Source organism: Streptomyces scabiei 87.22, from assembly GCF_000091305.1.
Taxonomy (GTDB): Bacteria; Actinomycetota; Actinomycetes; order Streptomycetales; family Streptomycetaceae; genus Streptomyces; species Streptomyces scabiei.
The window spans coordinates 8361057-8418189 of sequence record NC_013929.1 but is presented as its reverse complement, the minus strand read 5'-3'; the positions used below and the strand labels follow the sequence as shown (position 1 = coordinate 8418189).

At 72.9% G+C, this 57133-nt stretch carries 50 protein-coding genes and 1 pseudogene (2 of these 51 only partly in view); 22 read left to right on the top strand and 29 right to left on the bottom strand.

Annotated elements, in window-relative coordinates:
• A protein-coding gene (locus tag SCAB_RS36470; protein ID WP_013005121.1) for a glycoside hydrolase family 31 protein crosses the window boundary here: on the top strand, positions 1-89 show its final stretch. 2284 nt of this gene lie to the left of the window's left edge; the window shows 89 of its 2373 coding nt (coding positions 2285-2373); its start codon lies beyond the left edge, outside the window; its stop codon occupies positions 87-89.
• Between the two features lie 28 nt (positions 90-117).
• On the opposite strand, the gene SCAB_RS36465 is transcribed toward SCAB_RS36470, so the two are convergent.
• The gene (locus SCAB_RS36465) at positions 118-654 is read right to left on the bottom strand and encodes an NUDIX domain-containing protein (protein WP_037728305.1); all 537 of its coding nucleotides are present in this window, start codon (positions 652-654) and stop codon (positions 118-120) included.
• Positions 655-945: 291 nt separating this feature from the next.
• On the opposite strand from SCAB_RS36465, the gene SCAB_RS36460 reads away from it, so the two are divergent.
• A complete protein-coding gene (locus tag SCAB_RS36460; protein ID WP_013005119.1) occupies positions 946-1371 on the top strand; it encodes a Zn-ribbon domain-containing OB-fold protein in 426 nt (141 codons plus the stop codon).
• Positions 1368-2558, top strand: a complete 1191-nt coding sequence (locus tag SCAB_RS36455) for a lipid-transfer protein (protein WP_013005118.1) — start codon at positions 1368-1370, stop codon at positions 2556-2558. Before SCAB_RS36460 ends, SCAB_RS36455 begins: the two co-directional genes overlap by 4 nt.
• 159 nt (positions 2559-2717) lie before the next feature.
• Here the strand turns inward: SCAB_RS36455 and SCAB_RS36450 are convergent, their stop codons facing one another.
• The 4 genes from SCAB_RS36450 to SCAB_RS36435 are packed head-to-tail and all read right to left on the bottom strand — an operon-like array spanning position 2718 to position 7100.
• Entirely contained in the window at positions 2718-3323 is a 606-nt protein-coding gene (locus SCAB_RS36450; protein ID WP_037728302.1) for a GTP-binding protein, read from the bottom strand.
• A 58-nt stretch (positions 3324-3381) separates the two neighbouring features.
• On the bottom strand, positions 3382-3777 hold the full coding sequence (locus SCAB_RS36445) for a DUF742 domain-containing protein (RefSeq protein WP_013005116.1): 396 nt from the start codon (positions 3775-3777) through the stop codon (positions 3382-3384).
• Between the two features lie 9 nt (positions 3778-3786).
• Complete coding sequence (locus SCAB_RS36440; RefSeq protein WP_013005115.1) at positions 3787-4224, bottom strand: roadblock/LC7 domain-containing protein; 438 nt, start codon at positions 4222-4224, stop codon at positions 3787-3789.
• Positions 4221-7100, bottom strand: a complete 2880-nt coding sequence (locus SCAB_RS36435) for a nitrate- and nitrite sensing domain-containing protein (RefSeq protein WP_041671173.1) — start codon at positions 7098-7100, stop codon at positions 4221-4223. The genes SCAB_RS36440 and SCAB_RS36435 overlap by 4 nt, the downstream gene beginning before the upstream one ends.
• A 400-nt stretch (positions 7101-7500) precedes the next feature.
• Between SCAB_RS36435 and SCAB_RS36430 the strand changes: the two genes are divergently transcribed.
• The 4 genes from SCAB_RS36430 to SCAB_RS36415 all read left to right on the top strand — a co-directional run bounded on the left by SCAB_RS36430 (position 7501) and on the right by SCAB_RS36415 (position 13194).
• Positions 7501-8070 carry a hypothetical protein gene (locus SCAB_RS36430; RefSeq protein WP_210524341.1) on the top strand — a complete coding sequence of 190 codons (570 nt, stop codon included), beginning with the start codon at positions 7501-7503 and terminating at the stop codon, positions 8068-8070.
• 291 nt (positions 8071-8361) lie between these two features.
• Entirely contained in the window at positions 8362-9828 is a 1467-nt protein-coding gene (locus tag SCAB_RS36425) for an aldehyde dehydrogenase family protein (RefSeq protein ID WP_013005112.1), read from the top strand.
• Between the two features lie 148 nt (positions 9829-9976).
• Positions 9977-11569: an APC family permease gene (locus tag SCAB_RS36420; RefSeq protein ID WP_013005111.1), complete on the top strand. Its 1593-nt coding sequence runs from the start codon at positions 9977-9979 to the stop codon at positions 11567-11569.
• Positions 11570-11643: 74 nt separating this feature from the next.
• Complete coding sequence (locus tag SCAB_RS36415; protein ID WP_013005110.1) at positions 11644-13194, top strand: GMC family oxidoreductase; 1551 nt, start codon at positions 11644-11646, stop codon at positions 13192-13194.
• A gap of 72 nt (positions 13195-13266) precedes the next feature.
• On the opposite strand, the gene SCAB_RS36410 is transcribed toward SCAB_RS36415, so the two are convergent.
• The 4 genes from SCAB_RS36410 to SCAB_RS36395 form a co-directional block, all read right to left on the bottom strand.
• Positions 13267-17952, bottom strand: coding sequence for a hypothetical protein (locus SCAB_RS36410; protein ID WP_013005109.1), 4686 nt, complete (start codon positions 17950-17952; stop codon positions 13267-13269).
• Positions 17953-18076: 124 nt separating this feature from the next.
• Positions 18077-18955 carry a hypothetical protein gene (locus SCAB_RS36405; protein WP_013005108.1) on the bottom strand — a complete coding sequence of 293 codons (879 nt, stop codon included), beginning with the start codon at positions 18953-18955 and terminating at the stop codon, positions 18077-18079.
• 120 nt (positions 18956-19075) lie between these two features.
• Positions 19076-20599 (bottom strand): hypothetical protein, encoded by a 1524-nt coding sequence (locus tag SCAB_RS36400; protein WP_013005107.1) that lies wholly within the window; start codon positions 20597-20599, stop codon positions 19076-19078.
• 87 nt (positions 20600-20686) lie between these two features.
• Positions 20687-21382 carry a GntR family transcriptional regulator gene (locus tag SCAB_RS36395; protein ID WP_013005106.1) on the bottom strand — a complete coding sequence of 232 codons (696 nt, stop codon included), beginning with the start codon at positions 21380-21382 and terminating at the stop codon, positions 20687-20689.
• 181 nt (positions 21383-21563) lie between these two features.
• Here SCAB_RS36395 and SCAB_RS36390 point away from each other — a divergent pair, with 181 nt between their 5' ends.
• Genes SCAB_RS36390 through SCAB_RS36370 form a run of 5 tightly spaced genes read left to right on the top strand, consistent with a single transcriptional unit; the run spans position 21564 to position 26025 of the window.
• Entirely contained in the window at positions 21564-22883 is a 1320-nt protein-coding gene (locus tag SCAB_RS36390; protein WP_037725749.1) for an MFS transporter, read from the top strand.
• The gene (locus SCAB_RS36385) at positions 22880-23746 is read left to right on the top strand and encodes a putative hydro-lyase (protein ID WP_013005104.1); all 867 of its coding nucleotides are present in this window, start codon (positions 22880-22882) and stop codon (positions 23744-23746) included. The genes SCAB_RS36390 and SCAB_RS36385 overlap by 4 nt, the downstream gene beginning before the upstream one ends.
• Positions 23747-23789: 43 nt before the next feature.
• Entirely contained in the window at positions 23790-24548 is a 759-nt protein-coding gene (locus SCAB_RS36380; protein WP_037725744.1) for a LamB/YcsF family protein, read from the top strand.
• Entirely contained in the window at positions 24545-25156 is a 612-nt protein-coding gene (locus tag SCAB_RS36375) for a 5-oxoprolinase subunit B family protein (RefSeq protein WP_013005102.1), read from the top strand. The genes SCAB_RS36380 and SCAB_RS36375 overlap by 4 nt, the downstream gene beginning before the upstream one ends.
• Positions 25153-26025: a 5-oxoprolinase subunit C family protein gene (locus tag SCAB_RS36370; RefSeq protein ID WP_013005101.1), complete on the top strand. Its 873-nt coding sequence runs from the start codon at positions 25153-25155 to the stop codon at positions 26023-26025. Before SCAB_RS36375 ends, SCAB_RS36370 begins: the two co-directional genes overlap by 4 nt.
• Positions 26026-26044: 19 nt before the next feature.
• On the opposite strand, the gene SCAB_RS36365 is transcribed toward SCAB_RS36370, so the two are convergent.
• From SCAB_RS36365 to SCAB_RS36345, 5 genes are all read right to left on the bottom strand, one after another.
• On the bottom strand, positions 26045-26893 hold the full coding sequence (locus SCAB_RS36365; RefSeq protein WP_041670059.1) for an SGNH/GDSL hydrolase family protein: 849 nt from the start codon (positions 26891-26893) through the stop codon (positions 26045-26047).
• Positions 26890-28047: a glycosyltransferase gene (locus tag SCAB_RS36360; RefSeq protein WP_013005099.1), complete on the bottom strand. Its 1158-nt coding sequence runs from the start codon at positions 28045-28047 to the stop codon at positions 26890-26892. The genes SCAB_RS36365 and SCAB_RS36360 overlap by 4 nt, the downstream gene beginning before the upstream one ends.
• Positions 28044-29174 carry a glycosyltransferase family 4 protein gene (locus tag SCAB_RS36355; RefSeq protein ID WP_013005098.1) on the bottom strand — a complete coding sequence of 377 codons (1131 nt, stop codon included), beginning with the start codon at positions 29172-29174 and terminating at the stop codon, positions 28044-28046. The genes SCAB_RS36360 and SCAB_RS36355 overlap by 4 nt, the downstream gene beginning before the upstream one ends.
• A gap of 139 nt (positions 29175-29313) precedes the next feature.
• Positions 29314-30732, bottom strand: a complete 1419-nt coding sequence (locus tag SCAB_RS36350; protein WP_013005097.1) for a HEAT repeat domain-containing protein — start codon at positions 30730-30732, stop codon at positions 29314-29316.
• Between the two features lie 302 nt (positions 30733-31034).
• Positions 31035-31427, bottom strand: a complete 393-nt coding sequence (locus tag SCAB_RS36345; protein ID WP_037725740.1) for an ankyrin repeat domain-containing protein — start codon at positions 31425-31427, stop codon at positions 31035-31037.
• 272 nt (positions 31428-31699) lie between these two features.
• Here SCAB_RS36345 and SCAB_RS36340 point away from each other — a divergent pair, with 272 nt between their 5' ends.
• Complete coding sequence (locus SCAB_RS36340) at positions 31700-31894, top strand: hypothetical protein (RefSeq protein WP_005485586.1); 195 nt, start codon at positions 31700-31702, stop codon at positions 31892-31894.
• Between the two features lie 37 nt (positions 31895-31931).
• Positions 31932-33482 carry an ABC transporter ATP-binding protein gene (locus tag SCAB_RS36335; protein WP_013005095.1) on the top strand — a complete coding sequence of 517 codons (1551 nt, stop codon included), beginning with the start codon at positions 31932-31934 and terminating at the stop codon, positions 33480-33482.
• Between the two features lie 33 nt (positions 33483-33515).
• Here the strand turns inward: SCAB_RS36335 and SCAB_RS36330 are convergent, their stop codons facing one another.
• Positions 33516-35015, bottom strand: coding sequence for an SCO1417 family PLP biosynthesis transcription factor (locus SCAB_RS36330; protein WP_013005094.1), 1500 nt, complete (start codon positions 35013-35015; stop codon positions 33516-33518).
• A 98-nt stretch (positions 35016-35113) separates the two neighbouring features.
• Between SCAB_RS36330 and yczE the strand changes: the two genes are divergently transcribed.
• From yczE to SCAB_RS36310, 4 genes are all read left to right on the top strand, one after another.
• On the top strand, positions 35114-35830 hold the full coding sequence (yczE, locus tag SCAB_RS36325; protein ID WP_013005093.1) for a membrane protein YczE: 717 nt from the start codon (positions 35114-35116) through the stop codon (positions 35828-35830).
• The gene (locus SCAB_RS36320; protein ID WP_013005092.1) at positions 35827-36594 is read left to right on the top strand and encodes a glycerophosphodiester phosphodiesterase; all 768 of its coding nucleotides are present in this window, start codon (positions 35827-35829) and stop codon (positions 36592-36594) included. Before yczE ends, SCAB_RS36320 begins: the two co-directional genes overlap by 4 nt.
• A 41-nt stretch (positions 36595-36635) precedes the next feature.
• Complete coding sequence (locus tag SCAB_RS36315; RefSeq protein WP_013005091.1) at positions 36636-38000, top strand: MFS transporter; 1365 nt, start codon at positions 36636-36638, stop codon at positions 37998-38000.
• A 266-nt stretch (positions 38001-38266) separates the two neighbouring features.
• Positions 38267-38641: an RNA polymerase-binding protein RbpA gene (locus SCAB_RS36310; RefSeq protein WP_003977404.1), complete on the top strand. Its 375-nt coding sequence runs from the start codon at positions 38267-38269 to the stop codon at positions 38639-38641.
• 218 nt (positions 38642-38859) lie between these two features.
• Here SCAB_RS36310 and fxsA read toward each other — a convergent pair whose 3' ends face one another.
• The 4 genes from fxsA to SCAB_RS36290 all read right to left on the bottom strand — a co-directional run bounded on the left by fxsA (position 38860) and on the right by SCAB_RS36290 (position 43015).
• A complete protein-coding gene (gene fxsA / locus SCAB_RS36305) occupies positions 38860-39435 on the bottom strand; it encodes an FxsA family membrane protein (protein ID WP_013005090.1) in 576 nt (191 codons plus the stop codon).
• Positions 39436-39481: 46 nt separating this feature from the next.
• Positions 39482-40279, bottom strand: a complete 798-nt coding sequence (locus SCAB_RS36300) for a polyprenol monophosphomannose synthase (RefSeq protein ID WP_037725784.1) — start codon at positions 40277-40279, stop codon at positions 39482-39484.
• A gap of 615 nt (positions 40280-40894) precedes the next feature.
• A complete protein-coding gene (locus tag SCAB_RS36295; protein ID WP_013005088.1) occupies positions 40895-42499 on the bottom strand; it encodes an amidohydrolase in 1605 nt (534 codons plus the stop codon).
• Positions 42500-42574: 75 nt separating this feature from the next.
• Entirely contained in the window at positions 42575-43015 is a 441-nt protein-coding gene (locus tag SCAB_RS36290; protein WP_005485572.1) for an Lrp/AsnC family transcriptional regulator, read from the bottom strand.
• A gap of 269 nt (positions 43016-43284) precedes the next feature.
• On the opposite strand from SCAB_RS36290, the gene SCAB_RS36285 reads away from it, so the two are divergent.
• Entirely contained in the window at positions 43285-43728 is a 444-nt protein-coding gene (locus SCAB_RS36285; protein WP_013005087.1) for a hypothetical protein, read from the top strand.
• A gap of 395 nt (positions 43729-44123) precedes the next feature.
• Here the strand turns inward: SCAB_RS36285 and SCAB_RS36280 are convergent, their stop codons facing one another.
• Positions 44124-45296: an acyl-CoA dehydrogenase family protein gene (locus SCAB_RS36280; protein ID WP_041670057.1), complete on the bottom strand. Its 1173-nt coding sequence runs from the start codon at positions 45294-45296 to the stop codon at positions 44124-44126.
• Positions 45297-45654: 358 nt separating this feature from the next.
• On the opposite strand from SCAB_RS36280, the pseudogene SCAB_RS36275 reads away from it, so the two are divergent.
• A pseudogene (locus tag SCAB_RS36275) lies at positions 45655-46901 on the top strand (glycoside hydrolase family 18 protein).
• Between the two features lie 79 nt (positions 46902-46980).
• On the opposite strand, the gene SCAB_RS36270 reads toward SCAB_RS36275, so the two are convergent.
• The 3 genes from SCAB_RS36270 to SCAB_RS36265 all read right to left on the bottom strand — a co-directional run bounded on the left by SCAB_RS36270 (position 46981) and on the right by SCAB_RS36265 (position 49483).
• Positions 46981-47580: a TetR/AcrR family transcriptional regulator gene (locus tag SCAB_RS36270; protein WP_037725783.1), complete on the bottom strand. Its 600-nt coding sequence runs from the start codon at positions 47578-47580 to the stop codon at positions 46981-46983.
• Between the two features lie 163 nt (positions 47581-47743).
• On the bottom strand, positions 47744-47890 hold the full coding sequence (locus tag SCAB_RS46695) for an SCO1431 family membrane protein (protein WP_013005082.1): 147 nt from the start codon (positions 47888-47890) through the stop codon (positions 47744-47746).
• Positions 47891-48097: 207 nt separating this feature from the next.
• Positions 48098-49483, bottom strand: a complete 1386-nt coding sequence (locus tag SCAB_RS36265) for a peptidase C39 family protein (protein ID WP_013005080.1) — start codon at positions 49481-49483, stop codon at positions 48098-48100.
• A gap of 172 nt (positions 49484-49655) precedes the next feature.
• On the opposite strand from SCAB_RS36265, the gene SCAB_RS36260 reads away from it, so the two are divergent.
• Both SCAB_RS36260 and SCAB_RS36255 read left to right on the top strand, forming a co-directional pair.
• A complete protein-coding gene (locus SCAB_RS36260) occupies positions 49656-50309 on the top strand; it encodes a uridine kinase family protein (protein ID WP_013005079.1) in 654 nt (217 codons plus the stop codon).
• Between the two features lie 434 nt (positions 50310-50743).
• On the top strand, positions 50744-52618 hold the full coding sequence (locus tag SCAB_RS36255) for an AAA family ATPase (protein ID WP_037725727.1): 1875 nt from the start codon (positions 50744-50746) through the stop codon (positions 52616-52618).
• A gap of 80 nt (positions 52619-52698) precedes the next feature.
• Here SCAB_RS36255 and SCAB_RS36250 read toward each other — a convergent pair whose 3' ends face one another.
• From SCAB_RS36250 to ribH, 6 genes are all read right to left on the bottom strand, one after another.
• A complete protein-coding gene (locus SCAB_RS36250) occupies positions 52699-53787 on the bottom strand; it encodes a hemolysin family protein (protein WP_013005077.1) in 1089 nt (362 codons plus the stop codon).
• Positions 53784-55127 (bottom strand): hemolysin family protein, encoded by a 1344-nt coding sequence (locus tag SCAB_RS36245; protein WP_013005076.1) that lies wholly within the window; start codon positions 55125-55127, stop codon positions 53784-53786. The genes SCAB_RS36250 and SCAB_RS36245 overlap by 4 nt, the downstream gene beginning before the upstream one ends.
• A 271-nt stretch (positions 55128-55398) precedes the next feature.
• Positions 55399-55863 (bottom strand): PH domain-containing protein, encoded by a 465-nt coding sequence (locus tag SCAB_RS36240; protein WP_013005075.1) that lies wholly within the window; start codon positions 55861-55863, stop codon positions 55399-55401.
• A gap of 21 nt (positions 55864-55884) precedes the next feature.
• On the bottom strand, positions 55885-56757 hold the full coding sequence (hisG, locus tag SCAB_RS36235) for an ATP phosphoribosyltransferase (protein ID WP_013005074.1): 873 nt from the start codon (positions 56755-56757) through the stop codon (positions 55885-55887).
• A 46-nt stretch (positions 56758-56803) separates the two neighbouring features.
• Positions 56804-57076, bottom strand: coding sequence for a phosphoribosyl-ATP diphosphatase (locus SCAB_RS36230; protein ID WP_013005073.1), 273 nt, complete (start codon positions 57074-57076; stop codon positions 56804-56806).
• Positions 57077-57110: 34 nt separating this feature from the next.
• Positions 57111-57133, bottom strand: the 3' portion of a protein-coding gene (gene ribH / locus SCAB_RS36225) for a 6,7-dimethyl-8-ribityllumazine synthase (protein WP_013005072.1). The gene runs 463 nt beyond the window's last position; 23 of the gene's 486 nt are visible here — the last part of the coding sequence; its start codon lies off the right edge, out of view; the stop codon is at positions 57111-57113.

Genomic DNA, 57133 nt, shown 5'->3' with positions numbered 1-57133 from the left:
GGGCGCGCGTGGTGGTGGAGCGGGACGGGGACGAGGGTCCGGCCGAGCCCGCGTATCCGGTGCGGGTACGCGGGCTCGGTCAGGGGTGAGCCTGTTCGGCTCGGGTGGGAACCGGGCTCAGATGTAGCGGCCGTCGAAGAACGCCCGGACGGCCAGGGTGTGCAGGGGGAAGGCGAGTTCGGTGGGCCTGCGCAGCAGGTGCCAGCCCTCCGTCTCGTCCGTCGCGACGGGCGGCGGCAGCGTGACGGCCGGGCGCTCCGGGAGCAGCCCGAACAGCAGCAGATGGCCGTCGGGCGAGCTCATGGCGTCGGCGAGGCGTACGTCGCGGTCGGCCACGCAGATGCCCGTCTCCTCCTTCAGCTCACGGACGACGGCGTGCCGCCAGTCCTCCCGGTGGTCGATGAAGCCGCCGGGAAGGGCGGTGCCCCCGCGCGCGGGGGCGATGGTCCGTGTGATCACGACGAGGGCCGTGCCCTTGGTGTCGTACACGGGCTGGAGAGCCACCGCGACGGGAAGCGGATTGCGGTAGGCCACTGTGTGGCAGGCCGCGCAGGTGCGGGGCCAGCCGGACACGCCCTCTCCGTAGGGCGCTCCGCATCTCGAACAGTGCGAGTCGGGTGCGGAGTTGGCGGGTGGGTGTTGGTTCGGGGACACGCGGCGGACTGTATCCGATCATCCGCTCGTCGTCTTACGGGGGCGGCGCAATGCGCCATGTCGTCGTACCCCCGGGTCACCCGTCGGCACCAAGCGGTCACCCGTGGACATGAGTGAGGGCCGGCCGGAACCACCCCCGTGGACCCCGGCCGACCCTCCCGATACTGCGACGCCGGACGGGGCTCGTCGGTTCTCCCGCGACCTGCCCAATTCGAGATGACCGTGGGAGAATTCTGACGATCCATCAGATCAGCTCGCCGGGGAGGGATTTTGTCGCGAAATCGCACACCTGTGGTGGCCGGCTGGTTCGCCGGGGAGGGCGAGGGCTTCCGGCTGCTCGGTACACGCTGCTCGGCGTGCGCCTCGGTGTTCTTCCCCCGCGAGGACGTCCACTGCCGCAACCCGCACTGTTCCGGCGGCGATCTGCGCGAGGTCCCGTTGTCGCGCCGGGGCCGGGTGTGGTCGTACACCGACGGCCGGTACCGGCCGCCGTCACCCTATGTGTCCGATCCGGAACTTCCGTGGGAGCCGTACGCGTTGATCGCGGTGGAGCTGGCCGAGGAGCGCCTCGTGGTGCTGGGGCAGGCCGTTCCCGGGGTCACCGTCGCCGATCTGGCGGTGGGCATGGAGGTGGAGGTCGTCCCCGGTGTGCTGCACGAGGACGCGGAGGCGACCTGGACGACCTGGCACTGGAGGCCGACGGGGGCGGGCGCATGACGGGCGAGGTGGCGGTGCTGGGTGCGGGCATGCACCCGTGGGGCAAATGGGGGCGGAGCTTCGTCGAGTACGGGACGGTGGCCGCGCGCGCGGCACTGACCGACGCGGGGGTCGACTGGCGGGACGTCTGCTCCGTCGTCGGCGCGGACACGGTGCGTGGGGGCTATCCGGGGTATGTGGCGGGAGCGTCCTTCGCCAAGGCGCTGGGCTGGCAGGGCGCCCGGGTCACGAGCGTGTACGCGGCCTGCGCGTCGGGGGCGCAGGCCGTGGGCGCCGCACGGGCGCAGATCCTCGCGGGCCTGGCCGACGTGGTGCTCGTCGTGGGAGCGGACTCGGCTCCGAAGGGGTTCTTCCGGCCGGCCGGCGGGGATCGGGCGGACGATCCGGACTGGCTGCGGTTCCGGATCCTCGGGGCCACCAATCCGACGTACTTCGGGCTGTACGCGCGGCGGCGGATGGCGGTGCACGGGGACACGCCGGAGGACTTCGCGCGGGTCAAGGTGAAGAACTCCGCGCTCGGGGCGCTCAATCCGTACGCGCGCTACCGCAAACCGGTCACGGCCGAGGAGGTGGCGGCCTCGGCCGTCGTCGCCGATCCGCTGCGGCTGCTGGACATCTGCGCGACCTCGGACGGGGGTGCGGCGTTGGTGCTGTCCAGCATGGAGTTCGCGCGGCGGCACGGAGTGCGCGAGCCGGTGCGGATACGGGCGGTGTCCACGGTGACGCCCCGCTACCCCAACGCGGTGCTGGACCTGCCGGACATCGCCACGGACTCGGCGGTCGCGGTCGCCGCGCCGGAGGAGACGTTCCGGGCGTCGATCGCGCGGGCGGCGTACGAGGAGGCGGGGGTCGGGCCCGAGGACCTCTCGTTCGCGGAGGTCTACGACCTGTCCACGGCACTGGAGTTGCAGTGGTACGAGGATCTGGCGCTGTGCGGCGAGGGGGAGGCCGCGAAGCTGCTGCGGGACGGCGTGACGGCGCTGGGCGGGCGCACGCCCGTGAACGCCAGCGGAGGGCTGGCCTCCTTCGGGGAGGCCGTTCCGGCCCAGGCGATCGCTCAGGTGTGCGAGCTGGTGTGGCAGTTGCGGGGTGAGGCGACGGACCGGCAGGTCGAGGGCGCCCGGGTGGGTGTCAGCGCCAACCAGGGGTTGTTCGGGCACGGGTCGGCGGTGATCGCGGTTCGGTGACCCCCGGGGCCGTGGGGGGCGGCTCGCCGCGTCACGAGTGCTGGTGAGTCCGCGCGGGCACGCGGCGGCCCCGCGCGCGTGTCAGGGGGTTACGGCCGGCTCGTACCCCGGCCGGCGGGGTACGAGCCGTGTTCAGGTGACGGGGAGGTACGGGCCGTGTCAGGTGGCGGCGGGCTCGCGGTGGTCCGTGGCGAACGTCATCGCGTGCCGGACCACGGAGACCAGGACGTCCTTGACCGAGTCCCGGCGGCGTGCGTCGCAGAGCACGATCGGCACGCCCGGGTCGAGGTCGAGGGCCTGCCGGACGGTCTCGGCGGGATAACGCGCGGCGTCGTCGAAGCAGTTGACACCGATCACGAAGGGGATGGAGCGCCGCTCGAAGTAGTCGACGGCGGCGAAGCAGTCCTCCAGGCGGCGGGTGTCCACCAGGACCACCGCGCCCAGGGCGCCGGAGGCGAGTTCGTCCCAGAGGAACCAGAAGCGGTCCTGGCCGGGGGTGCCGAAGAGATAGAGGACCAGGTCCTCGCGGAGGGTGATGCGTCCGAAGTCCATGGCGACCGTGGTGGTCGTCTTGTTCTCCACACCGCTGGTGTCGTCGACCGGGCGGCCCGCCTCGGTGAGCACCTCCTCCGTGCGCAGCGGCTTGATCTCGCTGACCGCGCCGACGCAGGTGGTCTTGCCCACGCCGAAACCGCCGGCCACGAGGATCTTGAGCGTGACGGGCTCGACCGGAGGTGTGCCGCGCTCAGAGCGCCCGAGGATCATCGGTCCTTCTCCTGCTGGATGGTTGGCTGCCACATGTCCACTGCCCTCTCCGGCGTGTTCACAGCGCCCGCAGGCCGTTGATCACGTCACGCAGAATGCTCTCGTCCACCAGCTCGGCGGGCGGGACGGGACGGGTGACGTGGACGAGTTCCTCGTCCACGAGGTCTCCGACGAGGACGCGGACGACCCCGACGGGAAGATCCAGGTCGGCGGCCAGTTCGGCCACCGACTGGGGGTTGTCACGGCAGAGCTCGACGATACGGACGTGCTCAGGGGAGAGGGAGTGGTCCTCTTCCGGGTCGTCGACGTGCGGTTCCGTGACGACCACGGCGATCAGGTCGAGGCGGTGCTGGATCGCGTGATTCGTCCGGCCGCGGGTCATCGCGTACGGACGCACCACTGGCCCGGCCTCGTCGTCGAACCAGTGGCTGCTTCCCTGACCGTCTGGGCTCATGCCGTTCCACTACCCGCCGTGGGGCACATCGGCGCGCGGGGCGGAGCCCAGATGCACGCCGACCCGCTTGACCAGGAGGGTCATCTCGTAGGCGACCTGGCCGATGTCGGCGTCGGCGTCGGCGAGGACGGCGAGGCAGCTGCCGTCGCCGGCGGCCGTGACGAACAGGAACGCCTCGTCGAGCTCCACGACCGTCTGCCGGACGGTACCCGCCTCGAAGTGGCGGCCGACGCCCTTGGCGAGGCTGTGGAACCCGGAGGAGACGGCGGCCAGGTGCTCGCTGTCCTCCCTGGTGAGGTCCGCGGAGACGCCCGTGGGCAGTCCGTCGCTGGAGAGCACGAGCGCCTTGCGGATGCTGGCGACACGCTGGACCAGGTCGTCCAGGAGCCAGTTCAGCTCGCCGGACGTGCCGGTCGCGGTGTGCCCATCGGCCTGCGGTGCGGTCATCGACCGTCCCCCTTAGTCGTTCCTCGTGGTGCTGGGACGTCCTGGGCGTCGTCGCCCTCGGCGTTCTCCTCGCGGCCGCGCCGCCAACCGTGCTGCAGCGAGGCCATACGGCTGCGTACCTCGTCGGCGTCGCGTTCGACCGGCTCCGGGCGGCCGCCCGGGCGTGACCTCTCGCGTTCGGCGCGCCGCTCGGGGCCGTCCTTCAACTGCGGTGCCAGGTTGGCCTGTCGGACACGACGGGGCAGCGGGCTCGGTGCCGATTCTGCCTGGTCGGTCGTCGTGTCCGCACGCGGGGTCGGCTCGTCGGAGCCGTACCGCGAGGTCATCGGTGCCGCGCCGCCCTCGGGGGCCGTACGGCGTCGCTGGGGCAGGGCGGGACCGTCGAACCTGCCCGGGGGCAGCAGGTCGGTGCGGTCGGCGCGGTGTCCGCCGGGCAGGCCGGCGGGTCCGGGGTGGGCCGGCGGTTCGGCGCGGTCCCCGCGCAGGGCGCTGAACGGCCGGGAGTCGGTGACCGGCTCGGCGGGGCCCGCCGTACGGCCCTGCCCGGGCTCGTCCTCCGGGCGCCTCGGCTGCCGGGCCCCGGCCACCGAACGGCCGTGCGAGCTGACGAGATGCGGGGTGCGGCGCTGCGGCAGCGGTACCGGACCGAGGGTCGGGTCGGGGTCGGTGAGCGGGGCCTGCCGCGCTTCGCCGTCGCGGGCCGGCTGCTGGTGCTCGTCGGCGACGCCGGTGAGGGAGTGACGGGGCCGGAACAGTCCGCCCCGCTCGGCGTCCTCGTCGCCGAGGGCGCCCGGGAAGCCGCCGGCCAGCGGGTCCCGGTCGACCGGCGCCTCCAGCTCCACCGGGCCGTCCAGGATGGCGGCGGAGAGTCCCGGCAGCCGGACCGGCACCTGGGAGAGCGCCGCGTTGCGTTCGTCCTCCAGCTCGGCCTCCCGGGTGGGGTGGGCGCGGTCCAGGCGGAAGCCGATGCCGTTGGTGTCGGGGACGTCGTCGGTGAGCAGGGCGTCGGGGATGAACAGCACGGCCGTGGTGCCGCCGTACGGGGAGGGCTGCAGGGAGACGCGGACCTTCTGCCGCTGGGCGAGCCGGCTGACCACGAAGAGTCCGAGGCGGTCGGTGTCGGACAGCTCGAAGTCGGGGGTCTCGGCGAGCTTCAGGTTGGCGTCGAGGAGCGCCTCGGCCGACATGCCGAGACCCCGGTCGTGGATCTCCAGGGTGAAGCCGTTGGCGACGCGCTCACCGAGCACCTGCACGGCGGTGTGCGGGGGCGAGAACACCGTGGCGTTCTCCAGGAGTTCGGCCACCAGGTGGGTGAGGTCGGCGACCGCGGGGCCGGTCACGGCGACCCGGGGCAGCCGGCGTACCTCGATGCGCTCGTAGTCCTCGACCTCGGCGACGGCCGCGCGGACGACGTCCATCAGCTGGATGGGCTTGCGCCACTGCCGGGAGGGGGCCGCCCCGGAGAGGATGACCAGGCCCTCGGCGTGTCGGCGCATACGGGTCGTCAGGTGGTCCAGGCGGAACAGGTCGGCCAGTTCGTCGGTGTCCTCGGTCCGGCGTTCCATGGTGTCGAGGAGCGTGAGCTGCTTGTGCAGCAGGACCTGGCTGCGGCGGGCGAGGTTGACGAAGACCTCGGAGATGCCGCTGCGGAGTTCGGACTGCTTGACGGCGGCCTCGACGGCGGCCCGCTGCAGGGTGTTGAGGGCCTGGCTGACCTCGCCTATCTCGTTCTTGTCGTACTCCAGGTGCGGGACCTCGGTCTCCACGTCGACCTGTTCGCCCGCGGCGAGCCTGCGCATCACGCTGGGCAGCCGCACCCCGGCCGTCTCGTGGGCCTCCTGGCGGAGCCGGCGCAGGTCGCGGATGAGGACCCGGCCGATGCGCACGGACATGAAGAGCGAGACGAGCAGGGCGAAGAGGCCGAGGACGCCGGCGACGGCCGCCTTCAGGATGACGCCGGTGGCCAACGGGCTGACGCGGTCCTGGTAGCGGTCGCCCGCCTCGACGCTGAGGTCGCGGAGATCGGAGAGGACGGGCTCGACGGCGCTGTCCCAGGTCTTGGCGGTGACTCCGCTCGGCCGGCCGGGGTCGGAGGCGATGACGCCCTGTTCGACCGTGCGCAGGGGCGCGGTGTTCGCGTTCCTCCAGTAGCGGTGGAAGCGGTCGCGCTCGGCCGCGGGCAGCTGCGGCAGGCTGATCTCGTACAGCAGGGTGCGCTGGGCCACGAGGTCGGAGAAGTCGCGGATCTCGTCCTTGGTGATCCTGTTCGCCACGAGCACGGAGCTGAGCAACGCGTCCTCGCGGGAGAGGAGTTCACGGGCCCGGCCGACGTTGATCAGGGCGCGGCCCTGCTTGTCCATCTCCACGCTGTCGAGGGCGGGGAGGTTGGACAGCAGGGTGAAGCAGGGGTCGACGAGGTCGTTGTAGTGGCCGAGGGCCTTGGCGGGGCTGACGTTGCCGCTCTCGACGGTGGTCCGCAGTGACGGCAGGCCGTCGAGGGCGTCCAGGATGGCGGTGAGCCGCAGCGAGGTGGTCTCGCCCATCTCGTCCCGCAGATCCGACTTCCGGGCGTGCTCACGGAACTCGTCGACGGCCGCGTCCGTGGCGGCCCGGCTGCGGTCGAGGGCCTTGAGCGCCCCGGCGGCCCGGGGGTCGGCCAGGTAGACCAGTGTTTGACGGCGCTCCTGCTGGAGCACACGGATGGTGTCCTCGGTCGGGAAGCCGACCTCCTCCACGATGTCCGCCACCCGGAAGAGGTCGCTCGCCTCACGGCCCGTCAGCACCGTGGCGAACGTCCAGACGCCGGTCAGCGCCACCAGGGGCACGAGCAGCAGCGCCACGATCTTCCGGCGGATCGATTTCCCGCGAAAGCGCATGGCCTCCCCCAGCTCGACCCCCACCATGGTCCGGGGGTACACATGTGCGTCAACAAACGGCGTGAGCCTACTACCGACTCACACGTATCTCGAAGCGCCGGACGCGCCCGCTCCGCACCCAAGGCGAACCGGACAGGGGGAGTTGTCCGTCCTTTGGGGGGATTGCCTCCCCCCGTCAGGGAGTTGAACCCATGGCATCCCGTCGGGGAAGTTGGCCGGTTGGCCGGATTTTTGCGTTCCATGGGAATCTTCGGCGCACGTCGATCGTCTTTCTGTACGGGAATGGGGGGCGGAATGGGCCACAGGCCATGCATGCCGCTCCCAGGCGGCGTAAATCAGAGGAAGTCGGGCACCAGTGGGGGGCCGGGTCTCGCGATCCGGATCTGTTGGTCCACCGGCGGTGGGGAGTGACGACTTGATGGGCACGGCGGAGCGGCGCACGGCGCCCGGGGACGGAGCGGTGAAGCCCGGGAGGGCGGAGCGGAGCGCTCGGGAACCGGAGCACGGCCTGCTGACGGGGGAGAGAGTCGCGGTGAGGGAGCGAGGACTCTCCGCCGGTGGCGACGGAGAACGGGTGCATTACCGGCCGTTGTGGATCGAGGAACCGGCGCGCAGGCCGCGGCTTCCCGATCCGGTGCGGACGGCGGCGGTGCGTGCGGTCATCATCATCGCGGCGACACTGGTCCAGGCGATGGTGGCGGTCCTGTGCACGCTGGCGGACGCGTGGCCGGCGTTCCCCATGGTGCTGAGCACCGTGGCGAGCACGATCGCGGCGACCTGGGGCGTGCTGGACGTCTGGGTGACCCGCCAGGTGTGGAAGCAGCGCAACGGCGTGGTCTCGGAGCCCAGCAGCACGGCGCGCGCGCTGCGCCGTGAGCGGCGCCGGGCCCACCGGGAGGCGCGGGCCGCGGAGCGCGCGCAGGCCCGGATACGCCGACGGGGTGGCGCCGGGCAGCTGTCGCACCCGTAGGACGACGAAGAGGGGGCCCACGCACCGCGTGGGCCCCCTCGCCTGCGCTCCCCCACCCGGTCCGCGGGCCCCGAAACCTGTGAACATCCGCGTCCGGTCATGGCATCGCGGCGGCGCCGGATGGATGGTGTGCTGGTCCCAGCAGGCCGGTTCCTCGGATGTCAAGGTTTCTGACCGGGCGTGTCGACCGTCACATTCAGCCTGTTTTCAGGCATAGAACGCGGTCCTCCGGTTAGGCGCTCAGCCGCGAGGGCGCCGGCCTCACGGCGCTGACCAGGAGGAACGAGAGACATGCCCGAACTATTCATCGGCGGAGCGTGGCGATCCGCGCTCGACGGACGGACCCGTGAGATCCACTGTCCCGCCGACGGCAGCCTGGTCGCCGTCGTCGACGAGGCCGGCGCCAAGGACACCGCGGAGGCCATCACGGCCGCGCGCCGCGCCTTCGACGAGGGCCCCTGGCCCACCACCTCCCCCGCCGACCGCGGAGACCTGCTGCTGCGGGTGGCCGACCTCCTCGTACGCGACAAGGACGCGCTCGCCCGCGCCGAGTCCCTCGACACCGGCAAGAGGCTGGTGGAGAGCGAGTACGACATCGACGACATCGCGAACTGCTTCCGCTACTTCGGACGGGCGGCCACGGCCGAGACCGGCCGGGTCGTCGACACCGGTCAGGCCGGCGTCGACAGCCGGGTCGTGTACGAGCCGGTCGGGGTGTGCGCACTGATCACCCCCTGGAACTACCCCCTGCTCCAGACGGCCTGGAAGGTCGCCCCGGCGCTCGCGGCCGGCAACACCTTCGTGCTCAAGCCGAGCGAGCTGACCCCGCACACCGCGATCCACCTGATGCGCCTGCTGGAGGAGGCCGGGGTGCCCGCGGGTGTGGCCAACCTGGTCCTGGGCGCGGGCCCGGAGGCCGGCGCACCGCTCTCCGACCACCCGGACGTGGACCTGGTCTCCTTCACCGGCGGGCTGCAGACCGGGCGCCGGCTCATGGCCAACGCCGCCGCGAGCGTGAAGAAGGTCGCCCTGGAACTGGGCGGCAAGAACCCGAACATCGTCTTCGCCGACGCCGACTTCGACACGGCCGTCGACATGGCGCTGACCGCGGTGTTCCTGCACTCGGGACAGGTCTGCTCGGCGGGCGCCCGGCTGCTGGTGGAGGACTCGCTGCACGACCGGTTCGTCGACGAGGTCGTCCGCCGGGCGCGGGAGATCCGGCTCGGGGGCCCCTTCGACGAGCGGGCGCAGACCGGCCCGCTGATCTCGGCCGCGCATCGCGCGAAGGTCGAGGAGTACGTCGCCCGGGGCGTCGCGGAGGGCGCGGTGCTGCGCTGCGGTGGCGAGCGGCCCGGCGGCGACGCCTACGAGCAGGGGTTCTACTACCTGCCGACCGTCCTCGACGAGTGCACGAGCGCGATGTCGGTCGTCCAGGACGAGTCGTTCGGACCGGTGCTGACGGTGGAACGGTTCAGCACCGAGGACGAGGCCGTCCGCCTGGCCAACGACACGATCTACGGCCTGGCCGGCGCCGTGTGGACGTCCGACGAGGCCAGGGCACAGCGGGTCGCGGCCCGGCTGCGGCTCGGCACGGTCTGGATCAACGACTATCACCCGTACGTGCCGCAGGCCGAGTGGGGCGGGTACAAGCAGTCCGGCTTCGGCCGTGAACTCGGGCCCGCGGGGCTCGCCGAGTACCGCGAGGCGAAGCACATCTGGCGCAACACGGACCCCGCACCGCAGGGTTGGTTCGCGTAGGTCCCTCGCTCCCCCGCACCCGGCCGTACGGCCGCTCCCGCCCTGCCCGGGCACCTTCCCCCCTCACGCCTTCGCGCACTCCCGCGCCCTTCCCGGCACCCGCAAGAGCCGCTCCCCTCCTCCCCAAGGCCCCACCAGGAGTCCGCTCATGACGACCATCGAGCAACCCACCGGCCCCGAGAACGCCTCCGACGACACCGAGCTGACCGAGTTCGGCTACAGACCCGAACTCAAGCGCACCCTCGGCAACTTCCACACCTTCGCGGCCGGCATCAGCTACATCTCGATCCTCACCGGCACCTTCCAGCTCTTCTACTTCGGCTTCGCCAGCGGCGGTCCCGCCTACTGGTGGTCCTGGCCGATGGTGTTCGTCGGCCAGTTCATGGTGGCGCTCTGCTTCGCCGAACTGGCGGCCCGCTACCCGGTGGCGGGCTCGGTCTACAACTGGTCGAAGAAGATAGGCAATCCGCATCTGGGCTGGCTCGCCGGCTGGATGATGCTGTGCGCCTCCATCGTCTCGATCGCGGCGGTCGCGCTGGCGTATCAGCTGACGCTTCCTCAGATCTCCGACGTGTTCCAGTTCGTGGGGGACGGCACTGGCACATACGACGTCGCGACCAACGCGGTCGGCCTGGCCGCGGTGCTGATCCTTTTCACCACCGCGGTGAACGCCTTCGGCGTGAAGCTGATGGCCCGGATCAACACGGCGGGCGTGTTCATCGAACTGATCGCCACCGTCGTCCTGATCGTGCTGTTCGCCGTGCACATCACCCGCGGGCCGCAGGTGGTCATGGAGACCAACGGCACCGGCAGCGCGTACGGCAACGGGTACCTGGGCGCGTTCCTGGTGGCCTCGCTGGCGTCCGCGTACGTCATGTACGGCTTCGACACGGCCGCCTCGCTCGGTGAGGAGTCGCTGGATCCGACCCGGAACGCGCCGCGCGCCATCATCCGGGCGATCATCGCCTCCTTCCTCCTCGGCGGTCTGATCCTGCTGCTGGCGCTGATGAGCGTCTCCAGCCTGAAGGGCGAACGGCTGTCCACGGACGGACTGCAGTACGTCGTGCTCAACGTGCTGGGCCCGACGGCCGGCAAGGCGATGCTGTGGTGCGTCCTGATCGCGGTCACCGTCTGCGCCCTGGCCGTGCACACCGCCGCCGTCCGGCTGACCTTCGCCATGGCACGGGACAACAATCTGCCCGCCTCCTCGAAGCTCGCCAAGATCCACCCGCGCTTCCAGACGCCGGTGCTGCCGACCGTGATCATCGGTGTGCTGGCACTGAGCATCCTCGTGGTCAACATCCGTCAGCCGCAGATCTTCACCGTGGTGACCAGCATCGGCATCATCATGATCTACCTGGCCTATCTGGGCGTCACCGTGCCGATGCTGGTGGCGCGGCTGCGCGGTAAGTGGCAGCCCGCCGGGGACGGCCGGTTCTCGCTGGGCCGCTGGGGTCTGCCCGTGAACATCCTCGCCGTGCTGTGGGGCGGGGGCATGACCCTCAACCTGATCTGGCCGCGCGCCGCCGTCTACAACGCGGCCGCCCCCTTCCACTGGTACCTGCAGTGGGGCGCGGTCCTCTTCGTCGGGCTCATCGCCGGCGGCGGCTTCGCCTACTACTGGTTCGTCCAGCGGCACAGGACCGGCGTGCTCGCCGAGCACCGCGTGGTCGACGGGGCAGAGCCCGCGTCACCGCCGGCCCCGCCCGCCGCCGGCGTCGGCACCCCGGCCGCCGACTGACGGTCCGGCCCACCCCCCACCACATCCGACTCGGCACAGCACGGCAGCACAGCAACGCAGGAGGTCGACCCCCCATGCAGGAAGACGAATTCGACTACGTCGTGGTCGGCGGCGGCACCGCGGGAAACGTCGTCGCGGCCAGACTCTCCGAGGACCCGTCCGTCACGGTGTGCGTCCTGGAGGCGGGCCCCAGTGACGTCGGTGACGACGACGTCCTGAGGCTGGAACGCTGGATGGGCCTGCTGGAGTCCGGCTACGACTGGGACTACCCCGTCGAGCCGCAGGCCGGCGGCAACAGTTTCATGCGGCACGCGCGGGCGAAGGTGCTCGGCGGCTGCTCCTCCCACAACTCGTGCATCGCCTTCTGGGCGCCCGCGGAGGACCTCGACGACTGGGCGGCGGCGGGCTGTACGGGCTGGTCCGCGGCCGATCTCTTCCCGCTCTACCGGCGCCTGGAGAGCAACGACGCGCCCGGTGAGCACCACGGCCGCTCCGGGCCGGTGAAGCTCCGCACGATCAAGAGCGAGGACCCGTGCGGCAGCGCCCTGCTGGAGGCGTGCGTCCAGGCGGGCATTCCGACGACCCCGTTCAACACGGGGACGACGGTGGTGCGGGGCGCCAACTGGTTCCAGATCAACTCCGACGAGAACAACATCCGGCAGTCCTCCTCCGTGGCGTACCTCCACCCGATCATGGGCCGGCGCCCCAACCTGGAGGTGCGCACCGGGGTCCGCGCCAAGAAGCTGGTGCTGGAGGGGCGGCGCTGCGTCGGCGCCGAGTACCTGGACCCGGACCTCATCCACACCCGGACGGTGCGCGCCCGGCGTGAGGTCGTGGTCTCCTGCGGTTCCATCGACACCCCGAAGATCCTCATGCTCTCCGGCATCGGCCCGGCCGAGCAGCTGCGCGAGGTCGGCGTGGACGTGGTCGTGGACTCCGCGGGCGTCGGCGAGAACCTCCAGGACCACCCCGAGGGCGTCATCATGTGGGAGGCCGCGCAGCCGATGCCCACCGAGTCCAACCAGTGGTGGGAGGCGGGCATCTTCTACGACACCGAACCGGGTCTGGACCGGCCCGACCTGATGTTCCACTACGGGTCCGTGCCGTTCGACATGAACACGGCCCGGCACGGCTACCCGACCTCCGAGAACGCGTTCTGTCTGACGCCCAACGTGACCCGGGCGAAGTCCCGGGGCACCGTGCGGCTGCGCACCCGGGACTACCGGGACAAGCCGAAGGTCGACCCGCGCTACTTCACGCACGAGCACGACGTGCGCGTGATGACGTACGGCCTTCGTCTGGCCCGGCAGATCGCCGCGCAGCCGGCCCTGAGCGGCTGGGCGGGAGCCGAGTTGGCGCCCGGGCCCGACGTACGGAGCGACGAGGAACTCCTCGACTACATCCGGAAGACCCACAACACCGTCTACCACCCGGCCTGCACCGTGAAGATGGGCGCGGACGACGACGCCTCCGCCCCGCTGGACGCTCGGCTGCGGGTGAAGGGCATCGCGGGGCTGCGGGTGGCCGACGGGTCGGTGATGCCGGATCTGGTCACGGTGAATCCGTGCATCACGACGATGATGATCGGCGAGAAGTGCGCCGATCTCCTGAAGGCCGACGCCTGAGGGTCGGGCTGCCCGGGGGACGCGCGCGGCCGCGGGCCCGTCCGGGCCCGTCGCGCGGTTCCCCGCGCCCCCTCACGGCGCGCTCGGGGCTGGCCTCCGGTACATCCTCGTCGCCGTGATCTCCGTGTGCACCGTCTCCCCCGCCCGGGGCTGCTTGGGCAGTCCCGGGCGGAGGTGTTCCTCCACGCTGATGTACTTCAGGCCCGCCCTCAGGTCGGCGTCGTTGCGCAGCCGGATCACGAGCGGGAACTCCGCCAGCGCGGTCGTGTCGAAGAGACCGGTGGTGTAGAGGAGCTGGACGCCCAGGGCGTCCGAGACCGCCCGCTGCAGTTCCAGCAGGTACGTCGCGTTGGCGCGGCCGATGGGGTTGTCCAGGAACAGGGTGCCGGCGTGGCGATGCCTGTCGCGTCCCCGGTCGTTGCTGCGGAGGGCGGCCATCGTGCAGTAGAGGGCGATGGCCGCGGTGAGCAGCTGGCCGCCGGAGAAGACGTCGCCCATCTGTCCGACGGGGACGCGCTCGGCCCGCAGCACGGCGTCCGGTTTGAGGATCTCCACGGCGATGCCCTTGGGCTGGAGCGCGGCGCCGACGCCCCGCAGCAGCAGGGACATGCCGTCGCGGCGCATGTCGGAGTTCTTCTTCACCGCCGCGCGGGTCGCCTCGTCGACGACCTCGCCGAGCCGTTCGGCGAGGGTGGCCTGGTCGGGCTCCTCGAAGCGGATGCGCAGGAATTCCTGGCCGGACCACTCCCCCAGGCCCTCGGGGAGCCTGGACAGCCGCTGGGCGGAGCGGAGCGTGGCGAGGGCCGACTCCACCAGACCGCGCAGCCGGTCGACGATCGAGTCGCGGTTGCGCTCCAGCTGGGCCAGCTCGTCCGTGAGGACCCGGAGCCTGGGCGCGAAGGCGTCGGCCCACTTCTGGGCGTGCTCGGGGAGCGAGGCCGCCGGCAGCTCGCGGATCTGCTGGCGGGCGGGTGTGCGTACCTGCTCGTAGCGGGTGGAGTTGGCGTGGCGTACGAGGATGTCGCTCGCCTCGCGCACAGCCCCCTCGGCGGCGGACAGGTCGGCGGCGCAGCCGCGCAGGGAGCGGCGGGCCTCGGCGGCGGCCCTGCGCGCCTCCTCGGGGCCGCCGGGGTAGGGCTCGGTCTCCTCCTGGTCGTCGTCCGCGGAGTGGTCGCGCAGGAGGTCCCGGAGCAGGGCGGCGGTCTCGTCGAAGCCGCCGGCCGCGTCCTCGGCGGCGCGGTGGGACTCCAGCAGCTCGGCATGGGCCTCGCGGGCCCGGGTCAGCGCCTCGGCCCGGGAGGCGAGTTCGGCGGTGGCGGTGCGCAGCAGGCCCTGGGCGTGCTCGGCGTCGCGCGGAAGCAGTTCCTCGGGCAGCTCGGTGTGTGCGTCGCCGTCCTCGGGGGCGTGCCGCTCGGCCTCGCCGCGCAGTCGCCCGAGCTGCTCGCTCGACAGGGACACCCGGCTCTCCAGGAGCTGGACCAGCTCCTCGGCGCGGGCGACGGCGGCCTGCCGGGAGGGCGCGTCGGAGCCGTCCGGTGACTGCAGGAGCTGCTCGGCACGGTTGCGGACCTTGTTGGTCAGCCGGCCGAGTTCGGCGATCGCGGAGCTCTCGTCGCTCTCGGCCCGCGCCTGCTCGGCACGCAGATCGGCGCCGACACCCACCTTCTCGTACACCTGGGAGGCGGCCCGGTACGCCTCGCGCAGGGCCGCGAGGGGGTGCCGGGGCGCGTCGGGATCGGTCTCCGGTACGTCGTCGGGGGCGCCGGCGATCTCCGCGCGCTCGGCGCGCAGCGCACGCGCCGTGCGGCGGGCGTCGTCGGCGGCGCGCTGGGTGGCGCGGCGGTTCTCGTCGGCGGCGCGGGCGCGCTCCAGACAGGACTGGGCGCGGGCCTCGGACTCGGCGGCCTCGTCGGCTAGTTCGCGGAGCTTGGCCTGCCAGCCGGCGCGCTCGCGCAGCCGGTGGGCGAGTCCGGCGAGGACGTCGGCGGCGCGGCGGGCCTTCTGTGCGGCCTCCTGCCGCGCGTCGCGCACGTGGGCCGCCTCGGCCGCCGCCTCCTCGGCCTCGGCCCGGACGGTGCGGGCCTCCGACAGCTCCGCCTCGGCCTCCTCGGCGAACGCCCGCGTCTCCCGCGCGGCGGCGGCCAGCTCGGTGAGTCTGCCCGCCGGGCACCCCGTGCGCCACGAGGAGAGGCGGGCCGCCAGTTCGCGGTCCTTGCCGAGCCGGGCGGCCAGCCGACGGATCTCCTCGTCCCGCTCGGTCGCCCGCGCGCGCAGCGTCTGCCGTTCCTCGTCGGCGGCGTGCTCGTCGTGCATGGCCGGGTTGGGCGGCACGAGGAACACGTCGGAGGCGGTCCCGTCGCCCGCGCCGGCCGGCGGGGTCGGGGCCAGCAGGGCGGCCGCCGTGCCGACGGCCACGGCGGACCTCGGGAGCAGTGCCGCGTCGGTGAGCGCCTCGCGGGCCCGGGCGTGCGAGTCCGGGTCGGTGATGATCACGCCGTCGACCAGCTCCGGGCGCGCGGCCAGCACGCGCGCGTGGTCGACGGGATCGACGGCCTGGGCCAGATAGCGCCAGCCGGGCAGGGCGGGGATGCCGTGCTCACCGAGGAACTCGACCGTGGCGAGCACGTCGGGGCCCGGCGGCAGCAGTCCTCCGTCGCCGAGGGCGCCCAGGATGCGCGCGTCGTCGGCGGCGGCGGTGCGCAGGTCGAAGAGGTGACGCTCGGCGGACGACACGTTGTCGTCGAGCAGTTCGCGCAGTTCGTCGGCGAAGCGGTCCAGCTCCTCGGGGGTGAGCGACCCGTCGGCGGCGGAACGCCCGGCCGGTGTACGGGTGTTGTCGGCCGCCGCGTCGCCGCCGTCCGTCGTCTCTCCCCTGCGGGGCACCGGCACCCCGGGGCGTGTCCGGCCGGCGTGGCCCGGCAGGCTCAGCAGCTCGGCCAGCCGCTCCTCGGCGGCGAGGGCCTCCGCGGTGCGCCGCTCCCCGTCGAGGGCGCGCTCGGCGGCGGTCGCCGCGTCCGCCGCGCGGGCGGCCGTCAGCTCCGCTCGGGACTCGGCGGAGGCCGCCTCCCTGGCGCGTTCGGCGGCGCGGCGCGAAGCCTCGCGTGCGGTGTCCCAGGCGGCGACGGCCGTCTTCTCGGCGTCGCTGGCGGCCAGGGCGGCGCGGGCCGGATCGGCGTCGGGGGCGGTGTCGTCGAGCCAGCCGGCGCGGACGGCCTCGGCGGTCTCCTGCTCGACCTCGCCGAGGCGCTGCCTGAGGTGGCCGGTCTCGCTGCGGGCGCGCTGGGCCTCGGTGGCGGCGGCGGTCGCGTCCCGGTGGGCGGCCTCGCCGGCCTCCTGCAGTGCCGCCGACTTCTCCTCCCCCTCGTTGGCCAGGTCCTCGGCGCTCTCGGCGGCGGCGTGCAGGGCGCGGACGAGGTCGACGGCGGCCTTGGCACGGGCGGCGAGGGCGGGGGCGGCGTCCCGTTCGGCCTCCTGGATGGCGGCGGCCACCCGGGCGACACGGTCGGCGGCGGCCCGATGCCTGAGCACGGCCTCGGCGGCCTGCCAGGCGGAGTGCAGGGTGCGTGCGTCGGCCAGCTCCCGCTTCTGCGAGGCGGCCGACCTCTCCGCGGCGGCCAGCGCCAGCGAGGCGTGCCGGTAGGCGAGTTCGGCCGCGATCTGGGCGCTGCGGTCGCGGGCGGCCTCGGAGTGGGTGACCGCGTACGCGGCGGCGGTGGTCCGCTGGGCGAGGTCGGTGCCCCGCAGCCGCTCCCGGGCGGCGCGCGCGGAGAGGCGGCGGGCCAGGGTACGGGTGCGGCGCTCGGCGCCCGCGTGGATGTCCCGGGCCCGGGAACGGGCCTCGGCCGCCTCGACGATCCGGCCGAGCAGATCGACGGACCCGGCGGTGAAGTCCCGCTCGGCGATCAGCTCGGCCCGCCGTCCGAGCTTGTTGCCGAACCCGCTCACCAGGTCGGCGAGTCCGTCCGTGTCCCGGGTGTCGGTGACGGCCCGCAGCAGCAGGTCGGTGAAGTCGGCGTCCTTCTTCACCGCGAAGAGTCCGGCGGCCTCGCCCTCGTCGGCGTTCATCTCCCGCTGGTAGCGGAAGAGTTCCGGGTCGAGGCCGAGGTCGGTCAGATGCTCGTTCCAGCGGTCGTGGATCTCCTCCCAGTGCACTTCGAGGTGGGGATACGCCTTGCCCGCCTCGGTGAGGGCGTCCCGGAAGCCCTTCATGGTCCGCCGCCGTCCCTGGGCGCCGGACGCGCCCTCGGCGGGCGGGCGTACGGCGGTGGACTCGGCCACGGGCAGGTTGTCCAGGCTCAGTCCCGGGCCGGGCCGGAAGGAGTACCAGGCCTCGGCGAACTTGCGCGGGTCGCTGGAGACCTGCCGGCCCCGCCACTCGCTGACCTTGCCCACGACGACGCACTCACCGGTCAGCGTGTGCTGCCACTCCAGGGCGACGTGCCCGCAGTCGTCGGCCAGCAGGAACTTGCGCAGCACACCCGAGCTGGCGCCGCCCAGGGTGTTGCGGTGGCCCGGCAGCATCACCGAGAAGATCAGCTTGAGCAGGACGGACTTGCCGCCGCCGTTCTCCAGGAAGAGGACCCCGGCCGGTGCCGGCCTGCGCGGCGGGCCGGTGGGTTCCTCCGCGAAGAACTCCGCCTGCTGCGGTGCGGGGTCGGGCACGTACGCGCCCACACCCCGCAGGTCCAGCACGGTGTCGGCGTAGCGCGCACCGGCCGGCCCGATGGAGTAGAGGCGGACCCGGGACAGCTCGTACATGGCGGCGGACTTTCGCGGTCGTAAGGGGGGTTCGTGCGGTGCGGTGGTGACGGCGGGCCGTCGGTCGGGGTCGTGGGGGGCGGGCGTGTGGTCGTGGTGCCCCGTAGGGCGGGGGCGGGGTTGGTCAGGAGTGGAAGGGCAGGCCGGCGTCGGCCACCAGCTCCAGGTCGTCGGTGTCCTCGGCGGGCAGCAGTGTGGCCGAGCCGTCGGTGACGGGCACGACGCCCAGGTCCAGCAGTTCGGCCATCGCGGCGCTGCCCGCCATGTCCCGCACCTGGAGCTGGTATCGCGCGGTCGTCCGGTACGTGCCGCCGTTGTCGTCCCCGGTGCGCTGCAGGAAGCCCGAGTCGGTGAGGAAGCCGACCGCCTTGCCGATGATGCCGGTGGTCGACCCGGCCAGCCGGCGCGCGTCCTTGGTGGCACCGGTGGAGCTGCGTCTCGCCCAGGTCCGCCAGGCCGACTCCAGGCCGGGAGCGTCGGTCGCCGGGTCGGTGTTCTCCCCCGATTCCTCGGCGCGCTCCTCCAGCCGGCGGCACGCCTGCCGGACGAAGGCGTCGACGCCGTTGACCGAGACCCGCCCGATGTACCCGTCGTCCGCGAGGTCCTCGGGCCGGGGGAAGGCCATGGCGGCCACCGCGAGATGCGCCAGCCCGTGCAGGAACCGGTCCACCGAGTCGGCCGCCGTCCGGCGCGCGTAGTCCCCCATGCGCACGGCGAAGACGGAGTCCTCGGCCGCCGTCACCGCCATGCCCGCCCGCGGTGACACCTCCAGCACGATGAGTCCCAGCCCGGCGGCCACGGCGTCGGCGAGCCGTGCGAAGGCCGGATCCTCCCGGTAGCGCCTGAGCAGTTCGCCGTACTCCTGGTCCCGGGCGGGCTGCAGCTTGGGCTGCAGCCCGAAGGCGACGAGCCTGGCGGCGTCGGCGGCGTCGGCGGGCGTGAGGGGCGCGGCCACCGGAGCGGCGGCCGTCTCCGGCTCACTCCACTCGACGTGCTCACTCACAGCGGAACTCCTTGGTCGGGTTAATGGGGGGAAGGGCGGCGCGGAGAGGGGTGCGGGGGGCCGTGCGGCAGGCCCTGGACGGCCGGCGGCCGCGCGACGGGCGCGATCCCCGTGGGGCCCTCACGCCGCCTCCCGGTCCGCCGCCATCCCGGCCGCGTCCAGCAGGGCCGTGCCCACGATCAGATCGGCCCCGCCGAACTCGGGGTCGTCCAGCTCCACCCCGTCGTCCACGGAGAACAGCAGCTTCGCCTCGCCCTGCCGGTAGGCCGTCCCGACCGGCGGGCTCGCCGCGTGCACGGCCAGGAGGGCGACCAGATAGGGCAGTTCGGGATCCTGGAGCCGGGCGTCCGCCAGCAGCCCGGACAGCCGCCGGGGCGCGTCCGCGGGCAGGTCGAGCAACTGCTTGGCCGCCGCCAGCTGCTCCTCGCTGAAGCGGCTGTCGTCGGGCGTGGCGATCAGGTCGGGCTCGGGCATCTCCGCGCCGAGGTGCTCGCGCTCCACCGGGGGTGTGAACAGCAGCTCGACGAGGTCCCCGACCCGGACGGACCCCGGCGTGCGCAGCCCCGTCCCGCGGGCGAAGAACGCGTCGGTCACCCGGCGTGCCTGCTCCACGGGCAGCGGGAGCAGCGGTGCCAGCAGATGGCCGTAGAGGTCCGTGCCCGAGGTGGTCATCGGGGTGGCGAAGGCCTGGCGGTCCTGCTCCGCGCGGAACAGCGGCCCGGCCTCCAGCAGCCTCGACTGCAGCTGGGTGTGCCGCCGGATGCAGTCCTTGACGATGTCGACGAGTTCGGCGGCGCGCCGCTTGTGCTCGGGTTCCTCGGACTCGTCGCGTGCCTTGCGGATGTTGGTGAGGATCGCGTTCTCGTGGCGGTAGCGGTCGGCCACGTGGTCGAGCGCCTCGGCGATCATGTCGGGCACGGTCCTGAGCCAGTCGACCGCGCGGACGTTGCGCCGGGTGGCGTCCAGGGCCCTGCGCAGGGTCTCGGAGTACTGCACGGTCCGGTAGCGGGCCTGCTCGGCGGCGAGCTGGGCGTCCGCGAGCCGGCCCCGGCTGATGAGGATCTCCAGCTTGACCTCGGCGGCGATCTGGGCGCTGGTGACATCGGTGTCGAGGGCGCCCACCAGGACGTTGACGGCCTCGTCGGTCGTACGGAGGTAGACCCCGCCGCCGTGGCCGGGGACCTCCTCGATCAGCTTGAAGTCGTAGTCGCGGCGGACATAGGTGCCGTCGGGTGCGAACGTCCCGTACACGGCTCGGAAGCCGCGGTCGACACTGCCGACGTTGATCAGGTTCTCCAGCACCCAGCGGGCCACGCGCTCGTGCTCCTCGACGGGCCGCCGGGGGGCCTGGGCGGCGATGCGCGGGATGAGGCGGGCGACGATCTGGTCGTGGTCCGCGCCCGTGTCGAAGTCCATGTTCAGGGTGACCAGGTCGATGGCGGCGAGGGCCACCTCCGCCATGCCGTACACCGAGTACTCGCCGGCGAGGTTCGCCTTGCGCGCGTCCAGGTCGTGCAGCGGCGCGGTGCAGGCGAGCGCGCGCAGCCGCCGCGCCAGTCCCTCGTCGGCGGCCGGGCCCGGAGCAGGGCGCGGCCCCGCGCCGAGCTGGGGCGGAACGCTGTCCGTCGATGCCGGTGAAGTCACGGTGCACAGACTAGGTCCTGGGTCTGACATCGACCCAAATCGTTCCGCCGGGCGAGGTCCGGGACGGCCGCGCCCGGGGCGGACGGCTCAGGAGACCTCGGTGACCCGCCGTCCGTAGACCGCGACCAGGTTCCGCAGCGAGTCGTCGAGGTAGTCCGCGAGCAGCCGTTCGGCCTCGTCCCGCTCCCCGCGCTCCAGGGTCCGCAGGATGACGAGATTGCGCGCCAGGTACGGCTCGTACAGCTCGCGCGGATCGTCCACCACGTGGAACGCGAGCCGGAGTTCGGCGAAGACGCTGCGCATCAGCTCGTCGGTGCGGGCGCTGTCGGCGAGGGCGACCAGTTCGCGGTGGAAGTGGATGTTGGCGGTGGAGACGCCTTTCCAGTCGTCCTCGTGGGCCTCGCGCTGTCCTTCCGCGACGGCCTCGGCGAGCCGGTCGAGGCCGTACGGCGGGGCACCGAGTCCGCGGACGACGGCGCACTCGACGAGGCGGCGGGTGCGGTAGATGTCCTCGACGTCCTCGACGGTCAGCACCCGTACGAAGACACCGCGGTTGAGCTCGTGGACGAGCAGCCGTTCATGGGTGAGCAGGCGGAACGCCTCGCGCAGAGTGTTGCGGGAGACGCCGAGGGCGCCGCCGATGCTGTCCTCGGACAGCCGGGTCCCGGGCGGGAAGAAGCCGTCGGCGATCCGGCTCCTGAGAATGTCCGAGACCCTCTCGGCGGTGCTGGTGCGCCCGAGGAGGGCCCGGTCGTCGGCGAGTCCGGTCAGTTCGGCGGCCATGCCGGAATTCAATCGCAGACCCGAGAACGAAACAACACGGGTATTGAAGGATCGTTCAACGATCCTCTACCTTGCTGGACAGGCGCCCCTCCGTTCGACGCCCGGCGCCCCTCGTCCCGGCACGGCCCGGGCCCCGTTCCACGCCTGTCTCACGCACCCTCCCCCTCACCGCGAGGTGCCCATGAGTACGCCCCCTCCCTCCCAGGTCCCGACCACCCCGACCCGGCCCGATCCGGCCGGGCCGGCCTCCGACGACGGCGCGTTCGGCTGGCTGCGCGCCCTCGGCCCGCGGGGCCGCCGCGCCTTCGGCGGCGCGTTCGGCGGCTACGCCCTCGACTCGTACGACTACTTCACGCTGCCGCTGAGCATGGTCGCGCTCACGGCCTACTTCGGCCTCGACAACGGCCAGACCGGGCTGTTCACCACGGTCACCCTGGTCGTCTCGGCGATCGGCGGCGCCGCCGCGGGTGTGCTCGCGGACCGGATCGGCCGGGTGAAGGCCCTGATGATCACCGTGGTGACCTACGCGGTGTTCACCGTGGCCTGCGGCTTCGCGCCCAACTACGAGACCCTGCTGGTCTTCCGCGCCCTCCAGGGACTCGGCTTCGGCGGTGAGTGGGCGGTCGGCGCGATCCTGGTCGCCGAGTACGCGAGCGCGAAGCACCGGGGGCGCACGCTCGGCGCGATCCAGAGCTCCTGGGCGGTCGGCTGGGGACTGGCCGTGATCGTCTACACGACGGTCTTCTCCCTCCTCGACGACGACCTGGCCTGGCGCGTGATGTTCTGGACCGGCGCCCTGCCCGCGCTGCTCGTGATCTGGGTGCGCCGCTCGGTCCAGGACGCCCCGCAGGCCGCCGCCGCTCGGGAGAGGAGCACCGAGAAGGGCTCGTTCGCCGTGATCTTCCGGCGGGGCACGGCCGCCTCGCCCGGTCTGCTGCGCACCACGGTCTTCGCGGTGCTGCTCTCCACCGGCGTCCAGGGCGGCTACTACACGCTGGCCACCTGGGTGCCCACCTATCTCAAGACGGAGCGGGGTCTGTCGGTCGTCGGCACCGGCGGCTACCTCGCGTTCCTGATATCCGGCGCCTTCATCGGCTATCTGACCGGCGGGTACCTGACCGACCTGCTGGGCCGCCGACGCAACATCTGGCTGTTCGCCGTGCTCTCGGCGCTGTGCATCCTGGCGTACGCGAACATCCCGAGCGGCGCCGGCACCCTGCTGCTGGTGCTCGGCTTCCCCCTGGGGTTCTGCATGTCGGCGATCTTCAGCGGCTTCGGCTCGTACCTCAGCGAGCTGTACCCGTCGGCCGTCCGGGGCACCGGGCAGGGCTTCACCTACAACACCGGCCGGGCCGTGGGAGCCGTGTTCCCCACCACCGTCGGCTTCCTCGCCGACAGCTGGGGCGTGGGCGGCGCGCTGGTCTTCGGCGCGCTCGGCTACGGCCTGGCGGCACTGGCCCTGCTCGGCCTCCCGGAGACCCGCGGAAAGGAACTCGTGTGAACCCCGTGACGACCGAGGGCCACCCCGGGCCCCGCCCGGCGACGCCCGCCCCGTACGACGTACCCCTGGCCTCCGTCGACCCGCACGCGCACGCGTGGACCCCCGAGAAGGCTCGCAGCGTGTTCCGTTCGGGGGTCACCGGCCCCACCGCCGGGGTCGCCGCCGGCCACACCCAGGCGAACCTGATCTCGGTCCCCGCCGACTGGGCCTACGACATGCTGCTGTTCTGCCAGCGCAACCCCAAGCCGTGTCCCGTGCTCGACGTGACGGACGCCGGGGCGTGGCGGACGCCGCTCGCAGCGGGCGCGGACCTGCGCACCGACCTGCCGCGTTACCGGGTGTGGGAGCACGGCGAGCTGGTGGCGGAGCCGACGGACGTGGTCGACGTCTGGCGGGAGGACCTGGTGTCGTTCCTGATCGGCTGCAGTTTCACCTTCGAGTCGGCACTGACCGGGGCGGGTGTGCCGATGCGCCACATCGAGCAGGGCCGGAACGTCTCCATGTACGTCACCGACCGCCCGTGCCGGCCCGCCGGGCGGCTGCGGGGCCCGATGGTGGTGTCGATGCGTCCGGTGCCGCCCGAGCACCTGGCCACCGTGATCCGGGAGACCAGCCTGCTGCCGGCCGTGCACGGCGGCCCGGTGCACTGCGGCGACCCGGCGGGCCTCGGCATCGCCGATCTCTCCCGCCCGGACTTCGGCGACCCGGTGGAGGCGGAGCCGGACGACATCCCGGTCTTCTGGGCCTGCGGGGTGACGCCGCAGGCCGCGGTGACGGCCTCGCGGCCGCCGTTCGCGATCACCCACGCACCGGGCCGGATGTTCCTGACCGACGCCCGCGACGAGCAGTACCGCGTCCTCTGACGAACACCGCGTCCTCTGACGAACAAGCAGGAGAATGGCATCCATGAGCTCCATCGACCTCAACGCCGACCTCGGCGAGGGCTTCGGCCGCTGGACGCTGACCGACGACGAGCGGCTGCTGTCCGTCGTCACCAGCGCCAATGTGGCCTGCGGTTTCCACGCCGGGGACGCGGCCACCATGCGGCGGGTCTGCGCGCTGGCGGCCGAGCGCGGCGTACGGGTCGGGGCCCAGGTCTCGTACCGGGACCTGGCGGGCTTCGGGCGGCGCGCGATGGACGTGCCGCCCGCCGAACTGGCGGCCGAGGTCGCCTACCAGATCGGCGCCCTGGAGGTCTTCGCCCGCGCGGCGGGCACGCGCGTGTCGTACGTGAAGCCGCACGGCGCGCTCTACAACCGGGTCGTGGGCGACGAGGAGCAGGCGGCGGCGGTGGTCGACGGGGTGCTCCTCGCCGACGCCACGCTGCCCGTCCTCGGTCTGCCCGGCTCGCGTCTCCTCGCGCTGGCCGAGGCGGCGGGGCTGCCCGCCGTCACCGAGGCGTTCGCGGACCGCGCCTACACCGACCTGGGCACCCTGGTGCCGCGCGGCCGGGAGGGCGCCGTGATCGCGGACGCCGACGCGGTGGTGGCCCGCTCCGTGAGCATCGCCGGCGACGGCACGGTCACCGCGCACTCCGGGGCGCGCATCGCCGTCCGGGCCCGCTCCCTGTGCCTGCACGGCGACACACCGGGCGCGGTGGACCTGGCCCGGCGGGTGCGGGCCGAGCTGACGGCGGCCGGTGTGCGGGTGGAGGCGTTCGTATGAGGGCGCTCCCGGTCGGGGACCGTGCCCTGCTGATCGAGGTGGGCACGGGCGAGGAGGCGGCCGCGCTCCACGCCGAGCTGCTGCGCCGCCGCGCGTCCGGCGACCTGTCGGCGGCGGAGATCGTCCCGGCCGCCCGTACGGTCCTGCTGGACGGCCTCGACGACCCGTCCCTGCTGGCCGGACGCCTCGCCTCCTGGGACATTCCGCCCGTCCCCCCGCGTACGGAGGACGTCGTCGAGATCCGGGTGCGGTACGACGGCCCCGACCTGCCGGACGTCGCCGCCCACTGGGGGGTCGACGTCGCCGAGGTGGCCCGCGTCCACGCGGCGGCCGAGTACCGCGTGGCCTTCTGCGGCTTCGCCCCCGGCTTCGGCTATCTCACCGGGCTCCCCCGCGAGGTCCCGCGCCGGGCCACTCCTCGCACGGCGGTCCCGGCGGGGTCGGTCGCGCTGGCCGGGCCGTACACCGGCGTGTACCCGCGCGCCTCCCCCGGCGGCTGGCAGCTGATCGGGACGACCGACGCGGTGCTGTGGGACACCGCGCGCGTACCGGCCGCCCTGCTGGCGCCGGGCACCCGGGTGCGCTTCACACCCGAGGGGGCACCGTGACGGACGACGCCCTCGTGGTGGTCCGGGCGGGCGCGCTGACGACCGTCCAGGACCGGGGCCGCCCCGGCCTGGCGCACCTCGGCGTACCGCGCTCGGGGGCGCTCGACGCGCCGGCGGCCGAGCTGGCCGGGCGGCTGGTGGGCAATCCCCCGGGTACCGCCGTCCTGGAGACCACGCTCGACGGCTGCTGCGTGCGCCCCCGCTCGGCGGTCGTGATGGCCGTCACGGGAGCCCCCTGCCCGGTCACGCTGGACGGCCGTCCGGCCCCGTGGGGAGCGCCGGTACGGGTGCCCGGCGGGGCGCTTCTCGACATCGGCAGGGCCCGCAGCGGCGTACGCAGCTATCTCGCCGTCTCCGGCGGTGTGCGCGTGGAGCCGGTCCTCGGCAGCCGCTCCACGGACCTGCTGTCGGGCCTCGGTCCGCCGCCGCTGACGGACGGCACGGTACTGCCGCTGGGCCACCGGGCCGGCCCGTACGCGCACGTGGACGTCGTTCCGCACCCGGCGCCGCCCCGCGAACTCGTGCTGCGCGTGACCCTGGGCCCGCGCGAGGACTGGTTCACGGACGCGGCCCTGCGCACCCTCACCGGGCGCGCCTACGCCGTCTCGTCGGCGAGCAACCGCATCGGGCTGCGGACGGAGGGGCCCGCCCTGGAGCGCCTCCGGGAGGGCGAACTGCCCAGCGAGGGCATGGTGCTGGGCGCGGTGCAGGTGCCGCCGGACGGCCGTCCGGTCGTCTTCCTCGCCGACCACCCGACCACCGGGGGCTACCCGGTGATCGCGGTGGTCGCCCCGGCGGACCTGCCCGCCGCCGCCCAGGCCGCGCCCGGCACCCCGGTGCGGTTCGTCGCCGTACGGCACCACCGTTGACCGGTCCGCCGGGACCCGCTCAGGCGACCTCCGGCCGCTGGTCGGGGACGGTCAGCGCGGCCAGGGCCGCCGCCACCGCATGGGAGGCCGACAGGTCCAGGCGGGAGCTGGTGCCCCGGGCCTCGTGCCGCACCTCGGCGGCGGCCAGGGCGAGGAGCTGCGGCAGGAGGTCGGTGCAGCGCCGGGCCACCCAGGCCGTCCCCGCCGTGGCCAGCCACCGCAGACCGGCGGCGTGGGTGGGCGCCGGGAGGCCGGGCTCGGCGGCGGGGGCGGGACCGGTCGCGATCCCGGCTTCCGCCAGCAGGGCGTGGAAGCGCAGGGCGAACTGCCGGTGCTCCCGCTCGCCGGGGTGCAGCCGGTCCGCGCTCCACATCGCGCGGTCCGTCAGCCAGGCGCCCTCCGAGGCGTGCAGGTGGACCGCCCCGTGCCGTGCCGACAGCGCGTGGACGACGGTGTTGACGGTCCGTTGCCGCCGGGCGAGGGGCCTGGCGAGCGCCCGGGGCAGGCCGAGCATCGTCCCGGGGTCGGGCAGGCACGCGGTGAGCAGCACCGTTTCCCGCTCCCGGAAGGCCCGGTAGATCTCGTCGAGGCGGGCGGCGACGGCGTGGATGTCGAAGGCGCAGCGCAGGGTGTCGTTGACGCCGACGACGACGGAGGCGATGTCCGGGCGGAGGGCGAGCGCGGCGGCCAGTTGCCGGTCGCGTACGTCGCGGGTCTGGGAGCCGCTGACGGCCAGGTTGGTGAACCGCGTCCCGGGGCCGAGCCCGTCGGCGAGCAGCGCGGCCCAGCCCCGCCGGCCGCCCGCCACGGGGTCGCCCACGCCCTCGGTGAGAGAGTCGCCGAGGGCCACGAACCGTCGGGCAGTCATCCGACGCCCTCCTGCACCGGGCGCAGGGCGGTGGCGTCGTGCGCGGCGAGGAACGCGTCCACCGCGGCCCGCCAGCCGAAGCACTCGGCCCGCGCGCGTGCCGCAGCCCTGCGGTCGCCCTCGGGCCGGTCGAGCAGTTCCTCGACGGCGTCGGCGAACGACTCGCCGCGGTCCGCCGCCGCCCCCGCGGAGCCGATCACCTCGGGCAGCGCGGAGGACGCGCTGGCCACCACGGGCGTGCCGCAGGCCATCGCCTCCAGCGCGGCCAGCCCGAAGGTCTCGGCGGGGCCGGGGGCCAGGGCCACGTCGGCGCTCGCCTGGAGGGCACCCAGTTCGGCGCGGTCGCCGACGTGCCCGAGGAAGGTCACCGGCAGCCCCTTCGCGCGCTGGCGGAGCCGGTCGCGCAGCGGCCCGTCGCCGGCGACGACCAGCACGGCCCGCCGTCCGCGCCGGAGCAGCGCCTCCAGGGCGTCGACGGCCGTGCCGGGCCGCTTCTCGACGGACAGCCGGGAGCACATCACGAGCAGCAGGTCGTCCTCGCGCGCGTACCGCCCGCGCAGCGAGGGGTCCCGCAGGGCGGGGTGCCGGTCCACGAGGTCGACGCCCAGGGGTGCCCGGACGACGTTCCGGGCCCCGATCCGTACGAACTCCCGTTCGGCGAATTCGGTGGTGCACACCACCTGCGCGTAGGTGTGGGCCGTGCGGACGTTGAGGGCGTCGGAGGCCCGGCGGGCCGTCCGCCCGGACAGGCCCCAGGTCCGCAGCACGCCGTCGGCACTCTCGTGCGAGACCATCACCGCGCGCACCCTGGCCCGCCGGGCCCACGCCCCGGTCCAGCGCAGGGTGGTCCGGTCGGAGACCTCCAGCCGGTCGGGCGCCAGCGACTCCAGCAGGCCCGCGACCCGCCGCCGGTCCAGGAGGACGCGGTAGCCGCCGGTCCCGGGCAGCAGCGGCCCGGGCAGGGTGATCACCCGTCCCTGCTCGGTCGCGGCATCGGTGTACCGCTCGCCGGGCACGACGAGGACGGCCTCGTGCCCGGCGGCCTCGTATCCCTTGCCCAGTTCCCGCAGCGCGGTGCGCAGGCCGCCCGAGGAGGGCGCGACGAAGTTGGCGAGCCGTACGATCCGCAGCCCGCCGGTGCGGTCCCCGCTCACGCGGCCACCGCCGTCCGGGTCGCGAGCACATCGGTGTAGTGCTCGATGAGCCGGTCGCCGACGGCCGCCCAGGTGCGCCCCTCGACCATGGCCCGCCCGGCGGCCCCGTACCGTGCCCGCAGCTCCGGATCGGCGGCCAGGGACAGCACCGCGTCGCGTACGGCGGCCGGGTCGCGGGGCGGGACCAGGAGTCCGGTGCGCCCGTGGTCGACGAGGTCCAGCGGGCCGCCGGCGGCCGGTGCCACCACGGGGACTCCGGAGGCCATGGCCTCCTGCACGGTCTGGCAGAAGGTCTCGTAGGGGCCGGTGTGGACGAAGACGTCCAGCGAGGCGAAGATCCGGGCGAGTTCGTCGCCGGTGCGGCGGCCGAGGAAGACGGCTCCGGGCAGGGCCGCGCGCAGGGCCGGTTCGCTGGGCCCGTCGCCCACGATCACGACCTTCACGTCGCCCCGGGCGCACACTCCGGCGAGCAGTTCGATCTGCTTCTCGGGGGCGAGGCGGCCGACGTAGCCGACGATCGGCTCGCCGCCCGGCGCCAGGGCGCGGCGCAGGGCCTGGTCGCGCAGCTGGGGGCGGAACCGGACGGTGTCCACCCCGCGCGGCCACAGGCTGACCCGGGGCACGCCGTGCGTCCGGAGGTCGCGCAGGGCCGCGGTGGACGGGGCGAGGGTGCGGTCGGCGGCGGCGTGCACGGCGCGGATGCGCCGCCAGGCCGCCGCCTCACCGGCGTGGACGTAGGTGCGGGCGTATCCGGCGAGGTCGGTCTGGTAGATCGCGACGGCGGGGACACCGAGGCGGGCGGCGGCGGCCATGCCCCGCACGCCGAGGACGAAGGGGCTGGCCAGGTGGACGATGTCGGCCCGGTGCCCGACGATCGCCGCGGCGACCCTGCGGCTGGGCAGGGCGACGCGGACCTGGGGGTAGCCCGGGAGCGGGAGGGAAGGGACACGGACGACGGGGCACGGTGCCAGGAGGTCGGCTCCGGCCCCGGTCCCCTGGGCGGTGGCCGGGGCCACGACGAGCGGGGAGTGCCCCCGCGCGACGAGATGCCGCGCGGTCTGCAGGGCGCAGTGGGCCACGCCGTTCACATCGGGGGGAAAGGACTCGGTCACGATGACGACACGCATACCGGTGTTGTCGTCGTACCGGACGTGGCCGCGTCAACGTGGATCTTTCCGCGCGGGGAACGTCCCATGAGCGTTGCGCTGCCCACCTGTCCTGGTCGGACCGTGTCCATGCCCGCCTGATGTCCGGGTCACCCCGTGTTCACATTGCGGGCATGTCAGGACCGATGCGACTGCGTACGGCTGTCTGGACGTCGTCCTCCTCGGCCGGGTCGGCGGCGAGCCGGCGGAGCTGGTCGACGACGCGGGTGTCCCCGGTCTCGGCGTGCCGGGCGGCGATCTCGCGGGTGGTCTCCTCGCAGTCCCAGAGGCATTCGACGGCGAACCCGGCCGCGAAGGAGGGGTCGGTGGCGGCGAGGGCGCGGGCGGCGCGGCCGCGGAGATGGGAGGAGGCGGTCTCACGGTAGATATGGCGCAGGACGGGCGCGGCGCAGGCGATGCCGAGGCGGCCGGTGCCGTCGACGAGGGTCCACAGGGTGGGCGCGTCGGGCCCTTCGCCCCGGACGGCCTCGCGCAGCGCGCCGAGCACCAGGTCGCTGTCCTTGGCCCCGCCCAGGCAGGCGAGCATGCGTCCGGCGGCGGCGCCCAGCGGGTCGGGCCGGTGCACCCAGCCGCGGGCCCGGTCGACGGCGGCCAGACTGCGCATCCGTTCGAAGGCGTCGACGGCGGCCTCCACGACCGTCGTCGTCCCGTCGGTCACGGCGCCCTCGATCAGGTCGAGGGCGTCGGGATCGTTGCCGTCGGCGAGGTAGCGCAGGGCGGTACAGCGGGCGCCGTCGTCGCCGGACCGGGCCGCGAGGATGATCTCGGGCCGGTCCTCGGGGCCGGCGACGGCCGTGAGGCACCGGGCGGCGGGCACATGGAGGACGGCCCCGCGTTCGATGCCCTGCTGGGCCCACTCGAAGACGGCCTTGACGCTCCAGCCGGGCCGGGGCCCGCTCGGCCGCATCTGCCGCTGCCAGCGGTCGAAACAGCCGGTCTCCTGGGCGGCGCGCACGCGGGTGGCGACCGCCTCGCGGGGATCGTCGGCCCACAGCCGCCAGGGGCGCGGCTCGAAGGCGTCGCGGACGGTGGCGGCCAGTTCGGCCTCGCCCTGCGGGTCGGTGGTGAAGCGGGCCAGCACTGGTTCGGCGAGGGCGCGCAGCCCTTCGTCGTCGTCCCTGAGGGCCAGTTCGTCCAGGGCCCAGGCCCAGCTGGTGCCCACGGCGGCGTACCGGCGCAACAGCCGCAGCGCGTCCCGCCTGCCGTAGGAGGCGAGGTGGCCGAGGACCGCGAGGGCCAGGCCGGTGCGTGACTCGTCGGTGTCGAGCACGTCCTCGGCGTCGAAGAGGTGCCGCTCGATCTCGTCCAGCTCACCGCTGAGATCGAGGTAGAGACGGGCGTAGTACAGGGAGCGGTTCTCCACCTGCCAGTCGTGGCGGGGGTCGCTCAGCACACAGTGGTTCAGTGCCGCGAGCGCCTCGGCCCGCGGGGCGGTGAGCGCGTGCAGGGTGCCGTCGCCGCGGCCCCGCTGCAGCAGGCCGAGCAGCGTACCGCTGGGCGCTATGACCGGTTCGAACATGGGAAACAGCCTCACATCAAGCGTCGACGCAACCGGGGATTCCGCTTTACCTGGCCGCGTGACAACACGTCGGTGCGCCCGCCGTCTCTTGCTTGCTGTAGACCATCTTCCTCTGCCTCTCGTCGGTGGCCCATGCGGACCGCGTCACGGCCCACGCGGTGCGGCAACACCTGCCCAGCCATCATGTCCGTGAATCACGACGTCATGATGACCCGGCGGTTCTCACTGCCGCGACCGAAATATCCGGCGGCCCCGTACCGCCTCCCCCGTCTTTCGTGTTTTTGCTGGTCAGAACATGTGGATCAGCGTGCTGCGAACAGTTCGAGCAGTTCCGTCTTACCGAACATACGTGCGGTGTCAATCGCGTTCGGCGTGCCGGCGGCAGGGTCCGCCCCGCCCTCCAGAAGCACCCGGACGACTCCCTCCTCGCCCTTGAAAACAGCCCCGGCGAGGGGGGTCTGACCGCGGTCGTTGACGCGGTCGGCCCGACCGCCGCGGGCCAGGAGAGCCCGTACCGCGTCGGCGTGCCCGTGGTAGGCGGCGAGCATCACGAGCGAGTCGCCCCGGTCATTGGTCAGATCGGCCGGCACCCCCGCGTCGACGTACTCCACGAGCGCCCCGGTCTCGCCCCTGCGGGCCAGATCGAAGATCCTGGTCGCCAGCTCCACGACCTCCGGGTCGGGGGCTTCGCTCATCGCCGGGACCACCTCTCACACAACACGCCTCGAGCCGAACGGGTGAATCGCCAGAGTACTGGCTCCCCGCGCACACGAGCGGACCGAGCCGAGGCAAAGATCACACCGAGTCCCGTCACGCGCAACAGCCCAGCCCGGACGGACCAGTGCGAATTCCGCCACTCGGGCGAAATCCTCAGAATTTCACCCTTTTGCACCTTTTATCGTATGGATACATGCTGTGACCCTGGAAGAACTCATGGTGACTGTCCCCACCAACCAGGAGAACCCACATGATCCTGAACATCTCAGGCGTCGTCCTGCTCGGCGTCATCGTCTTCCTGTTCTTCCGCAAGGACGGCCTGAAGGCATCGCACTGCATCGTCGTCACCCTCTTCGGGTTCTACCTCGCCAGCACGGGCATCGCCCCGAGCATCACAGCGGGCGGCGAAAGCCTCGCGAGCCTCCTCGGCGGGATCAAGTTCTGACCCCGTCCCCATCCGTACGCACCCCCAGGAGACAGCCGTGGCCCGGGTCCCCCTCCCCCGCATCCTCAGCAGCGGCGGCGCGCACCTCGCCAGGAGCCGGGAGCTGGCCCGCACGGCCGCCGACGGCGCCACCGACGTCCTCCACCCGCTGATCACGATCACGCGTGGACTGCGCCGGCTGGTCGCCGCCGGGCGGCTCAGATGGGCCGAGACCCCGAAGGACCGCCGCGGGTCACTGCTGTTCCTGGCGGCCTCGGTCGTCCTGGTCGTGACCCTGGTGCCGTACGGCCCGCTGCTCGCCGTCATCACCCTGATGGCGGCGGCAGCCTGGGCGGGCCGGGCCGGCGCCGTCCCGGAACCCACCGGCCCGGACGAGTCGCAGACCCAGCGCCTGCGGTCGCTGTACGACGCCCTGGTCCCCTACTTCTCGGCCGCCGAGGACCCCGCGCCCCTCTACACGCACGGGGGTGCCTGGGAGGACGCCTTCCCCGCCTACGCCTTCGACGGCACCGGCCGCGTCTGCCATCTGCTGGTCCGGTACCCCGCCTACTTCACCGACGGCGAGCCGGAGGCCCGCGCCCGCATCGAACAGCTACTGCACGCCAAGGCGGGCCGCGGCCGTGAGTACCGCTTCACCTGGGACGAGGAGGGCAACGAACTCAACCTCGCCGTCCTGCCCCCGCTCGCCCGCGACATCGGCGCCCAGCGCTTCGTCACCGCCCCGGGCGAGACGGTCCTCGGCTTCACCGACGCCGTCCACGTCCAGCGCACCCTCCCCCTGACCTGCGGTGAGGAGCAGCGCGACGTGCCACCGGTCGTCTGGCGCACAGGGCCGGGTTCCACGGAGCCGCACCTGCTGGCCGTGGGCGGACCGGGCAGCGGCACGACGACCCTGCTGCGCGCCGTCGCCCTCCAGGCCCTGCAGCACGGCGACGTCGTGATCGTCGAGGGCGGCGGCAGCGGCGAGTACGCCTGGCTCACCGGCCGCGACGGCGTCCTCGCCGTGGAGAGCGGACTGTCCGGAGCCCTGGCGAGCCTGGAGTGGGCCGCCCAGGAGACCGAACGCCGGCTGATCGCCACGAACCGTGCCCGGCAGGCGGGACAGCCCGCGCCCGACGACGTCCGCCGTCCCCTGTGGCTCCTCCTCGACCGCCCGAGTGTGCTGACCCACCTCGCCGCGGCCGAGGACCGGCGCGACCCGCAGTCGCTCCTCCAGGTCCCGCTCCGCCACGGCCGCGCGGTCGACGTCACCGTCGTGATCACCGAGCAGTTCGACCACCTGGACGCGCTGACGGACGCGGTACGCGGGAACACCCGCGCGCGCGTGGTCCTCGGCCCCGCCACCCCCGAGCAGACGGAGTCGGTTCTCGGCACGGCGCCCCCGACCACGCCCACCCCGGACGTCCCCCCGGGCCGCGGCTACGTCCGCCTCGGCACCGCCCCCGCCCTCCGTCTCCAGGTGCCCGCCACCCCCGACCCCCACGACGAGGACGCCCCCGAAGCGCTTCGCCGGACGATCCTCGACCTGCTCCCGGCGTGCACCACCCCGGCGGACTCCCTCACGAAGGCCGCGGTGGCCGAGGCCTGAGGCCCAGCAGACCCAACCGGCCCCTCAGGCCCCTCAGGCCACGAACGTCCGCGGCCCCTCGCCCCCGCCCGAGGCGCCGTCCCGCACCAGCCGCGCCGCCGCGGCGAGCCGGACGGCCGCCTCGTCGGCCACCGCTCCCCCCACGGTGAACGGCAGCCGCACGTACCCCTCGAAGGCCCCGTCCACGCCGAACCGGGGCCCGGACGGCACCCGCACCCCGACCCGCTCGCCCACCTCCGCGAGCCGTGATCCCGACAGGCCCCCGGTACGGACCCACAGGGTCAGCCCGCCCCGCGGCTCCGAGAACTCCCAGTCCGGCAGCTCCCGGCGCACGGCGGCCACCAGCGCGTCCCGGTTCTCCCGCGCCTGCTCCCGCCGGATGTCCACGGCCTGCGACCAACCTCCCGTGCTCATCAGCCAGTTCACGGCCAGCTGCTCCAGCACCGGCGTCCCCAGGTCCGCGTACGCCCGCGCCGCGACCAGACTCCGGATGACGTCCGGCGCGGCGCGCACCCACCCGATCCGCATCCCCGCCCAGAACGCCTTGCTCGCCGACCCGACCGTGATGACCGTGGACCCCGCCGGGTCGAACGCGCAGACGGGCCGGGGCATCTCCACGTCGTCGTCGAGCCACAGTTCGCTCATCGTCTCGTCCGCCACCAGCACCGTCCCGGCACCCCGCGCCGCGTCGACGAGTCCCCGCCGCCGGTCCTCTCCGGCGAGCGCCCCGGTCGGGTTGTGGAAGTCGGCGACGACGTAGGCGAGCCGGGGCGCCGCGTCCCGCAGGACCTGCCGCCACCGGTCCATGTCCCACCCCGCGAGCCCGTCGGCCATGGCCACCGGCACCAGCCGCGCCCCCGCCTCCCGCATGAGCTGCAGGATGTTGGCGTACGAGGGGGACTCCACCGCGATCCGCTCCCCGCGCCCCGCGAAGAGGTGACAGATGGCGTCCATGGCGCCCATGGCCCCGGTCGTCACCATGATCTGCTCGGGCATCGTGGGGATGCCGCGCGCGGTGTAGCGCTCGGCGAGCATGGAACGCAGCGCGGGCAGTCCGGCCGGGTAGTCGCCGTGCGTGTGGGCGTAGGGCGGCAGCTCCTCCAGCGCGCCCTGGACGGCCCGGGTGAGCCAGGGCTCGGGGGCGGGCAGAGCCGCGCAGCCCAGGTCGATCATGGAACCGAGCGCCTCCGGCGGCAGCGGTTCCAGCCCGCGCGCGGGCAGCGGCTTCCCGGCCGGCACGGCCGTCCAGCTGCCCGCTCCCCGCCGGGACTCCAGGAACCCCTCGGTGCGCAGTGCCTCGTAGGCGGCCGCGACGGTCGTACGGCTGACGGAGAGGGCCAGCGCCAGCTCCCGTTCGGCGGGCAGCCGGGCGGCCACCGGCACGCGCCCCTCCAGCACCAGCAGCCGGATCCCGTCGGCCAGCGCCCGGTAGGCGGGCGGGCGCCGGGTGCCGGGGCCGGCGGGGCGTTCCTGCTGCGAGGTGAGCAGCCGTGCGAGCTGGGCCGCTCCGACCGCCGAGGTCCACTGCGCCATGATTCCAGTCCACCTTCCCCGAATTGGCCATGGATGGCTTGACTCTCCAAGCCACAGAGTGTCATGCGTCAGGCCACCGGCACCACCAGGGGGAAGCCTTGTCCGCCGCACCGCACGAGCATCCGCACGCGTCCCAGCCGGACCCGGGCACCCCGCAGGGGCACCGTCCGCCGCCCCGCCGCCTCGGCCGACGGCTGACCCAGCTCTACACCGGACTCGCCCTGTACGGCGCCAGCTCCGCCCTCCTGGTGGAGGCCGGCCTCGGCCTGGAACCGTGGAACGTCCTGCACCAGGGTCTGGCGGAGCTGACCGGCCTGACCATCGGCGTGGTGTCGATCGTCGTGGGCGCGCTGGTGCTCCTCCTGTGGATCCCGCTGCGCCAGCGTCCGGGCCTCGGCACGGTCTCCAACGTCTTCGTGGTCGGCATCGCCATGGACGCCACCCTGGCCCTGGTGCCCGAGGCCCACACCATGGCCGTACGGATCCCCCTGCTCGTCGCGGGGATCGTGCTGAACGGCGTGGCGACCGGCCTCTACATCGCGGCGCGCTTCGGACCGGGCCCGCGCGACGGCCTGATGACCGGACTGCACCGCCGTACGGGACGCTCGGTCCGGCTGATGCGGACGGCCGTGGAGATCGCGGTGCTGGCGACCGGCTTCGCCCTCGGCGGCACGGTCGGGGTGGGCACCGCCCTCTACGCCGTCTCCATCGGCCCGCTGGCCCAGCTGTTCCTGCGCCTGTTCGCCGTCCCCTCGGAATCCGGCAGCACGGTCGTTGCCACCGGGCCTTCGAAGCGAGCCATACTGCCCGGGTGACCGACCGCGTACGCCACCCCTACCTCGACCATCCCGGACCGATCGCCTTCGCCCACCGGGGCGGGGCGGCGGACGGTCTGGAGAACACCGCGGCGCAGTTCCGGCAGGCGGTGAAGTCGGGTTACCGCTACATCGAGACCGACGTCCACGCCACCCTCGACGGCAAGCTGGTCGCCTTCCACGACGCGACCCTGGACCGGGTGACCGACGGTGCGGGCCGGATAATGGACCTGCCGTGGAAGGAGATACGGCAGGCGCGCGTGGCGGGTGTCGAGCCGGTCCCCCTCTTCGAGGACCTCCTCGAAGAGTTCCCCGAGGTCCGCTGGAACGTGGACCTCAAGGCGGAGTCCGCGCTCCACCCGCTCCTCAACCTGATCGCCCGCACCGGGTCCTTCGACCGCGTCTGCGTCGGCTCCTTCTCCGAGGCCCGGGTCGCACGCGCCCAGCGCCTCGCCGGACCGCGCCTGGCCACCTCGTACGGGACCGGCGGCGTCCTGGGTCTGCGGCTGCGGTCCTGGGGAGTGCCCGCCGCCCTGCGCCGCACGGCGGTCGCCGCGCAGGTACCCGAGGCGCAGGCGGGGGTGCCCGTGGTCGACCACCGGTTCGTGCGCGCCGCCCACGCGCGCGGGCTCCAGGTCCATGTCTGGACCGTGAACGAACCGCAACGTATGCACGGGCTCCTGGACCTGGGCGTCGATGGCATCATGACCGATCACATCGACACGCTGCGCAAGGTGCTTGAGGACCGGGGGACCTGGGTCTGACGCCCGCACGCGGCCCGTTCACGGGGAAGCGAGGGGCACGGGTGGGCACCGACACCGTGCGGACGGACTCGGCCGACGAGGCCGCGGACAGACGGCGCGAACAACGCGGCTGGTACTTCTACGACTGGGCCTGCTCCGTCTATTCGACCAGCGTCCTGACCGTGTTCCTCGGCCCCTATCTGACCGAGGTCGCCAAGTCCGCCGCCGACGCGGACGGTTATGTCCATCCCCTGGGCATACCGGTGCGCGCCGGCTCCTTCTTCGCGTACTCGGTGTCGCTGTCGGTGATCCTGGCCGTCGTGATCATGCCGCTGGTGGGTGCCGCCGCCGACCGCACGGGCCGCAAGAAGCCCCTTCTGGGCGCGGCCGCCTACGTCGGCGCGGGCGCGACCGCCGGGATGTTCTTCCTGGACGGCGAGCGCTACCTCCTCGGCGGGGTCCTGCTGATCATCGCGAACGCGGCGCAGTCCGTGGCGATGATGCTCTACAACTCCTATCTCCCGCAGATCGCGCCTCCCGAGGAACGCGACGCGGTCTCCTCGCGGGGCTGGGCGTTCGGCTACGCGGCCGGTTCGCTGGTCCTCGTCGGAAACCTGGTCCTCTTCACCGCCCATGACTCCTTCGGCGTCTCCGAGGGCATGGCCGTGCGTATCTGTCTGGCCTCGGCGGGCCTGTGGTGGGGCGCCTTCACCCTGATCCCGCTGAGCCGTCTGCGCGACCGCCGCGGCCCGGCGGGCGGCGCCGGGGGCGCGGAGGAGAGGACCGCCCCCGGTCTGCGCCAACTCGCGGCGACCGTCCGCGACATGCGCCGCCACCCGCTGACCCTCGGCTTCCTCCTCGCCTATCTCGTCTACAACGACGGCATCCAGACGGTGATCTCCCAGGCCTCGGTGTACGGCTCCGAGGAACTCGGCCTGGAGCAGTCCACGCTCATCGTGGCGGTGCTGCTGGTGCAGATCCTGGCGGTGGGCGGCGCCCTCGGCATGGGCCTGCTCTCCCGCCGCTACGGTGCCAAGCGGACGATCCTCGGCTCCCTGGTCGCCTGGACGCTGATCCTCGGCGCCGGCTACTTCCTCCCGGCGGGCGCCCCCGTCTGGTTCTTCGTCCTCGCCTCGGGCATCGGTCTGGTCCTCGGCGGCAGCCAGGCCCTCTCCCGCTCGCTCTTCTCCCACCTCGTCCCGCGGGGCAAGGAGGCCGAGTACTTCTCCGCGTACGAGATGAGCGACCGTGGCATGAGCTGGCTGGGCCCGTTGCTGTTCGGTGTGACGTACCAGCTGACCGGAAGTTACCGGGACGCGATCATCTCGCTCGTCGCCTTCTTCGTTCTCGGATTCGCCCTGCTGGCAAGGGTTCCGGTACGCCGGGCGATCAGCGACGCGGGCAACCCCGTTCCGGACAGGATTTAGCGCCGGACGCGAAAGGGCTGTAGTGTACGCGTTTGGCCTGCCAGGCGTACCGTTACTGCGCGTCAAAGATGCCGAAACGCTGGGTGACATCTACTGTCAGATGTGACAAACCGGGCGCGGGTGGGTACAACAAGGGCGGCTACGACGGCGACGCACGACCCGAAACGGGACACGGGACGGGAATCTTTACCGCCGACCGGACGTTGACCGGATGACGACGACAGCGACACCTGTCCTGTGGGCGACAAGCCCGGGAGGCACGATTCATGAGTGAGCGAGCTCTTCGCGGCACGCGCCTCGTGGTGACCAGCTACGAGACGGACCGCGGCATCGACCTGGCCCCGCGCCAGGCCGTGGAGTACGCATGCGAGAAGGGGCACCGCTTCGAGATGCCCTTCTCGGTCGAGGCGGAGATTCCGCCGGAGTGGGAGTGCAAGGTCTGCGGGGCCCAGGCACTCCTCGTGGACGGCGACGGCCCTGAGGAAAAGAAGGCCAAGCCCGCGCGTACGCATTGGGACATGCTGATGGAGCGGCGCACCCGTGAGGAACTCGAAGAGGTCCTCGAAGAGCGCCTTGCGGTTCTCCGCTCCGGCGCTATGAACATCGCGGTACATCCGCGAGACAGCCGCAAGTCCGCGTAGCCCCTCCGGGGGCCGGGCGGACACACAGCGCAACCGAAGACCGTGGGCGCCGTACGAACGTGTACGGCGCCCGCGGTCTTCGCTGTGCGCCGGGTCCGTCTGCGGCGCGCTGTCGGGTGCGGGCCCGGTGGGCTTCTCGCGCGGTCCCCCGCGCCCCTGAAGACAGGCCCTGCGGGCCCGAGAAAAGCCGGGGCGCAGCCCCTTGAGGACGGGACCCCTCAGCGGTTCAGCGGCGGACAGGGCCCGGCGGACGGCGGCGCGTCGTCCCGGATCACCTCGCCCTGCACGACCTTCCCGTCGGGCCGCCGCATCCGCGCCTGCTGGAACGCGTCACCGAACCCCCCGGTACTCGCCTCGCGCAGCTTCCGCTCGAACGTCCGCTCCGTGTAGCGCCCGAGCGCCCTCTGCACCGGCGGAATCAGCAGCACCAGCCCCGCCGCGTCGGACACCAGGCCGGGCAGCATCAGCAGCAGACCTCCGAGCATCAGGAACCCGTTGCCCTCGCTCCGCCCGGCGCCCGCAGCGGTCGCGCCCGCACCCCCCTGCTGCTGTTGCAGCGTCTCCGACAGGGCCCGGAACGCCCGCCTGCCGGCCCGCTTGACCACCGCGGAACCCGCGACGAAGCCGGCGACGAGAAGCAGGAACACCGTGAAACCGCCGGCCGCGCCCGCGACCACCGTGAGCAGCCAGATCTCCAGCACCAGCCAGGCGGCGACGCCCAACGGCAGAAACGTGCGCAGCCGGGAACGCCGGGGCCGGGCGGGGTGCGTCGAGGACGGAACGCCAGTCGTCATGCTCCCAGTGTGCCTGGCAGCTGCTCAGCACGGGATAAGGGGATGATCAGGTCTTCTTGTCGTCCCGGCCCAGTACCTTGCCGACCCGCTCCCCCACGCCCCACGCCGTGACCCTCCACAGCGCCTCGACGAAGATGTCGCGGCTCATCTTGGAGTCGCCGTGTTCGCGCTCGACGAAGGTGATGGGCACCTCGACGACGTGGTAGCCGGCCCTGATCGTGCGGCGCGCGAGGTCGACCTGGAAGCAGTAGCCCTGGGAGGCGACCTCGTCGAGGCCGAGCCCTTCCAGGGTCTCGCGGCGGAAGGCCCGGTAGCCGCCGGTCACGTCGCGGACCGGCACGTCGAGCAGGACGCGGGAGTAGAGGCTCCCGCCGCGGGAGATGTACTCGCGCGACTTGGGCCAGTTCACCACGCGCCCGCCCGGGACCCAGCGGGAGCCGAGGACGAGGTCGGCGCCCTTGAGCGCGGTCAGCAGGCGGGGCAGTTCCTCGGGCCGGTGGGAGCCGTCGGCGTCCATCTCGACGAGGACGCCGTAGCCGTGCTCCATGCCCCAGCGGAAGCCCGCGAGGTAGGCGGCGCCCAGCCCTTCCTTGCCCTTGCGGTGCAGCACCTGCACCTGGTCGTCCTCGGCGGCCAGTTCGTCGGCGAGCTTGCCGGTGCCGTCGGGGCTGTTGTCGTCGGCCACCAGGACGTGCGCCTCGGGAACGGCCTTGCGTACCCGGGCGACGATCGCCTTGATGTTCTCCGCCTCGTTGTAGGTCGGAATGATCACCAAGACCGTGCCGAGCGGGCCGAACCGCCTCTCCTGGCCTTCCGCCGCGATCGTCCCGTCGCCGTCGTTCACCACTGCCCCTTCAGTTCCTCCGTGCGCAGAGGACCACCATAGTGGCCACGGCCTGCACGGGAGTGTCGGCCGTGTCCACAGGGGCCTCGATTCGACAGGGGGTGTGCGGGAGCGCGCTCTGCGTAGTCCCGCGCCCCCTCGGCACCACTGTGCCGCCCCCGCGCGACGGAGTACAGACCACGACGGAGTACGGCCGCGGTACCGGGACGTCGACTGCGGATGGGGGCCCGACGCCCTTCGGGCCGACCTGGGGCCCGCTGGCTGCGAGACCGAAAGCCGTTGTCTACTGAGCGTCCGGGCCCCACCCGGGTCGCACCTGTCCGACCTGGCCGGAACGTTCCCTCGCCGGAGCGCGAAGCCTGGGCCTGGCTGCCGGTGGCGGTGCGCCGGTGCGGCACACCAACCCTGACCCAGCGGCGCCCCGACGACCGCGCGGAAGGTTCCCCGGCCGGACGTGCGGTGGTGGACCCGGCAGAACCTACCCGTCTTCTGCGGCAGGCTGTCAACCGCTTCCTGACCTGCGCAGTCGTCCTCCCGTGCCTGGTCGCGGGGCAGGAGCCGCAGGTCGTGCGGCGCGCCGTACCGCCCGGTCCGGTCCGGTGCCGTCCCGGGAGATCACTCGCCCGGCCGTACGAACACCGTGCGTCCGGCCACCACGGTCCGCAGACAGACCGGCAGGTCGCGGCCGGGGCTGAGGTCCGGCAGGCCGGGGGTGCCGGAGCGGGGGTCGGTGGACCAGCGGGCGACGCGGTCGTCGGGGGCCTGGACGACGAGTTCACCGGTCCGCCACACCGCGTAGTCCGCGGGCGCGCCCGGCACGAGGACGCCCGCGTCGTCCCGTCCGACCGCCCGCCAGCCGCCCCGCGTGTGCGCCGTGAACGCCGCGCGCACCGACACCCGGTGCTCCGGCGTGCGGTGGAAGGCCGCCGCGCGGACCGTGCCCCACGGATCGAGGGGGGTGACCGGGCTGTCGGAGCCGAAGGCCAGCGGCACGCCGGCGCGCAGCAGGGCCGCGAACGGGTTGAGGGTGCGGGCCCGCTCCGGGCCGAGCCGCTCGGCGTACATGCCCTCGGCACCGCCCCACAGCGCGTCGAAGGCGGGCTGGACGGAGGCGGTGAGGCCGAGTTCGGCGAAGGCGGCGACACTCTCGGGGGTGAGCATCTCGACGTGCTCGACGCGATGCCGGGCGGCCCTCACCCGGGCCAGGCCGACCTTCTCCGCGGCCGCGCGCACCCCCTCGACGACCGAGGCCACCGCGGCGTCCCCGATGGCGTGGAAGCCCGCCTGGAGGCCCGCCTCGGTGCAGGCGACCACATGGGCGGCGACGGCCGCCGCGTCCAGGTACGCCGTGCCGGTGTGCGGGGCGTCGGCGTACGGCTCGTGCAGGCACGCGGTGTGCGAGCCGAGGGCCCCGTCGACGAAGAGGTCGCCCGCGGCGCCGACGGCGCGGAGGGCGCGCGCCTTGTCGACGTCGCGCTCCGCCCAGTAGCCGACGACGCGCGGACCGGACTCCTCGGCGGCGAGCCGGAGAAGTCCCGTGAAGTCGTCCTCGGAGGAGATCTCGGGGCCCGCGCACTCGTGGACCGAGCCGATGCCGAGCGAGGCGGCGTGGGCGAGGGCGGCCCGCTGCGCCTCGGTGCGCTGTGCGGGGGTGACGGCGCCCAGCGCGGTGGCGCGCACGGCGTGGTGGGCGTCCCGGGTGAGGGGGCCGTCCTCGAAGGCTCCGGCACCCGGCACCAGGTCGAGCAGGGCGGAGCTGACGACGGCCGAGTGGACGTCGATCCGGCTCAGGTAGAGCGGTCGGCCGCCGGTGGCCTCGTCGAGCTCGGCGCGGGTCGGCGGGCGGCCGCCGGGCCAGCGGGCGGCGTCCCAGCCGTGGCCCAGCAGGACCCGGTCGGCCGGACGGGCGGCCGCGAATTCCCGGACGAGAACGAGGGCGGCGTCCAGGGTGGGGGCGGCGGAGAGATCGAGGCCGGTGAGCGCGAGGCCGGTCGCGGTGGTGTGCACATGGGCGTCGGTGAACGCCGGGGTGACCAGGGCGCCTTCGAGGTCGATCACCTCGTCGACGTCGGCGCCGAAGGCGTCGGCGGCGCCCTCGGAGCCGACCCAGGCGACCTGGCCGTGCTCCACGACCATCGCGGTGGCGAACGGATCGGCGGGGCTGTGGACTTCTCCGCCGCGGAGCAGGACGGTCTTCGACGGGGCGGTGCGATCACTCATGAGGACAGTCTCGCGCGTGCCGGCCGCCGCGCCGCACCAGGGCCGTGTCGGCGCCGGGTTCGACGACCGCGGCCGTCAGATCCGCGGCGGTCTGGCCTCGTACGGCGTCGACAGGACGACCGTCGTGCGGGTGGAGACCCCTGCCAGGGAGCGCAGCCGGGCGAGGAGTTCCTCCAGCTCGTGCGGGGTCGCCACCCGGACCTTGAGGATGTAGTTCTCGTCGCCGGCGACGCTGTGGCATGCCTCGATCTCCGGGACGCCCGCGAGGCGTTCGGCGATGTCGTCGGGGGCGCTGGGGTCGAAGGGTTTGACCGAGATGAACGCGGTCAGCGGCAGCCCGACGGCCTCCGGGTCGACGACCGCGGCATAGCCCCGGATGACGCCACGCTGCTCCAGTCGGCGCACACGCTGATGCACCGCCGACGTGGACAGGCCCGTGGCCTTGCCCAGGTCGGTGTAGCTCATCCGCCCGTCCGCGACGAGCAGCTGCACGATCTGTCGGTCCAGCTCCTCCATGGCGCAAGAACCTACAGGGCCGCCGATCTCATTCGGTACCTGAGCGGCGCAGGTCATGCCCGGTTCGTGATGTGACGCGGGGCCGCACATGAGCCGTACGGGTGACAGTCGCGGCGTGTCGGGCATCTGCGACCGGCATGTGACGAAGACCACAGCACTCGAACAGGCTCTGTGATGATCTCGTGATTACCGGCGGGAGCGGGAGGGAAATGCTTGCTGTGGTCGGAGGCCGCAGCGCCTTCACGGCCCAGCCCTAGGGGGAGAATCCCATGCAGAATCCCAAGCGCCCTGGTCGTACCGCACCCAAGCGGCTCCAGGCGGTCGTCGATCTCGAGCCGGAGGGCGTCGAACCGGACGACGAGTTCGACGCGTACGACACCTTCGAGATGTACCGGGTGCTGTGCCCGGACTGCGCTCAGCCCATCGCCCTGCTGTCCGACGAGGACCGCCTGCCCGAGCACGCGCTGGTCGTGTCGCCGTGGAACCCGTTCGGGCTCACGGTCTGCGCCGGTACGGGCCGTTCGGCCGGCGAGGCCCGGCCCGCGGACGAGTCCTTCGCGCCGCAGGCGCAGGAGACCGCCCTGCTGCTGACGCTCCCTCAGGGTCTCGACTGGCGGACACAGCCCTTCTCGCACGTCGGCGGTCCGGGCTCGCGCCCGATGCGCATGCCGGTGATGCGGCATCAGGAGTCCGGTCAGCGCCGAGCGGCCTGACCCCGGGGCCGGTCCGGCCCTCGAAGCGCGCGCCCGACGGGCAGGCTCGTCCTGCCCCGTACGGTGCGGCCGCGAACGCAGAGACGATTTTCCGGAAGGGTGACCAGCCGGCACGCCCGCGCGTTGGCACGGTATGACCCCACCTTTCCCGGTGACCGGGCAACGGCGTCACATCTACGTGCCTGCTTCGGCAGAATCGCTTCCGCAGGGGCCGGCCCAGCCGCAGGACCCGCCCATCTACCGGGCCCTGCTGCGGACTTGGGCCGAAGGAGGCCGCACCCTGCCGGGGCGTCACGATCCGGAGTGGGTGCGGCTGGCGACACCGCCGGGCGGCCTCGACAGGTTCCGCACCCTCGTGGACCCCTTCGGGGCGCCCGACTTCTTCCGCGGCTCCTTCAGCGTGACTCGGGCCCCGCGAGGTGGCGGGCGATGACCATGCGCTGGATCTGGTTGGTGCCCTCCACGATCTGGAGCACCTTCGCCTCGCGCATGTACCGCTCGGCGGGAAAGTCCGCGGTGTAGCCGTAGCCGCCGAGGATCTGCACGGCGTCCGTGGTGACCCTCATCGCGGCGTCCGTGCACAGCAGCTTCGCCATGGCCGCCTGCTTGGAGAACGGACGGCCCGCGTCGCGCAGCCGGGCCGCGGAGAGGTAGAGCGCCCGGCCCGCCTCGGTCTGCGTCGCCATGTCCGCGAGCATGAAGCGCAGTCCCTGGAAGTCGGAGATCGGCCGCCCGAACTGCTGCCGCCCGGTGGCGTAGGCGACCGCCTCGTCCAGTGCCGCCTGGGCCACGCCGACCGCGCAGGCGGCGATGCCGAGCCGTCCGGAGTCGAGCGCGGACAGGGCGATGGCGAAGCCCTGGCCCTCCTCGCCGAGACGCCGGGCGTCACCGACGCGCACGCCGTCGAAGTTCAGCTGCGCGGTGGGCGAGCCCTTCATGCCCATCTTCTTCTCCGGCGCGGCGGCGCTCAGCCCCTCGGCGTCGCCGGGCACCAGGAACGCGGTGATGCCCCGCGAACCCTCGCCGCCCGTGCGGGCCATGACCGTGTAGAAGTCGGCGACTCCGCCGTGCGTGATCCAGGACTTGGTGCCGGTGATCACCCACTCGTCGCCCTCCCGCACGGCCTTCGTCCGCAGGGACGCGGCGTCGGAGCCCGAGGCGGGCTCGGAGAGGCAGTACGCGCCGAGCAGGCCGCCGCCGAGCATCGCCGGCAGATGCTCGACCTGCTGCTCCTTGGTGCCGTAGTTGGCGAGGGCGTGGCAGGCGAGCGTGTGGACGCTCACGCCGAGCCCCACGGTGAGGCGGGCCGCGGCGAGCTCCTCCAGGACCTGGAGATAGACCTCGTACGGCTGGTCGCCGCCGCCGTGCTCCGAGTCGTACGGCAGGCCGAGCAGCCCCGACTCCGAGAGCAGGCCGAAGAGTTCGCGCGGGAACCGGCTCGCGTCCTCCTCCTCGGCCGCGCGCGGGGCGATCTCCCGCTGTGCGATCTCGCGGACGAGCGAGATCAGGTCCCGGGCCTCCTCCGTGGGCAATTGCCGATCCACCGGCTGCGGGGCGCGGTCGGGCATGGCGACGCTCTCCTCCCTGTCGGGCACTGCGGTGGACACGCACGGGGGATGTCGTGGGGCCACCGGGTCTCACGTGCCACAGCCGATGGTCCTCCTCCGGATCACGGAAGCCGCTGATCAGCGGCGGTGGCGCTTGGAGTATGCCCGATCCGGAGCAGCGAGTCACCGGTTAACGAGCGTTCATTCGGACACATTCGGCGGCGCACCGCGGCCCGGGCGGAATTGGTCCGAACCATTGACCCCAGTGGTCTAGTCCTCTACGGTCTCCCCAGCCGGCGCGGCCGTCACGATCCCGCCCGCCGCCCCCGCAGGTCCAGGCAGCACCTTCCCCGTCACGCTCCCCTCCCCCGGAGTCACGATGCTCAGACCGCACAGCCCCCGTTTCCCCGTCAGGACGCTGCTCGCCGCCACGTGTTGCGCCGCGCTCGGCGCCGGACTCCTCGCCGGAGCGGGCACCGCGACCGCCACGCCCGCGCAGCCCGGACCGCGGGCCCAGGCCCCGGCGCGCCCCATTCGAAGGTCGTCGGCTACTTCATCGACTGGGGCATCTACGGCCGCCAGTACTACGTCAAGAACATCGAGACGTCCGGCTCGGCGAAGAAGCTCACCCACATCAACTACGCCTTCGGCAACGTCGTCGACGGCAAGTGCGCGATCGGCGACCCGTGGGCGGACGCCGACCGGCCCTTCAGCGCCGAGGAGTCCGTGGACGGCGTCGCCGACAGCGCGGACCAGCCGCTGAGCGGCAGCTTCAACCAGCTGCGCAAGCTGAAGAAGCTGCACCCGAACCTCAAGATCGTCTGGTCCTTCGGCGGCTGGACCTGGTCCGGCGGCTTCGGTGAGGCGGCGAAGGACCCGGCGGCCTTCGCGGACTCCTGCTACGACCTGGTCGAGAACTCCCGGTGGCAGGACGTCTTCGACGGCATCGACATCGACTGGGAATATCCCAACGCCTGCGGACTCACCTGTGACACCAGCGGCCCGGAAGCCTTCGAGGACGTGATGGCGGCGCTGCGCAAACGATTCGGCAAGAAGGAGCTGGTCACCGCGGCGATCACGGCCGACGCCAAGAAGGGCGGAAAGATCGACGCGGCCGACTACGCGGGCGCCGCGAAGTACGTCGACTGGTACAACCCGATGACGTACGACTACTTCGGCTCGTGGGACACGACCACCGCCCCCCACTCACCGCTGTACCCCTACCCCGGCATCGCCGACAGGTCCTTCAACACCGCCGCCACGATCAAGAAGCTGAAGAGTCTCGGCATCCCGTCCTCCAAGCTGCTGCTCGGCATCGGCTTCTACGGCCGCGGCTGGACCGGGGTCACCCGGTCGGCGCCCGGCGGCACCGCCACCGGGCCGGCCGCGGGCACGTACGAGGCGGGCTACGAGGACTACAAGGTGCTCAAGAAGACCTGCCCGGCCAACGGGGTCGTCGGCGGCACCGCGTACGCCAAGTGCGGTGACGACTGGTGGAGTTACGACACCCCGCGCACCATCAAGGGGAAGATGGCCTACAAGAACGCCCAGGGTCTCGGCGGCACCTTCTTCTGGGAGCTGAGCGGCGACACCCCGGACGGCGAGCTGATCAGGGCCATCAAGTAGCCCTCGTGACACGGGACTCGGGGCGGGGCGGTCTGCAGGCTGCCCGCCCCGGGGGGCCCGGCCGCGGGGCCGGACGCGTTCAGGCGTGGCGCCGGGCGGGCTCGGGCGTGCGGTAGGCGGGGGCGAGTTCCTCGATGGCACGCAGCGAGCCGCCCAGCATCTTGACCAGCAGATCGCGCATGGTGTCACGGGGCAGCTCGGGGCGGGCGATCCAGTCGAGCGTGGCGCCCTCGACCGCGCACACCCAGCCGAACAGGCCCATGCGGGCCACCGGTTCGATGTCGCTCCTGCCGTACGCGCCCTCGGCGATGGTGGCGACCATCGCCTCGCGGACACCGTCCCGGATGGCGTGCACCTGGGCGTCGAAGCCCACGCCGCCGCTGACGATCGTGCGGTAGGCCGCCTGGTTCTCCTCCGCGTAGCGCAGATAGACCTCGATGGTCCGGTGCACCCGGTCCACGGGCGGCAGTTCGGGGCCGCTCGCCGCGAACGTGATCAGGTCGGCGACCGAGTCCTCGACGATCGCGAGGTAGTAGCCGCGCTTGGACTTGAAGTAGTAGTAGATCAGCCCCTTGGCCACATGGGCCTGGCGCGCGATGTCGTCCATGGACAAGGCGTCGTACGACGTGTCGGCGAACAACTTGCGCCCGATGGAGATGAGTTCGGCGCGGCGCGCCATCGAACGGTCGGTGCCGCGGGCCCGCGGCGCCTCGACACCACGCTGCTCACTACTCTTCAATTCCGGTCCTGGTCTCCGACTGCCAGCGGGACAACCGCAGTATGGCAGACCCTCTCCAACCGTTTGTTCGACTCAGATCGACAGAATCGACCGCGGGATCAGGTCACAGCAGACCCAGCTGGGTCAGCAGCATCGCGACCACCACGACCAGGGTCCAGCCCATGAGGTGTTCGACGGTCTTCGGGGCGTCGTCCCGGGGGCCGCCCGTGCCGGTCTGGACACGGTTGGCGGTGACGGAGGTCGCGGTCATGGCGGCTCTCTGGTGTGCTCGGCGGTGCGGTGGCGGCGATCGGTGACGGCGGACGCCTTGCGGCCCGCAGGGCCGTGCACCCCCGCCGTGGTGTCCACCTTGCCACCGGATGGGCGGTTCGCGACCGAGACCTTGGTCACATGCGTGAGCGCGCGAACGGCGCGGCCCCCGGTCGTCCGGGAGCCGCGCCGCGCCCGCGCGCCCGCGTCAGCAGACGCCCACCGCCGCGAGCGCCGCGAGCTGGCGTGGTGTGGGCCGCGCCGGGAAGTAGAGGTAGCAGACGCCGCCGGTGCCGGAGGCGACCTTGCCGGCGGCGTTGTACCGCTTGGTCCGCAGCCAGATGTTCTCCCACTCGCGCCGCCGGTAGACGCGGCGCACCGCCTCGTTGGTCGGCGAGTTCGGGTCGTTGGCGACGACGTCGCCCTCGGCGGTGAAGCCGACCACCGTCATGAGGTGCCCGGCCGTGCCGTATCCCGCGCCCGTCAGCTCCGAGGCGAGGAAGGACTGGGAGGTGATCACCGGGATGCCCGCCGCGATCAGCGTCTCCAGGTCGGTGAGCGAGCCCAGCCGGGTCACCACGCCCTGCATGTCCTTGTAGGTGGCGGCGTACGCGGCGTTGAAGGGCCAGTTGCCGCAGCCCTCGTACTGGTAGTCGAAGGTGAACCGCGCCGCGTGGCACACCTGCGGGTCCGCGAACGCCGGGTTCACCCAGGCCAGGTCCGCGGCACTGGGCTTCCGGCCCCAGAACTCTATGATCATCTGCGAGGAGGTGGGGCTGCACCAGGCCTCGCCGCCGTTGTCGTACTCGGGGTACTGCCCCTTGTGGGTCTCCTGCGAGTAGCGCGGGACGTCCAGTTCCCGGGCGACCCCGGGGACGGAGGCCGGGACGGTGAAGCGGTCGGGGACGTCGGAGCCCATCGCGCCGAGCCGCCACACCGTGGGCGTGAGCCGGGTGCCGGGCGTGCGGTGGAGGGTCAGCCGCAGCCGGTAGGAGACGAGACGCAGCCCGGTGGCGGGGTCGTCGATGGCGAAGGTGTCGGTCCAGATGCTGCTCCGGCCGTCCTCCTGGCCGTCCACGGAGGTGCGCCTGATGTCCTGGTCGCCGGACGCCCAGCGGCCCAGCACGTACCAGGGCGTGTCCGTGCCGTCGGAGTACGTGCCCCGCATCTCGATGCCGATCCAGGTGCCCGCCGGGGTGCCGGCGTTCCAGGACGCGATGACCTCGGTCGCGGGGGCGGTGAGCCGGTGGACCGGGGAGGTCCAGGTCGCGTACTCCCAGGTGGCCGTCCGCCCGGTGTGCGGGTCGGTGTGGTCGAGTGTGCCGAGCGGGGTCCCGACCACCAGTCCCGGGCGTTCCCCCGCCTTGGCCCGGGTGCCCTCGTGGCCGCCGGAGCGCCAGTCGGTGTAGGTGGTCCAGGCGTGGTAGTCGGACAGGCGTTCCGGTGCTGGTGCGCGACGGGCGAGGGCTGCGCCCCGGCCGCTCGTGGTGTCGGCCACCGCCCGGGCCGGTGATGCGCCCGCCGCGGCGGTGGCGGCGACGGTGACGGCTGCGGTCAGGACGGTTCTGCGGGACGGCTCGGAAAGGCTCGTCATCTGCGGGAGACCCCCAGTGATCTCTGAAGGAACGGTTCAGACGCACGGCTGTTCGCCCACTATGAACGGCGGACGACGGCTTCTGCCAGCACCTCGCGCCTCGCCACGCCCGCCAATATTGGTCGACACCTCTGGCATGCTCCGACCTCGCGCCACGGTGTTGAATCCGGGTATGCACGCCTCCCCCGCACCCATGGACCCGGCCGTCGCGGCGCTCGCCGCCCGGCTGCGACGGCTGCCGCCCTCCTGCGGGCCGGTCCGGCTCGTCGGGGTCGACGGGCACGCCGGCTCCGGGAAGAGCACCTTCGCCGGACGGCTCGCCGACGCGCTCGACGGCGCCCCGGTGCTGCACCTCGACGACGTCGCCACGCACGAGGAACTGTTCTCCTGGACCGGGCGCCTGCTGGAGCAGGTGATCGAGCCGCTCGGGAACGGCCGGAGCGCGCGCTGGGCCCCGTACGACTGGCGTGCGCGGGCGTTCGGCCCCGCTCGTGTCCTGCCGCCCGCGCCCGTGATCGTCGTCGAGGGGGTGGGCGCGGGCAGGCGTGCGCTGCGACCGCATCTCGCGGCACTGGTGTGGATGGAGTTCCCCCGGGAGGCGGCCTGGGCGCGGGGGCTGGCGCGGGACGGGGCGGAGCAGAGCGAGTTCTGGGACGGCTGGGTCCGGGCGGAACGCCGGCACTTCGCCGAGGACCCTTCTCGGCCTTTCGCCGGTCTGCTGATTCGGCCGGGAGACACGGGGTACGAGGTGCTGCCGGGACCTGCGACGACTCCAGGATCCGGACCTTCCCTCACTCAGGGTGACGGACCATCCGCAATGTGCTGAACCTGTGAAGGCGGCTGTCCGAGAAGTGCCCCGAGAGCCCCAACTCGGCTTGACCCAGGGGCCGTACAGGTCTTACGTTCTCAATGTGCGGTCCTCGGCGACCGCCCTCACACACGAAGCCCCCGGTTGTTCCCCCGTGATCGGGGGCTTCGTTCTGCCCTTTTCCGGCTCTACCGGAACCCCGGGGGCACGATTCCTTCACCCTCGGTCACCGTCCGCGACGCACCCCGTCCGCTCCCACCTCCTCGGACGAGCACGGCGGCACCCTTAGAACGGCGACCGACCCGCAGGTACGATGCCCAAGGTGCGACCTTCGGACGGCTGCAGCAACGCTCCGGCGCAACTCCCGTCCGCTGCACAGCGGTTCGACGAAGGCTGCCGACGGGCACCGGCCCGTTCGGTTTCCAGCGGGGGCACGGTTTGTGGGGGACGTGATGGACTTCGGCTCGCGGGGCCCCGAGGCACCGGCCGACCTCGCCTGGCTGCGAGGCGTGGACGCCTACACGATGGGCGCCTATCCGCAGGCGGAGGAGGAGTTCCGCGCCGCGGTGCGGATGGATCCCGGGATGGCCGACGGCTGGCTCGGGCTGCACGCGCTGCGGGTGGACACGACGACCGCGCTGCTGAGGATGTTCCGGCACCGCGAGCGCTTCGGCGAGCAGCGCTCGCGCCACCGGCGGACCCTCAACTCCTGGTACTGGCTGGGCTGGTGGGTGCAGCCGGTGCTGGAGAGCCCGCGCGATCTGCTCCTCGCGCACGCCTCGCACTGGCTGGACGGCCGCCATGTGCCCGAGCTGGACCGGGCGCTCGCGGGACTGCCGCCGGTCGACGCGGACCACCAGGTGCGCTTCCTGCACGCCTGCCGGGCCTATCTCGTCAAGGACTGGGAGCAGTTGGTCCGGCACACCGATCCGCTGCTCGACGACCCGCTGCTGGGGATCGAGGCGGGCCTGTTCGGCGGGATGGCCCGGGTCCGGCTGGAGACGTACGGCCAGGCCGAACCGCTGCTGTCCGCCGCGCTGATGCGCTGTCGCAGCGAACAGCCGCAGCGCAAGGAGCTGCGCTACTGGCTGGCGCGGGCCCACGAGGGCACCGGGCGCAGCGCGGCCGCGCTGCCCCTGTACCGGGCGGTGCACCGCGTCGACCCCGCCTTCATGGACACCTCGGCGCGGCTGGCGGCCATCGCCGAGGGCGACGGGTACGACGACGACGCGAGCGACTTCGCCGCGATCGCGCTCGCCGGGATCGGGCAGGACGTCCTCGACGGCGACGGGCTGGAGCCGTTCTTCGACGCCGAGGGCCGGGACCTGAAGGTCTCCGACCCCGGGCTCCCGCCGTCGGGCGGGCTGCCGCCCGAGGCCGGCGACACCTTCGTACGGGAGAAGTCCGTGGTGCCGGTGGAGCCGCTGTCGCTGCCGGCCGGGCCGACGGACCCGGAGCTGCTGGAGGAGGCCCTCGCGGAGCTGGAGCGGATGGTCGGCCTTGAGCCGGTGAAGCGGCAGGTCAAGGCGTTGTCCGCGCAGCTGAACATGGCACGGCTGCGGGCGGGCCAGGGGTTGCCGGTCCAGCCCCCCAAGCGGCACTTCGTCTTCTCCGGGCCGTCCGGGACCGGGAAGACGACCGTGGCGCGAATACTGGGCCGGGTCTTCTACGCGCTCGGGCTGCTGGGCGGCGATCACCTCGTCGAGGCACAGCGGGCGGACCTCGTGGGCGAGTACCTCGGGCAGACCGCCGTGAAGGCCAACGAGCTGATCGACTCCGCGATCGGCGGCGTGCTGTTCGTGGACGAGGCGTACTCGCTGTCCAACTCCGGGTACGGCAAGGGCGACGCGTACGGCGACGAGGCGCTGCAGGTGCTGCTGAAGCGGGCCGAGGACAACCGGGACCATCTGGTCGTGATCCTGGCCGGCTATCCGGAGGGCATGGACCGGCTGCTGGCGGCGAATCCCGGTCTGTCCTCCCGGTTCACTACCCGGGTCGACTTCCCCTCCTACCGGCCGCTGGAGCTGACCTCCATCGGGGAGGTGCTGGCGGCGGAGAACGGGGACGTGTGGGACGAGGAGGCGCTCGACGAGCTGCGGTCCGTCTCGGGGCACGTCGTCGACCAGGGATGGATCGACGAGCTGGGGAACGGGCGGTTCCTGCGGACGCTGTACGAGAAGAGCTGCGCGTACCGGGATCTGCGGCTGTCGGGGTATCCGACGATTCCCACGCGGGACGATCTGTCGACGCTGCGGTTGCCCGACCTGATGCAGGCGTACGGGGAGGTTCTGTCGGGGCGGGGGCCCGGGGAGCCCTCGGCCATGTGAGGAAGACATCGGGGCTCCGCCCCGGACCCCGTTCGCGTGGTTCCCCGCGCCCCTGACGGGGCACGGGGAACCACGCGGAATCAGCTTGCGAGGGCCTCCGTCGGGGATTCGCTGCCCCTCGGTTCCGTCACCCGGGGCGGCTGGAGCTCGCGGTGGGCCGGGTCGCGGACCTCGCCGACCAGGAGCTCCAGGACGTCCTCCAGGGCCACCAGGCCCAGCACCTTCCCGGACGCGTCCGCCACCTGGGCCAGATGCGTGGCGGCCCGCCGCATGACCGTCAGCGCGTCGTCCAGCGGGAGTTCCGCGCGGAGGGTGGTCATGGGGCGCCAGACCTGCTGGGGGACGGCGCGCTCGGAGTCCTCCAGATCGAGGACGTCCTTGACGTGCAGGTAGCGGCCCATGAAGGCGCCGTTCTCCGCGATCACCGGGAAGCGGGAGTAGCCCGTGCGGGCGGTCAGGGCGACGACCTGGGCGGGGGTCACCGAAGGGGCCACCGTCACCAGGGAGTCGCGCCTCAGCAGGACGTCCGTCACCGGGCGGGAGCCCAGCTCCAGCGCGTCCTCCAGGCGTTCCTGCTCCTCGGGGTCGAGCAGCCCGGCCTGGCCGGAGTCCTCGACCAGCCGCACCAGCTGAACGCTGGTGAAGACCGCCTCGACCTCGTCCTTGGGCTCGACGTGGAACAGCCTCAGCACCAGACGGGCACAGGCGCCCAGACCGGCCGTGACCGGCTTGCACAGCCGCGCGAAGGCCACCAGCGCCGGGCTGAGCCACAGCGCCGTCTTCTCCGGCGCCGCCATCGCCAGGTTCTTCGGCAGCATCTCACCGATGACCAGGTGCAGGAAGACGACGACGGCGAGCGCGATCACATAGCCCAGGGGATGGATCATGCCGTGCGGCAGCCTGATCGCCTCGAAGACGGGCTCCAGCAGCTTCGCCACCGTCGGCTCGGCCACCGCGCCCAGCGTCAGCGAGCAGACGGTGATGCCGAACTGGGCCGCCGCCATCATCTGGGGCAGGTTCTCCAGGCCGTAGAGCACCTGGCGGGCCCGGGTGGTCCCGAGCGGCTCGATCTGGCTGCGCCGGACGGAGACGAGGGCGAACTCGGCGCCGACGAAGAAGCCGTTGGCGAGCACGAGGAGCAGGGCGAAAAGGAGTTGGATCAGGCTCATCGGGCCGCCTCCGCGAGCGGGACGGAGTCCGTGGCGGCCGCGGTGCGCACGAGGCGTACGCGCTCGGCCCGGTAGTGCCCGACCTGCCGTACCGCGAGACGCCAGCCGGGCAGTTCGGCCCTGTCGCCGGGCGCGGGGATACGGCCGAGGAGGTCGGCGACGAGCCCGGCGACCGTCTCGTACGGGCCCTCCGGGACGTCCAGGCCGATGCGCTGGAGCACGTCGACCCGGCAGCTGCCGTCGACGTCCCAGGCGAGGCGGCCGTCCTCGGGCGGGGCGGCGGCGAGTTCGGGCCGCTCGTGCCCGTCGTGCTCGTCGCGGACCTCACCGACCAGTTCCTCGACGATGTCCTCCAGGGTCACCACCCCCGCCGTACCGCCGTACTCGTCGACGACGACGGCGATGGGCTGCTCGCTGCGCAGCCGGGCCAGCAGCGGCTGCACCGGCAGTGACTCCGGGACGAGCAGCGGGGCCTTGGCGATACGGCCGACCGGGGTGTGCAGCCGTTCGTGGGCCGGGATCGCGAGGGCGTCCTTGAGGTGGGCCATGCCGACGATCTCGTCGATCCGCTCCCGGTAGACGGGGAAGCGGGAGAGACCGGTGGCCCGGGTCAGGTTGACCACGTCCTCGGCGGTGGCCGACGACTGCAGGGCGCTGACCTTCACCCGGGGTGTCATCACGTTCTCCGCGGTCAGTTCGCCCAGGGAGAGGGTGCGGACGAAGAGGTCGGCCGTGTCCTGTTCCAGGGTGCCGGCCTGGGCCGAGTGCCGGGCGAGGGAGACCAGCTCGCCGGGGGTCCGGGCGGAGGCCAGCTCGTCGGTCGGTTCGACGCCGAAGGCGCGGACCAGCCGGTTGGCGACCGCGTTGAGCGCGGCGATGACCGGGCGGAACAGGCGGGAGAACACATGCTGCGGGCCCGCGACGAAGCGGGCGACCTGCATCGGCTTCGACACCGCCCAGTTCTTGGGCACCAGCTCGCCGATGACCATCTGCACCGCGGAGGCCAGCAGCATGCCGACGACCACGGCGATCCCGGAGACCGCGCCTTCGGGTATGCCGAGGGCGGTGAAGGGGCCGTGGAGTATCTCCGCGAGCGCCGGTTCGGCGAGCATGCCGACGACGAGGGAGGTGATGGTGATGCCGAGCTGGGTGCCGGAGAGCTGGAACGACAGCTCCCTGAGCGCGCCCACCACCTTGTGGGCCCGGCGGTCACCCTCGGCGGCGGCCTTCTCGGCCTCCGCCCGCTCGACGGTCACGAGGCCGAACTCGGCGGCCACGAAGAAGCCGTTGGCGAGGATCAGCAGGAACGCGGCTCCGAGGAGCAACAGGGGGATGATCATGCCGCCGCCTCGATGCGTCGAAAGGGGGCGGCGCAGGTACTACAGGACGATCCGTCCATCGCTGGAAGGAGTCACTCCTCGAACTAGCAGGGAGCCTCTGCCTTCCGGGGGCCGGAACGGCAGAGGCGGAGGCGCGACGAAAACGTCTCCGCCAACAGATTAATCAAGACAGGGGCCACTGCGGCAGGGGCGGCGGCCCCGAGTCGTCCCCGATCTTGCTCGGGGCCTTCCCCGGGGGACGGCCCCGACGCGCCCCGTTGCCGGGGCCGGGTCAGTCGCGGTGCCGGTCGGGCTCGGTGACCGACCGGGCCTCCACCAGGGCCCGGAGGGTCCGGGCGTCCTCGATGGCGCGCTGCTTGGCGATGCCGGGCTGGATGCCGAGGGCGGGCAGGCTGGTGCCGTCGGTGAGGTCCAGGAAGACCCAGGGGTCACCGACCCGCAGGTTCACCTGCACGATCTCCGCCCAGCCCAGCTGCCGCCTGGCAGTGATGTTGACCACGGTCACCCCGGACTCGTCGGCCATCACCCGGGGCCGGGAGAGCAGGCCGAGCACCCCGGCGAGCAGGGCCGCCGTGAAGACGAAACTGAGGCGCTCCCCCGGACCGAGCGTCGGCAGCAGCAGCGCGACCACCGTGATGACCACGAAGATGGCGCCCGCCGCGGTCAGCAGCACGGCACGGGTGCGGCCCGGCCGGAAAGTGACCGGCAGGGCGGGGAGGACGGACTGGTCCGGCATGGTGAAACGACTCCCCGGCCGTCAGAGTCGGCAGGCGTGGATGGCGGTGGTCAGGATGGCCCGGGCACCGATGTCGTACAGATCGTCCATGATCCGCTGGGCCTCCTTGGCCGGGACCATGGCGCGCACGGCGACCCAGCCCTCGTTGTGCAGCGGCGAGACGGTCGGGGACTCCAGGCCCGGGGTGAGGGCGACGGCCTTCTCCAGCTGCTCGACGCGGCAGTCGTAGTCCATCATCACGTAGGTCCGGGCGACGAGGACGCCCTGGAGGCGGCGCAGGAACTGCTGCACCTTGGCCTCGTGCTCCGAGCTCTCCGGGTCCTCGGACGCGCCGGCGCCGACGCGGCGGATGACGACGGCCTCGGACTTCATGATCGGGTCGCCGAAGACCTCCAGGCCGGCGTTGCGCAGGGAGGTGCCGGTCTCGACGACGTCGGCGATGACCTCGGCGACACCCAGCTCGATGGCCGTCTCCACGGCGCCGTCGAGGTGGACCACGGAGGCGTCGATGCCGTTGTCCGCGAGGTGGCCGGCGACGATGCCCTCGTAGGAGGTGGCGACCGTCTTGCCCTTGAGGTCGGCGACGCCGGTCGCCGTTCCCGGCTTGGCGGCGAAGCGGAAGGTGGAGCGGGCGAAGCCGAGCGGGAGGATCTCCTCGGCGTCGGCGCCGGAGTCGATCAGCAGGTCCCGGCCGGTGATGCCGATGTCGAGCCGGCCGGAGGAGACGTAGATCGCGATGTCGCGGGGGCGGAGGTAGAAGAACTCGACCTCGTTGACCGGGTCGACGATCCGCAGCTCCTTGGACTCCCGGCGCTGCTGGTAGCCGGCCTCATGCAGCATCTCCCCCGCAGGTCCGGACAGGGAACCCTTGTTGGGGACGGCGATGCGCAGCATGAGGCGAGCTTCCTTCGTTCGTTCGGGAGGGGGTGTGCGGTGCGGTTCAGAGGTGGGCGTACACGTCGTCCAGGGAGATGCCGCGGGCGACCATCATCACCTGGACGTGGTACAGCAGCTGCGAGATCTCCTCGGCGGCCGCTTCCTTGCCCTCGTACTCGGCGGCCATCCAGACCTCGGCGGCCTCCTCGACGACCTTCTTGCCGATGGTATGGACGCCCTTCTCGACCAGTTCAGCGGTGCGGGAAGTGGCGGGGTCGCCGGTGGCGGCCTTGTGCTGGAGCTCGGCGAACAGCTCCTCGAACGTCTTCTTGGACATGGTGAGGCTCAGCCTACGCGCAACCGCCCCTGCCTCAGCGCCAGGGTTCAGATACTG

Bases quoted from the DNA above. Each gene is read 5' to 3' on its own strand.
- SCAB_RS36455 (WP_013005118.1), top strand. From the start codon at position 1,368: ATGACGGGCGAGGTGGCGGTGCTGGGTGCGGGCATGCACCCGTGGGGC.
- SCAB_RS36450 (WP_037728302.1), bottom strand. From the start codon at position 3,323: ATGATCCTCGGGCGCTCTGAGCGCGGCACACCTCCGGTCGAGCCCGTC.
- SCAB_RS36445 (WP_013005116.1), bottom strand. From the start codon at position 3,777: ATGAGCCCAGACGGTCAGGGAAGCAGCCACTGGTTCGACGACGAGGCC.
- SCAB_RS36440 (WP_013005115.1), bottom strand. From the start codon at position 4,224: ATGACCGCACCGCAGGCCGATGGGCACACCGCGACCGGCACGTCCGGC.
- SCAB_RS36435 (WP_041671173.1), bottom strand. From the start codon at position 7,100: ATGCGCTTTCGCGGGAAATCGATCCGCCGGAAGATCGTGGCGCTGCTG.
- SCAB_RS36425 (WP_013005112.1), top strand. From the start codon at position 8,362: ATGCCCGAACTATTCATCGGCGGAGCGTGGCGATCCGCGCTCGACGGA.
- SCAB_RS36420 (WP_013005111.1), top strand. From the start codon at position 9,977: ATGACGACCATCGAGCAACCCACCGGCCCCGAGAACGCCTCCGACGAC.
- SCAB_RS36415 (WP_013005110.1), top strand. From the start codon at position 11,644: ATGCAGGAAGACGAATTCGACTACGTCGTGGTCGGCGGCGGCACCGCG.
- SCAB_RS36410 (WP_013005109.1), bottom strand. From the start codon at position 17,952: ATGTACGAGCTGTCCCGGGTCCGCCTCTACTCCATCGGGCCGGCCGGT.
- SCAB_RS36395 (WP_013005106.1), bottom strand. From the start codon at position 21,382: ATGGCCGCCGAACTGACCGGACTCGCCGACGACCGGGCCCTCCTCGGG.
- SCAB_RS36390 (WP_037725749.1), top strand. From the start codon at position 21,564: ATGAGTACGCCCCCTCCCTCCCAGGTCCCGACCACCCCGACCCGGCCC.
- SCAB_RS36380 (WP_037725744.1), top strand. From the start codon at position 23,790: ATGAGCTCCATCGACCTCAACGCCGACCTCGGCGAGGGCTTCGGCCGC.
- SCAB_RS36375 (WP_013005102.1), top strand. From the start codon at position 24,545: ATGAGGGCGCTCCCGGTCGGGGACCGTGCCCTGCTGATCGAGGTGGGC.
- SCAB_RS36365 (WP_041670059.1), bottom strand. From the start codon at position 26,893: ATGACTGCCCGACGGTTCGTGGCCCTCGGCGACTCTCTCACCGAGGGC.
- SCAB_RS36355 (WP_013005098.1), bottom strand. From the start codon at position 29,174: ATGCGTGTCGTCATCGTGACCGAGTCCTTTCCCCCCGATGTGAACGGC.
- SCAB_RS36350 (WP_013005097.1), bottom strand. From the start codon at position 30,732: ATGTTCGAACCGGTCATAGCGCCCAGCGGTACGCTGCTCGGCCTGCTG.
- SCAB_RS36345 (WP_037725740.1), bottom strand. From the start codon at position 31,427: ATGAGCGAAGCCCCCGACCCGGAGGTCGTGGAGCTGGCGACCAGGATC.
- SCAB_RS36340 (WP_005485586.1), top strand. From the start codon at position 31,700: ATGATCCTGAACATCTCAGGCGTCGTCCTGCTCGGCGTCATCGTCTTC.
- SCAB_RS36330 (WP_013005094.1), bottom strand. From the start codon at position 35,015: ATGGCGCAGTGGACCTCGGCGGTCGGAGCGGCCCAGCTCGCACGGCTG.
- SCAB_RS36310 (WP_003977404.1), top strand. From the start codon at position 38,267: ATGAGTGAGCGAGCTCTTCGCGGCACGCGCCTCGTGGTGACCAGCTAC.
- fxsA (WP_013005090.1), bottom strand. From the start codon at position 39,435: ATGACGACTGGCGTTCCGTCCTCGACGCACCCCGCCCGGCCCCGGCGT.
- SCAB_RS36295 (WP_013005088.1), bottom strand. From the start codon at position 42,499: ATGAGTGATCGCACCGCCCCGTCGAAGACCGTCCTGCTCCGCGGCGGA.
- SCAB_RS36290 (WP_005485572.1), bottom strand. From the start codon at position 43,015: ATGGAGGAGCTGGACCGACAGATCGTGCAGCTGCTCGTCGCGGACGGG.
- SCAB_RS36285 (WP_013005087.1), top strand. From the start codon at position 43,285: ATGCAGAATCCCAAGCGCCCTGGTCGTACCGCACCCAAGCGGCTCCAG.
- SCAB_RS36280 (WP_041670057.1), bottom strand. From the start codon at position 45,296: ATGCCCGACCGCGCCCCGCAGCCGGTGGATCGGCAATTGCCCACGGAG.
- SCAB_RS36270 (WP_037725783.1), bottom strand. From the start codon at position 47,580: ATGGCGCGCCGCGCCGAACTCATCTCCATCGGGCGCAAGTTGTTCGCC.
- SCAB_RS46695 (WP_013005082.1), bottom strand. From the start codon at position 47,890: ATGACCGCGACCTCCGTCACCGCCAACCGTGTCCAGACCGGCACGGGC.
- SCAB_RS36265 (WP_013005080.1), bottom strand. From the start codon at position 49,483: ATGACGAGCCTTTCCGAGCCGTCCCGCAGAACCGTCCTGACCGCAGCC.
- SCAB_RS36260 (WP_013005079.1), top strand. From the start codon at position 49,656: ATGCACGCCTCCCCCGCACCCATGGACCCGGCCGTCGCGGCGCTCGCC.
- SCAB_RS36255 (WP_037725727.1), top strand. From the start codon at position 50,744: ATGGACTTCGGCTCGCGGGGCCCCGAGGCACCGGCCGACCTCGCCTGG.
- SCAB_RS36250 (WP_013005077.1), bottom strand. From the start codon at position 53,787: ATGAGCCTGATCCAACTCCTTTTCGCCCTGCTCCTCGTGCTCGCCAAC.
- SCAB_RS36245 (WP_013005076.1), bottom strand. From the start codon at position 55,127: ATGATCATCCCCCTGTTGCTCCTCGGAGCCGCGTTCCTGCTGATCCTC.
- SCAB_RS36240 (WP_013005075.1), bottom strand. From the start codon at position 55,863: ATGCCGGACCAGTCCGTCCTCCCCGCCCTGCCGGTCACTTTCCGGCCG.
- hisG (WP_013005074.1), bottom strand. From the start codon at position 56,757: ATGCTGCGCATCGCCGTCCCCAACAAGGGTTCCCTGTCCGGACCTGCG.
- SCAB_RS36230 (WP_013005073.1), bottom strand. From the start codon at position 57,076: ATGTCCAAGAAGACGTTCGAGGAGCTGTTCGCCGAGCTCCAGCACAAG.